At 68.5% G+C, this 47,598-nt stretch carries 55 protein-coding genes, 3 pseudogenes and 1 riboswitch; of the genes and pseudogenes, 45 read left to right on the forward strand and 13 right to left on the reverse strand.

Annotated elements, in window-relative coordinates; all coding sequences use genetic code 11:
• The 32 genes from tuf to rplQ all read left to right on the forward strand — a co-directional run.
• Positions 1-1,190: elongation factor Tu (tuf, locus tag ASF41_RS12150; RefSeq protein ID WP_055949261.1), on the forward strand; the 1,190-nt coding region annotated here is incomplete at both ends.
• 29 nt (positions 1,191-1,219) lie between these two features.
• Positions 1,220-1,300 (forward strand): hypothetical protein, encoded by an 81-nt coding sequence (locus ASF41_RS26615; RefSeq protein WP_082476396.1) that lies wholly within the window; start codon positions 1,220-1,222, stop codon positions 1,298-1,300.
• An 89-nt stretch (positions 1,301-1,389) separates the two neighbouring features.
• A complete protein-coding gene (rpsJ, locus tag ASF41_RS12155) occupies positions 1,390-1,698 on the forward strand; it encodes a 30S ribosomal protein S10 (RefSeq protein WP_018044230.1) in 309 nt (102 codons plus the stop codon).
• A gap of 50 nt (positions 1,699-1,748) precedes the next feature.
• Positions 1,749-2,489: a 50S ribosomal protein L3 gene (rplC, locus tag ASF41_RS12160; RefSeq protein ID WP_055949264.1), complete on the forward strand. Its 741-nt coding sequence runs from the start codon at positions 1,749-1,751 to the stop codon at positions 2,487-2,489.
• Positions 2,489-3,109, forward strand: a complete 621-nt coding sequence (gene rplD, locus ASF41_RS12165) for a 50S ribosomal protein L4 (protein WP_056270306.1) — start codon at positions 2,489-2,491, stop codon at positions 3,107-3,109. The genes rplC and rplD overlap by 1 nt, the downstream gene beginning before the upstream one ends.
• Positions 3,106-3,402, forward strand: a complete 297-nt coding sequence (locus ASF41_RS12170) for a 50S ribosomal protein L23 (RefSeq protein ID WP_018044227.1) — start codon at positions 3,106-3,108, stop codon at positions 3,400-3,402. The genes rplD and ASF41_RS12170 overlap by 4 nt, the downstream gene beginning before the upstream one ends.
• 27 nt (positions 3,403-3,429) lie before the next feature.
• On the forward strand, positions 3,430-4,266 hold the full coding sequence (gene rplB, locus ASF41_RS12175; protein WP_056219866.1) for a 50S ribosomal protein L2: 837 nt from the start codon (positions 3,430-3,432) through the stop codon (positions 4,264-4,266).
• A gap of 5 nt (positions 4,267-4,271) precedes the next feature.
• Positions 4,272-4,550, forward strand: a complete 279-nt coding sequence (gene rpsS / locus ASF41_RS12180; RefSeq protein WP_055949278.1) for a 30S ribosomal protein S19 — start codon at positions 4,272-4,274, stop codon at positions 4,548-4,550.
• 2 nt (positions 4,551-4,552) lie between these two features.
• Entirely contained in the window at positions 4,553-4,939 is a 387-nt protein-coding gene (rplV, locus tag ASF41_RS12185; protein ID WP_055949281.1) for a 50S ribosomal protein L22, read from the forward strand.
• A gap of 10 nt (positions 4,940-4,949) precedes the next feature.
• Positions 4,950-5,690, forward strand: a complete 741-nt coding sequence (rpsC, locus tag ASF41_RS12190) for a 30S ribosomal protein S3 (protein WP_055949284.1) — start codon at positions 4,950-4,952, stop codon at positions 5,688-5,690.
• A 47-nt stretch (positions 5,691-5,737) separates the two neighbouring features.
• Positions 5,738-6,151 carry a 50S ribosomal protein L16 gene (gene rplP / locus ASF41_RS12195; protein ID WP_055949287.1) on the forward strand — a complete coding sequence of 138 codons (414 nt, stop codon included), beginning with the start codon at positions 5,738-5,740 and terminating at the stop codon, positions 6,149-6,151.
• A gap of 11 nt (positions 6,152-6,162) precedes the next feature.
• Positions 6,163-6,378, forward strand: coding sequence for a 50S ribosomal protein L29 (gene rpmC / locus ASF41_RS12200; RefSeq protein WP_056219869.1), 216 nt, complete (start codon positions 6,163-6,165; stop codon positions 6,376-6,378).
• Between the two features lie 10 nt (positions 6,379-6,388).
• Complete coding sequence (gene rpsQ / locus ASF41_RS12205; RefSeq protein ID WP_056270312.1) at positions 6,389-6,649, forward strand: 30S ribosomal protein S17; 261 nt, start codon at positions 6,389-6,391, stop codon at positions 6,647-6,649.
• Between the two features lie 344 nt (positions 6,650-6,993).
• Positions 6,994-7,209 (forward strand): hypothetical protein, encoded by a 216-nt coding sequence (locus ASF41_RS26090; RefSeq protein WP_056493533.1) that lies wholly within the window; start codon positions 6,994-6,996, stop codon positions 7,207-7,209.
• 45 nt (positions 7,210-7,254) lie between these two features.
• Positions 7,255-7,623 (forward strand): hypothetical protein, encoded by a 369-nt coding sequence (locus ASF41_RS26095; protein ID WP_056493535.1) that lies wholly within the window; start codon positions 7,255-7,257, stop codon positions 7,621-7,623.
• A 254-nt stretch (positions 7,624-7,877) separates the two neighbouring features.
• Positions 7,878-8,246: a 50S ribosomal protein L14 gene (gene rplN / locus ASF41_RS12220; RefSeq protein WP_018044219.1), complete on the forward strand. Its 369-nt coding sequence runs from the start codon at positions 7,878-7,880 to the stop codon at positions 8,244-8,246.
• Positions 8,246-8,560 carry a 50S ribosomal protein L24 gene (rplX, locus tag ASF41_RS12225; RefSeq protein WP_056219883.1) on the forward strand — a complete coding sequence of 105 codons (315 nt, stop codon included), beginning with the start codon at positions 8,246-8,248 and terminating at the stop codon, positions 8,558-8,560. Before rplN ends, rplX begins: the two co-directional genes overlap by 1 nt.
• Positions 8,553-9,119 carry a 50S ribosomal protein L5 gene (gene rplE, locus ASF41_RS12230; RefSeq protein ID WP_056219886.1) on the forward strand — a complete coding sequence of 189 codons (567 nt, stop codon included), beginning with the start codon at positions 8,553-8,555 and terminating at the stop codon, positions 9,117-9,119. The genes rplX and rplE overlap by 8 nt, the downstream gene beginning before the upstream one ends.
• A gap of 40 nt (positions 9,120-9,159) precedes the next feature.
• A complete protein-coding gene (gene rpsN, locus ASF41_RS12235; protein ID WP_056183527.1) occupies positions 9,160-9,465 on the forward strand; it encodes a 30S ribosomal protein S14 in 306 nt (101 codons plus the stop codon).
• A gap of 12 nt (positions 9,466-9,477) precedes the next feature.
• Positions 9,478-9,873, forward strand: a complete 396-nt coding sequence (gene rpsH / locus ASF41_RS12240; protein WP_055881679.1) for a 30S ribosomal protein S8 — start codon at positions 9,478-9,480, stop codon at positions 9,871-9,873.
• 24 nt (positions 9,874-9,897) lie between these two features.
• The gene (gene rplF, locus ASF41_RS12245; RefSeq protein WP_055949306.1) at positions 9,898-10,431 is read left to right on the forward strand and encodes a 50S ribosomal protein L6; all 534 of its coding nucleotides are present in this window, start codon (positions 9,898-9,900) and stop codon (positions 10,429-10,431) included.
• Positions 10,432-10,443: 12 nt separating this feature from the next.
• Entirely contained in the window at positions 10,444-10,806 is a 363-nt protein-coding gene (rplR, locus tag ASF41_RS12250; RefSeq protein WP_056219889.1) for a 50S ribosomal protein L18, read from the forward strand.
• A 93-nt stretch (positions 10,807-10,899) separates the two neighbouring features.
• The gene (gene rpsE / locus ASF41_RS12255) at positions 10,900-11,487 is read left to right on the forward strand and encodes a 30S ribosomal protein S5 (RefSeq protein ID WP_055949312.1); all 588 of its coding nucleotides are present in this window, start codon (positions 10,900-10,902) and stop codon (positions 11,485-11,487) included.
• 12 nt (positions 11,488-11,499) lie between these two features.
• Positions 11,500-11,691, forward strand: coding sequence for a 50S ribosomal protein L30 (gene rpmD, locus ASF41_RS12260; RefSeq protein ID WP_055949314.1), 192 nt, complete (start codon positions 11,500-11,502; stop codon positions 11,689-11,691).
• An 11-nt stretch (positions 11,692-11,702) separates the two neighbouring features.
• Positions 11,703-12,206, forward strand: coding sequence for a 50S ribosomal protein L15 (gene rplO / locus ASF41_RS12265; protein ID WP_056493540.1), 504 nt, complete (start codon positions 11,703-11,705; stop codon positions 12,204-12,206).
• Between the two features lie 147 nt (positions 12,207-12,353).
• Positions 12,354-13,691 carry a preprotein translocase subunit SecY gene (secY, locus tag ASF41_RS12270; RefSeq protein WP_056219895.1) on the forward strand — a complete coding sequence of 446 codons (1,338 nt, stop codon included), beginning with the start codon at positions 12,354-12,356 and terminating at the stop codon, positions 13,689-13,691.
• 113 nt (positions 13,692-13,804) lie between these two features.
• On the forward strand, positions 13,805-14,407 hold the full coding sequence (locus ASF41_RS12275; RefSeq protein WP_056493543.1) for an adenylate kinase: 603 nt from the start codon (positions 13,805-13,807) through the stop codon (positions 14,405-14,407).
• Between the two features lie 246 nt (positions 14,408-14,653).
• Entirely contained in the window at positions 14,654-15,022 is a 369-nt protein-coding gene (gene rpsM / locus ASF41_RS12280) for a 30S ribosomal protein S13 (protein ID WP_019904471.1), read from the forward strand.
• Positions 15,023-15,192: 170 nt separating this feature from the next.
• The gene (gene rpsK, locus ASF41_RS12285) at positions 15,193-15,582 is read left to right on the forward strand and encodes a 30S ribosomal protein S11 (protein WP_055949325.1); all 390 of its coding nucleotides are present in this window, start codon (positions 15,193-15,195) and stop codon (positions 15,580-15,582) included.
• Positions 15,583-15,627: 45 nt separating this feature from the next.
• Entirely contained in the window at positions 15,628-16,503 is an 876-nt protein-coding gene (locus ASF41_RS12290; RefSeq protein WP_056493546.1) for an MBL fold metallo-hydrolase, read from the forward strand.
• Positions 16,504-16,623: 120 nt separating this feature from the next.
• Positions 16,624-17,643 carry a DNA-directed RNA polymerase subunit alpha gene (locus ASF41_RS12295; protein ID WP_055949333.1) on the forward strand — a complete coding sequence of 340 codons (1,020 nt, stop codon included), beginning with the start codon at positions 16,624-16,626 and terminating at the stop codon, positions 17,641-17,643.
• Between the two features lie 196 nt (positions 17,644-17,839).
• Positions 17,840-18,250 carry a 50S ribosomal protein L17 gene (rplQ, locus tag ASF41_RS12300; protein WP_055949338.1) on the forward strand — a complete coding sequence of 137 codons (411 nt, stop codon included), beginning with the start codon at positions 17,840-17,842 and terminating at the stop codon, positions 18,248-18,250.
• Between the two features lie 73 nt (positions 18,251-18,323).
• On the opposite strand, the gene ASF41_RS12305 is transcribed toward rplQ, so the two are convergent.
• The 8 genes from ASF41_RS12305 to ASF41_RS12340 all read right to left on the reverse strand — a co-directional run bounded on the left by ASF41_RS12305 (position 18,324) and on the right by ASF41_RS12340 (position 29,770).
• Complete coding sequence (locus ASF41_RS12305) at positions 18,324-20,180, reverse strand: response regulator (RefSeq protein WP_056493549.1); 1,857 nt, start codon at positions 20,178-20,180, stop codon at positions 18,324-18,326.
• A gap of 2 nt (positions 20,181-20,182) precedes the next feature.
• Complete coding sequence (locus ASF41_RS12310; RefSeq protein ID WP_056493552.1) at positions 20,183-21,889, reverse strand: response regulator; 1,707 nt, start codon at positions 21,887-21,889, stop codon at positions 20,183-20,185.
• Positions 21,886-22,929, reverse strand: coding sequence for a chemotaxis-specific protein-glutamate methyltransferase CheB (cheB, locus tag ASF41_RS12315; protein ID WP_056348349.1), 1,044 nt, complete (start codon positions 22,927-22,929; stop codon positions 21,886-21,888). Before cheB ends, ASF41_RS12310 begins: the two co-directional genes overlap by 4 nt.
• 53 nt (positions 22,930-22,982) lie before the next feature.
• Positions 22,983-25,214 carry a response regulator gene (locus ASF41_RS12320; protein ID WP_056493555.1) on the reverse strand — a complete coding sequence of 744 codons (2,232 nt, stop codon included), beginning with the start codon at positions 25,212-25,214 and terminating at the stop codon, positions 22,983-22,985.
• Positions 25,215-25,334: 120 nt separating this feature from the next.
• Complete coding sequence (locus ASF41_RS12325) at positions 25,335-27,005, reverse strand: methyl-accepting chemotaxis protein (RefSeq protein WP_056219916.1); 1,671 nt, start codon at positions 27,003-27,005, stop codon at positions 25,335-25,337.
• Between the two features lie 107 nt (positions 27,006-27,112).
• Complete coding sequence (locus ASF41_RS12330) at positions 27,113-27,661, reverse strand: chemotaxis protein CheW (RefSeq protein WP_056493558.1); 549 nt, start codon at positions 27,659-27,661, stop codon at positions 27,113-27,115.
• Positions 27,658-29,151, reverse strand: a complete 1,494-nt coding sequence (locus ASF41_RS12335) for a protein-glutamate O-methyltransferase CheR (protein ID WP_056493561.1) — start codon at positions 29,149-29,151, stop codon at positions 27,658-27,660. Before ASF41_RS12335 ends, ASF41_RS12330 begins: the two co-directional genes overlap by 4 nt.
• Before the next feature lie 28 nt (positions 29,152-29,179).
• Complete coding sequence (locus ASF41_RS12340) at positions 29,180-29,770, reverse strand: chemotaxis protein CheW (protein ID WP_407067278.1); 591 nt, start codon at positions 29,768-29,770, stop codon at positions 29,180-29,182.
• Positions 29,771-29,883: 113 nt separating this feature from the next.
• On the opposite strand from ASF41_RS12340, the gene ASF41_RS12345 reads away from it, so the two are divergent.
• The 6 genes from ASF41_RS12345 to ASF41_RS12370 all read left to right on the forward strand — a co-directional run bounded on the left by ASF41_RS12345 (position 29,884) and on the right by ASF41_RS12370 (position 35,795).
• Positions 29,884-30,156: a PepSY domain-containing protein gene (locus tag ASF41_RS12345; RefSeq protein WP_056493564.1), complete on the forward strand. Its 273-nt coding sequence runs from the start codon at positions 29,884-29,886 to the stop codon at positions 30,154-30,156.
• Positions 30,157-30,483: 327 nt separating this feature from the next.
• The gene (locus ASF41_RS12350; RefSeq protein WP_056493567.1) at positions 30,484-32,259 is read left to right on the forward strand and encodes an acetolactate synthase 3 large subunit; all 1,776 of its coding nucleotides are present in this window, start codon (positions 30,484-30,486) and stop codon (positions 32,257-32,259) included.
• A 116-nt stretch (positions 32,260-32,375) separates the two neighbouring features.
• Complete coding sequence (gene ilvN, locus ASF41_RS12355) at positions 32,376-32,918, forward strand: acetolactate synthase small subunit (protein WP_056183565.1); 543 nt, start codon at positions 32,376-32,378, stop codon at positions 32,916-32,918.
• Positions 32,919-33,088: 170 nt separating this feature from the next.
• Entirely contained in the window at positions 33,089-33,727 is a 639-nt protein-coding gene (locus ASF41_RS12360; protein WP_056219933.1) for a glutathione S-transferase family protein, read from the forward strand.
• 176 nt (positions 33,728-33,903) lie between these two features.
• Positions 33,904-34,923 carry a ketol-acid reductoisomerase gene (gene ilvC / locus ASF41_RS12365; protein ID WP_056219936.1) on the forward strand — a complete coding sequence of 340 codons (1,020 nt, stop codon included), beginning with the start codon at positions 33,904-33,906 and terminating at the stop codon, positions 34,921-34,923.
• A gap of 218 nt (positions 34,924-35,141) precedes the next feature.
• The gene (locus ASF41_RS12370; protein ID WP_056219939.1) at positions 35,142-35,795 is read left to right on the forward strand and encodes a pyridoxamine 5'-phosphate oxidase family protein; all 654 of its coding nucleotides are present in this window, start codon (positions 35,142-35,144) and stop codon (positions 35,793-35,795) included.
• Positions 35,796-35,910: 115 nt separating this feature from the next.
• On the opposite strand, the gene tam is transcribed toward ASF41_RS12370, so the two are convergent.
• From tam to nth, 3 genes are all read right to left on the reverse strand, one after another.
• On the reverse strand, positions 35,911-36,693 hold the full coding sequence (tam, locus tag ASF41_RS12375) for a trans-aconitate 2-methyltransferase (RefSeq protein WP_056493569.1): 783 nt from the start codon (positions 36,691-36,693) through the stop codon (positions 35,911-35,913).
• Positions 36,694-36,742: 49 nt separating this feature from the next.
• Entirely contained in the window at positions 36,743-37,813 is a 1,071-nt protein-coding gene (gene trpS / locus ASF41_RS12380) for a tryptophan--tRNA ligase (RefSeq protein WP_056493572.1), read from the reverse strand.
• Between the two features lie 158 nt (positions 37,814-37,971).
• Entirely contained in the window at positions 37,972-38,763 is a 792-nt protein-coding gene (gene nth, locus ASF41_RS12385) for an endonuclease III (RefSeq protein WP_056493576.1), read from the reverse strand.
• 257 nt (positions 38,764-39,020) lie between these two features.
• Positions 39,021-39,129: riboswitch (glycine riboswitch) on the forward strand.
• Between the two features lie 51 nt (positions 39,130-39,180).
• Here nth and gcvT point away from each other — a divergent pair.
• From gcvT to ASF41_RS25615, 5 genes are all read left to right on the forward strand, one after another.
• On the forward strand, positions 39,181-40,311 hold the full coding sequence (gcvT, locus tag ASF41_RS12390; protein ID WP_056493579.1) for a glycine cleavage system aminomethyltransferase GcvT: 1,131 nt from the start codon (positions 39,181-39,183) through the stop codon (positions 40,309-40,311).
• Positions 40,312-40,357: 46 nt separating this feature from the next.
• Complete coding sequence (gene gcvH / locus ASF41_RS12395) at positions 40,358-40,720, forward strand: glycine cleavage system protein GcvH (RefSeq protein ID WP_056348376.1); 363 nt, start codon at positions 40,358-40,360, stop codon at positions 40,718-40,720.
• Positions 40,721-40,901: 181 nt separating this feature from the next.
• Complete coding sequence (gcvP, locus tag ASF41_RS12400; protein ID WP_056493582.1) at positions 40,902-43,748, forward strand: aminomethyl-transferring glycine dehydrogenase; 2,847 nt, start codon at positions 40,902-40,904, stop codon at positions 43,746-43,748.
• 544 nt (positions 43,749-44,292) lie between these two features.
• On the forward strand, positions 44,293-44,451 hold the full coding sequence (locus ASF41_RS24810; protein ID WP_156375565.1) for a hypothetical protein: 159 nt from the start codon (positions 44,293-44,295) through the stop codon (positions 44,449-44,451).
• Positions 44,452-44,559: 108 nt separating this feature from the next.
• Positions 44,560-45,825, forward strand: coding sequence for an endo alpha-1,4 polygalactosaminidase (locus ASF41_RS25615; protein WP_056493584.1), 1,266 nt, complete (start codon positions 44,560-44,562; stop codon positions 45,823-45,825).
• 15 nt (positions 45,826-45,840) lie between these two features.
• Here the strand turns inward: ASF41_RS25615 and ASF41_RS12410 are convergent, their stop codons facing one another.
• Together ASF41_RS12410 and ASF41_RS23750 are read right to left on the reverse strand one after the other, a co-directional pair.
• Positions 45,841-46,338 (reverse strand): helix-turn-helix transcriptional regulator, encoded by a 498-nt coding sequence (locus ASF41_RS12410; RefSeq protein ID WP_056493586.1) that lies wholly within the window; start codon positions 46,336-46,338, stop codon positions 45,841-45,843.
• Positions 46,339-46,717: 379 nt separating this feature from the next.
• Positions 46,718-46,906 (reverse strand): annotated as a pseudogene (locus ASF41_RS23750) (helix-turn-helix domain-containing protein); the annotation flags it as partial.
• A 128-nt stretch (positions 46,907-47,034) separates the two neighbouring features.
• Here ASF41_RS23750 and ASF41_RS24820 point away from each other — a divergent pair.
• Both ASF41_RS24820 and ASF41_RS23755 read left to right on the forward strand, forming a co-directional pair.
• Positions 47,035-47,217: pseudogene (locus ASF41_RS24820) on the forward strand (IS66 family transposase); the annotation flags it as partial.
• A gap of 1 nt (position 47,218) precedes the next feature.
• Positions 47,219-47,598, forward strand: a pseudogene (locus tag ASF41_RS23755) (IS66 family transposase zinc-finger binding domain-containing protein); the annotation flags it as partial.

Here is a 47,598-nt window from a genome sequence, read left to right on the forward strand (position 1 = left end):
ATGGCCAAAGAGAAATTCGCGCGTACGAAGCCGCACTGCAACATTGGCACGATCGGTCACGTGGATCACGGCAAGACGTCGTTGACGGCGGCGATCACGAAGGTTCTGGCCGAGACGGGCGGAGCGACGTTCACGGCCTACGACCAGATCGACAAGGCGCCGGAGGAGAAGGCGCGCGGGATCACGATCTCGACGGCGCACGTGGAGTACGAGACCACGAACCGACACTACGCGCACGTGGATTGCCCCGGTCACGCCGACTACGTGAAGAACATGATCACGGGCGCGGCGCAGATGGACGGCGCGATCCTGGTGGTGTCGGCGGCCGACGGCCCGATGCCGCAGACGCGCGAGCACATCCTTCTGGCCCGCCAGGTCGGCGTTCCGGCGCTGGTGGTGTTCCTGAACAAGGTCGACCTCGTCGACGACGCCGAGCTCCTCGAGCTCGTCGAGATGGAGGTGCGCGAGCTCCTCTCCAAGTACGACTTCCCCGGCGACGACATCCCGATCACCAAGGGTTCGGCCAAGGTGGCGCTGGACAACGGCGACAAGGCGATCGGCCACGACGCCGTGCTGGCGCTGATGGCGAGCGTGGACGCCTACATCCCGCAGCCGGAGCGTCCGATCGACAAGCCGTTCCTGATGCCCATCGAGGACGTGTTCTCGATCTCGGGCCGCGGCACGGTGGTGACGGGTCGCGTGGAGCGCGGCATCGTCAAGGTCGGCGAGACGGTGGAGATCGTGGGCATCCGCGACACCCAGACCACGACGGTCACGGGCGTCGAGATGTTCCGCAAGCTGCTCGACCAGGGCCAGGCGGGCGACAACGTCGGCGTGCTGCTGCGCGGCACCAAGCGCGAGGACGTGGAGCGCGGCCAGGTCGTGTGCAAGCCCGGCTCGGTCAAGCCCCACACCAAGTTCAAGGCCGAGGCCTACATCCTCACCAAGGAGGAGGGCGGCCGCCACACGCCGTTCTTCACCAACTACCGCCCGCAGTTCTACTTCCGCACCACGGACGTGACCGGCGTGTGCGTSCTGCCCGAGGGCACCGAGATGGTGATGCCCGGCGACAGCGTGACCATGGACGTCACCCTGATCGTGCCGGTGGCCATGGAAGAGAAGCTGCGCTTCGCCATCCGTGAAGGCGGACGCACCGTCGGCGCAGGCGTCGTCGCCGCCATCAACGAGTANGGACGTCACCCTGATCGTGCCGGTGGCCATGGAAGAGAAGCTGCGCTTCGCCATCCGTGAAGGCGGACGCACCGTCGGCGCAGGCGTCGTCGCCGCCATCAACGAGTAATCGTCCGTCCTCACGGTCACGTCTGCAGGGAACGATTGAGGGGCGGGTCCTCGCGCCCGCCCCCCATCGCCCCGCCAAGGTTTCAGGTCATGAACGGTCAGAATATTCGTATCCGCCTCAAGGCGTTCGACCATCGCATCCTCGATGCGTCGACCCGCGAGATCGTCTCGACGGCCAAGCGCACCGGCGCCACCATCCGTGGCCCCATCCCGCTTCCGACGCATATCGAGAAGTTCACCGTCAACCGCTCGCCCCACATCGACAAGAAGTCGCGCGAGCAGTTCGAGATGCGCACCCACAAGCGTGTCCTCGATATCGTCGATCCGACGCCCCAGACCGTGGACGCGCTGATGAAGCTCGACCTCGCCGCCGGCGTGGACGTGGAGATCAAGCTCTAAGTCCCGCGGGGATTTAGAGCTTACCGTAGAATCGCGCGAGGGAGACACCTATGCGCTCAGGCGTCATCGCACAGAAGGTCGGCATGACCCGCATCTTTACGGATGCAGGCGAACATGTCCCCGTCACCGTGCTTAAAATCGATCAATGTCAGGTGGTTGCCCACCGTACCGTCGAGAAGAACGGCTACGTCGCCCTTCAGGTCGGCGTCGGCAAGGCCAAGGTGAAGAACGTGTCGGCTGCCGAGCGCGGCCGGTTCGCAGTCGCCAAGGTCGAGCCCAAGCAAAAGCTCGCCGAGTTCCGCGTGTCCGAGGACAAGCTGATCCCGGTCGGCGCGGAGATCACGGCCGATCACTTCATCCCGGGCCAGTTCGTCGACGTGACGGGCACCACCACGGGTAAGGGGTTCGCCGGCGGCATGAAGCGCTGGAACTTCGGCGGTCTGCGCGCCACCCACGGCGTGTCCATCTCGCACCGTTCGATCGGTTCGACCGGTGGCCGCCAGGACCCGGGCAAGACCTTCAAGAACAAGAAGATGCCCGGCCATATGGGCGTCGACCGGGTCACGACCCAGAACCTGCGCGTCGTGCGCACGGATCCTGAGCGCGGCCTCATCCTCGTCGAAGGCGCCGTTCCCGGCGTCGCCGGCGGCTGGATTCAGATCCGCGACGCGGTGAAGCGCAAGCTCCCCGCGGACGTTCCGCAGCCTGGCAAGTTCCGTGAGCAGGGCGCATCCGCTCCCGCCACCGAAGCGCCGGCTCCCGAGGCTCCCGCTTCCGAGGAGAACGCGTGATGAAGCTCGATATCACCACGCTCGATGGCGCCGGTGCCGGTTCCGTCGATCTGGATGAGACCATCTTCGGTCTCGAGCCCCGCGTCGACCTGCTCCAGCGCATGGTTCGCTGGCAGCTCGCCAAGCGCCAGGCCGGCACCCATGCGGTCAAGAACCGCTCGGATGTGAACCGGACGCGCAAGAAGCTGTACAAGCAGAAGGGCACGGGTAACGCTCGCCACGGCGCCGCTTCCGCTCCGCAGTTCCGCGGTGGTGGACGCGCCTTCGGTCCGGTCGTGCGCAGCCATGCCCACGACCTGCCCAAGAAGGTCCGCGCGCTCGCCCTGAAGCACGCGCTGTCCGCGAAGGTGAAGGATTCCACCCTCATCATCGTCGACGACGTGAAGCTCGCCGAGGGCAAGACGAAGTCGCTCGTCGAGCGCTTCGAGAAGATGGGCCTGTCCAGCGCCCTGATCATCGGCGGTGCGGAAGTGGACGTGAACTTCGCACGTGCCGCTCGCAACATCCCGCAGATCGACGTGCTGCCGATCCAGGGCATCAACGTGTACGATATCCTGCGTCGCGAGAAGCTCGTGCTGACCCGCGCAGCGATCGATGCGCTGGAGGCGCGTTTCCAATGAGTGCCGATCCGCGCCACTACGACATCATCGTCTCCCCGGTCATCACCGAGAAGGCGACGAACCTCACCGAGCAGAACAAGGTCGTGTTCCGGGTTTCCCCGAAGGCAACCAAGCCGCAGATCAAGGAAGCGGTTGAGAAGCTGTTCGACGTCAAGGTCACGGGCGTGAACACGCTTGTCACCAAGGGCAAGAAGAAGATCTTCCGCGGGCTTCGCGGACAGCGCTCGGACGTGAAGAAAGCGATCGTTACCCTCGCCGAGGGTGAGACGATCGACGTCACGACCGGCCTCTGAGACAAGTCGGGTTAAGGATTACCACCGATGGCCTTGAAGACATTCAAACCGGTCACGCCGAGCCTTCGCCAGCTCGTGCTCGTCGACCGCCGTGAGCTCTACAAGGGCAAGCCGGTCAAGAAGCTCACCGAGGGCAAGTCGTCGTCCGGCGGCCGCAACAACCTCGGCCGCATCACGGTCCGCTTCCGCGGCGGCGGTCACAAGCGCACGCTCCGCAACGTGGACTTCAAGCGTCGCGAGCAGATGGGCGTGTCCGCCACGGTCGAGCGGATCGAGTACGATCCCAACCGCACTGCGTTCATCGCCTTGATCGCCTTCCCCGACGGCACGCAGAGCTACATCCTGGCTCCGCAGCGCCTGTCGCCCGGCGACAAGGTCGTGGCTGCCGAGCAGGTCGACATCAAGCCCGGCAATGCCGGTCCGGTCGGCAACATGCCGGTGGGCACGATCGTTCACAACGTTGAGCTCAAGATCGGCAAGGGCGGCGCGATCGCCCGCTCCGCGGGCAACTACGCCCAGATCGTCGGCCGCGATCAGGGCTACGTGACGCTCCGCCTGAATTCCGGCGAGCAGCGTCTGGTCCACGGCCAGTGCTTCGCCAGCGTCGGCGCGGTGTCGAACCCGGACCACATGAACATCTCGCTCGGCAAGGCCGGCCGCAATCGCTGGCTCGGCAAGCGCCCGCACGTTCGCGGCGTTGCCATGAACCCGGTCGACCACCCGCACGGCGGCGGCGAGGGACGCACTTCGGGCGGCCGTAACCCGGTCACGCCCTGGGGCGTTCCCACGAAGGGGAAGAAGACCCGCTCGAACAAGCGGACCGACGTCTTCATCCTGTCCAGCCGTCACAACCGTAAGAAGTAACGCCCATGGCACGCTCGCTCTGGAAGGGGCCGTTCATCGACGGCTACCTCCTCAAGAAGGCTGAAGCCGCTCGCGGTTCCAGCCGTAACGAAGTCATCAAGATCTGGAGCCGCCGCTCCACGATCCTGCCGCAGTTCGTTGGCCTCACCTTCGGTGTGCACAACGGGCAGAAGCACATCCCGGTCTACGTCTCCGAGGAAATGGTCGGCCACAAGTTCGGCGAGTTCTCGCCGACCCGCACCTTCCACGGTCACGCAGCCGACAAGAAGTCGAAGAGGCGCTGATCATGGGCAAGCCCGCCACTCCCCGCGCGCTCCCCGAGAACGAGGCTCAGGCCGTCGCGCGCATGCTGCGCGTCAGCCCACAGAAGCTCAATCTCGTCGCGCAGCTCATTCGCGGCAAGAAGGTCGACTCGGCTCTGGCCGATCTCGAATTTTCCCGCAAGCGGATCGCCCGCGAGGTCAAGAAGTGCCTCGAGAGCGCCATCGCCAATGCCGAGAACAATCACAACCTGGACGTCGACGATCTCGTCGTCTCCCAGGCCTTCGTCGGCAAGGCTCTCGTGCTCAAGCGTTTCCACGCTCGTGCCCGTGGCCGCGGCGCCCGTATCCTGAAGCCCTTCGCGAACCTCACCATCGTGGTGCGCGAAGTCCCGACCGCCGAAGCGGCGTGAGGAGGACCTGATGGGCCAGAAAGTCAATCCGATCGGTCTGCGGCTCGGTATCAACCGGACCTGGGACTCCCGCTGGTTCGCCCAGAAGGGTGAATACGCCAAGCTCATGCACGAGGACGTCGCGATCCGCGCCGCCCTCATGAAGCAGCTCAAGCAGGCTGCCGTCTCGAAGATCGTCATCGAGCGTCCGCACCGGAAGTGCCGCGTCACCATCCACTCGGGCCGTCCGGGCGTGGTCATCGGCAAGAAGGGCGCCGACATCGAGAAGTTGCGCAAGCTGGTGGGCACGCTCACCAAGGCCGACGTGACGATCAACATCGTCGAGGTGCGCAAGCCCGAGATCGACGCCACCCTGGTGGCCGACTCGATCGCCCAGCAGCTCGAGCGCCGCGTCGCCTTCCGTCGCGCCATGAAGCGCGCCGTTCAGTCGGCGATGCGTCTCGGTGCCGAGGGCATCCGGATCAACTGCTCGGGCCGGCTCGGCGGCGCCGAGATCGCGCGCCAGGAGTGGTACCGTGAGGGCCGCGTGCCCCTGCATACCCTCCGCGCCGACGTCGATTACGGCGTCGCCACCGCCTTCACGACCTATGGGACGTGCGGCATCAAGGTGTGGGTGTTCAAGGGCGAGATCCTCGAGCACGACCCGATGGCACAGGATAAGAAGGCGCAGGAAGAGGGTGGCCGTTCGGGCGGCCGTCGCGAGCGCGATGGTGAGGGTGGCCGCGAGCGCGGCCGGCGCGAACACGCCTGACGGCGCGTTCGTGACCCCGTCACCCAGAAAGGTGTTGAGAGGCTGCCATGTTGCAACCCAAGAAGACCAGGTTTCGTAAGCAGTTCAAGGGTCGCATTCACGGTGCGGCCAAGGGCGGCTTCGACCTCAACTTCGGGACCTTCGGCCTGAAGGCCGTCGAGCCCGAGCGCATCACCGCGCGCCAGATCGAAGCGGCCCGCCGCGCGATCACCCGTGAGATGAAGCGCCAGGGCCGTGTCTGGATCCGGATCTTTCCGGATGTCCCTGTCACGGCCAAGCCCACCGAAGTCCGCATGGGCTCCGGTAAGGGTGCACCCGAGTTCTGGGCTGCCCGCGTGCATCCCGGACGTATCATGTTCGAAGTCGACGGCGTGGCCGAGGACGTTGCGAAGGAGGCCCTGCGCCTCGGCGCGGCGAAGCTCCCGATCCGCACGCGCGTCGTTCAGCGCATCGCTGATTGAGGGAGGGGATCATGAAGTCGTCGCAGAGACAGTCGGATCTGGCCGCCCTGTCACCCGATCAGCTGACCGATGAGCTGTTGAACCTGAAGAAGGAGCAGTTCAACCTGCGCTTCCAAGGCGCCACCGGTCAGCTTGAGAACGTCGCGCGCGTCCGCGAAGTCCGCCGCGATATCGCCCGCGTTCGTACACTCCAGCGTCAGAAGACGCTGAAGTCGGCGCAGGCCTGAGGAGTACACCATGCCGAAGCGCGTATTGCAGGGCGTCGTCGTCAGCGACAAGGGCGAGAAGACCATCGTCGTGAAGGTGGAGCGTCGCTTCACCCATCCGGTGATGAAGAAGACCGTCCGTCGCTCGAAGAATTACCACGCTCATGACGAAGCCAACGTCGCCAAGGTCGGCCAGACCGTGTCGATCGAGGAGTGCCGTCCGTTCTCGAAGACCAAGACCTGGCAGCTGGTGTCCGGCGCCACGTCGGAGGCTCCCGCCGCCGAGGCGTGAACCGACAGCACCGGAACTTCCAAATACGGGCGCAGGCTTCTGCGCCCGTTTTTTCGTGCCGTATTGCTCGGGGGAGCGCATGATTGCGGTCCCGTCCGGCATCACCCGCATCGCTTAAGGATAGCGGTGGAAGTCCTCGTGGCTCTTTTCGGAGCGGTGCAGCTCGACGGGATCGTCAGCGCGCGCCGGCAATTCGGCATCCCTCTCGGCCGGACCTGCAGACCGCGATCGTCGCCGAGGTCGCATTGCCAGCCCAGGACTGCTGGGGGTGCACCAGGTCTCCGATCAGCTGCCCCTGACGAATTCCGAGCCACCTTGTTTGGTAGCACGGCCAAGCCTTCTCCATGCTTCCGCTGCAGGGTCGCGACACGGATGTCGGTGAAGCCGAGCTGTTCGCGGCCCTCGACAATGGGCTCCGGCTCGTCAAGGTCGCGGATCGACCCGTGGTGGTGCTGTTTTCGAAATACAGCATCCTTCGAGAGATCGAGCTCTCGCAGGTCGAGATCGTGAACCTGCCTGACGTCGAATCGTTCGAATTTGCGCGGGCTTTCCCTGCGTGATTCGGGCCGTGGGGGCAACCGTCCCAGGAGATTAAGGACGCCCTCGTGTCGCGTCCGGGGCGCCCAGGCAAGGCCATCGAGATCGTAGATCCGGATACGGCTCGCAGGGGCCGGCTCGTCGCACTCTATGGGGTGTCCCTGGAGTGCGAGGAAGGCGCGATCGACGAGGCGCTCGCATTGTCGGGCGGCCGGAGCGCCGCCTTCGTGAAGGAGACGGCCCGGCTCCTGGCCCAGAGTTTCTCCTTTGCGGGGCGGGACGATATGGTGGACCGAGCGACTATCTCGGATGTCCTCGGCGAAGCCGCCGGCAGCGCAAACCGGATCGGCCGCCGGATCACTGGCCCGTCGAATACCTTCAAGCTCACCGAACGCGCCGGAGTGCCTGTCCCGGACGGGTGCGGGGAAGATCTCTGAGCCCCCGGCACGGTTTGGGTCCGCGCGTGTTCGGCCTTGCGTCCTGCAGTTCGCTGGTGTAGTGGGCATGCCTTCGCGACAGTTGAGAAGGGTGTTCGCGCCTTTCGAACGCGGTGACCGCGCCGGTGTCCAAAAACACCGATTGCGCGGTGCTTCATATGAGCCGGGGACATCAGATCCCCCTCAGGCGTCGTCCGCCGGGCAATACCGTCCGCGTGCGGAAACCCGCCTGAAACAAAGAAAGGTCACTGCCCGTGATCCAGATGCAGACGAATCTGGACGTCGCCGACAACTCGGGTGCACGCCGTGTGATGTGCATCAAGGTTCTGGGCGGGTCGAAGCGTAAGTATGCCGGCGTCGGCGACATCATCGTGGTCTCGGTCAAGGAAGCGATTCCACGGGGTCGCGTGAAGAAGGGCGACGTCATGAAGGCGGTCGTCGTGCGCACCGCCAAGGAAGTGAAGCGTGCCGACGGTTCGGTGATCCGCTTCGACAAGAACGCCGCCGTTCTGATCAACAATCAGAAGGAGCCGATCGGGACCCGTATCTTCGGACCGGTGCCCCGCGAGCTGCGCGCCCGCAATCACATGAAGATCATCTCGCTCGCGCCGGAGGTGCTGTGATGGCCGCTAAGGTCAAGAAAGGCGACAAGGTCGTCGTCCTCACCGGTCGCGACAAGGGTCGCTCCGGCGAGGTCATCCAGGTTCTCCCGAAGGAAGATCGCGCGTTCGTACGCGGCATCAACCTCGTGAAGAAGCACCAGAAGCAGACGCAGAACCAGGAAGGCGGCATCGTCTCCAAGGAAGCTGCGATCCAGCTCTCGAATCTCGCGTTGCAGGACGCGAACGGCAAGCCGACTCGCGTGGGTTTCCGCATCCTCGAAGACGGCCGCAAGGTCCGCTTCGCCAAGACCACGGGGGACCAGATCGATGGCTGAGAAGAATGCTGACGGGTACACCCCGCGCCTGCGCAAGCACTACGACGAAGTGGTGCGCCAGAAGCTGATCGAAGAGTTCGGCTATAAGAACCCCATGCAGGTTCCGGTCATCGAGAAGATCGTGATCAACATGGGCGTCGGCGAGTCGACGGCCGATTCGAAGAAGGCGTCCGTCGCCGCCGGCGACCTGGCCCTCATCGCCGGCCAGAAGCCGGTCATCACCAAGGCCCGCAAGGCCATCGCGACCTTCAAGGTGCGCGAGGGCATGCCAATCGGCTGCAAAGTCACGCTACGCAAGCAGCGCATGTACGAGTTCATGGATCGCCTGATCACGATCGCGCTCCCGCGCGTCCGCGATTTCCGCGGCCTGAACCCGCGCTCCTTCGACGGCAACGGCAACTACGCGCTGGGCCTCAAGGAGCACCTCGTGTTCCCGGAGATCTCGTACGACAAGGCCGAGGCCACCTGGGGCATGGACATCGTCATCCAGACGACGGCCCGCACCGATGCTGAGGCGCGCGCGCTCCTCACGCAGTTCCGATTCCCGTTCCGGCAGTGAGCCCCCGTTAGGGTCTCAGACGCGGACACCGGAGAGAGAAATGGCAAAGAAAAGCTCGATCGAGAAGAACAAGCACCGCGAAGCGCTGGTGAAGCTCTACGCCCCCAAGCGCAAGGCGCTGCTTGCCACGGCGAATGACGAGTCCCTCGAGATGGAGGAGCGCTTCGAGGCGCGCCTCAAGCTCGCGGAGCTGCCCCGCAATTCGTCCCCCACCCGCATCCGCAACCGCTGCGGCATGACCGGCCGTCCGCGCGCTTTCTATCGCAAGATGGGCATCTCGCGCATCGCGCTGCGCGAACTCGGCAACCAGGGTCTGATCCCCGGTCTCGTCAAGTCGAGCTGGTAAGGAGCAACCACCATGGTCAACGATCCCGTGGGTGATATGCTCACCCGCATCCGCAATGGTCAGCAGCGCCGCCGCAACGTCGTCCAGACGCCCGGCTCCCGCCTGCGTGCCAGCGTGCTCGACGTCCTCAAATCCGAGGGCTACATCCGCGACTACGCGACCACGGATTACGGCAACGGCCGCACCGAGTTCGCCATCGAGCTGAAGTACTACGACGGCCAGCCCGTCATCCGCTCGATCCAGCGCGTGTCGAAGCCCGGCCGCCGCGTCTACTCGTCGGTCGGCGAGTTGCCGCGCGTCGCCGATGGTCTCGGCGTCACCATCGTGTCCACCCCGCAGGGCGTCATGGCCGACCACGAGGCGCGCGAGCGCAACGTCGGCGGCGAAGTGCTCTGCAAGGTGTTCTGATCTCGGACTTGGAGGAATAAGGCGATGTCTCGCGTAGGCAAGAAGCCCGTTCCCGTCCCGTCCGGTGTGACGGCCACGGTGACCGGTCAAACGGTGAAGATGAAGGGCTCCAAGGGCGAGCTCCAGTACGTCGTTCCCAACGTGGTCGACGTGAAGTTCGAGGACGGCGCCGTCTCGGTGCAGCCTAAGAACCAGACCAAGGAGGCGCGCTCGCTTTGGGGCACCTCCCGCGCTCAGGTGGCGAACCTCGTCGAGGGCGTCTCCAAGGGCTTCGAGAAGAAGCTCGAGATCACCGGCGTGGGTTACCGCGCCGCGATGGCCGGCAAGGCTCTGAAGCTCTCGCTCGGCTACAGCCACGACATCGAGTACGAGATCCCCGCGGGGATCACGATCGCGGTGCCGAAGCCCACCGAGATCGTCATCTCCGGCATCGACCGACAGGTGGTCGGCCAAGTCGCCGCCGAGATCCGCGACTATCGCGGTCCCGAGCCCTACAAGGGCAAGGGCGTGAAGTACGCGGGCGAGTTCATCTTCCGCAAGGAAGGCAAGAAGAAGTAAGGGCCGCCGAACATGTCACGCAAAATCGATGCACTCGACCGCCGCAAGGCGCGTGTGCGCCGCGCGCTGCGGGCGGCGGCCAATGGACGGCCCCGGCTCTCGGTGTTCCGTTCCTCGAAGCAGATCTACGTCCAGGTGATCGACGACGCCGCGGGTAAGACCCTCGCGTCGGCCTCGAGCCTCGACAAGGATCTCCGCACCGGCCTCAAGACCGGTGCCGACGTCTCAGCCGCCCAGGCCGTTGGTAAGCTCGTCGCCGAGCGCGCCAAGGCTGCGGGCGTCACCCAGGTGATCTTCGATCGCTCGGGTTACCTCTACCACGGGCGCGTCAAGGCTCTCGCCGACGCCGCCCGCGAGGGTGGCCTCGAGTTCTGAGAATGGCGGAGGAGGGCGGCGCCCGCCGCTCTCCGTTCCGGACGATTCAAGCGAGCGGGTCCGCCACCCGCGTCAGTGAGATGGATATTCAATATGGCACGTGAACGTGAAGGCGGTGGCCGCGGCCGCCGCGATGAGCGCGAAGAGCGCGACAGCGAGTTCGTGGACAAGCTCGTCCACATCAACCGCGTCGCCAAGGTGGTGAAGGGCGGACGTCGCTTCGGCTTCGCCGCGCTCGTCGTCGTGGGCGACCAGAAGGGCCGCGTCGGCTTCGGCCACGGCAAGGCCCGTGAGGTTCCCGAGGCGATCCGCAAGGCGACCGAAGCCGCCAAGCGTGGCCTCGTCCGCGTCGCGCTCCGCGAAGGTCGTACCCTGCACCACGACGTCTACGGTCGTCACGGCGCCGGCAAGGTCATCCTCCGCGCCGCCCCCCAGGGAACCGGCATCATCGCCGGCGGCCCGATGCGCGCCGTCTTCGAGACGCTGGGCATGCAGGACGTGGTGGCCAAGAGCCTCGGCTCCTCGAACCCCTACAACCTCGTGCGCGCCACGTTCGAGGCGCTCAAGAACGAAGACAGCCCGCGCTCCGTCGCGGCCCGTCGCGGTCTCAAGGTGTCGGCCCTCCAGGCCCGTCGCCGTGATGCCGATCCGTCCGACATGTCCGAAGCCGCCGTCGCGTAAGGGGAGGGTCCAATGGCACAGAAGACTCTCCGCATCGAGCAGATCGGGTCTCCGATCCGCCGCGAAGGCGACCAGCGCGCGACGCTGATCGGCCTCAAGCTCAACAAGCTGCACCGGGTTTCCGAGCTGGAGGATACACCCTCCGTGCGCGGCATGATCCGCAAGGTGCAGCACCTCGTGCGCGTCCTTGGCGACGCGGCCTGAGGGAGGGCATCATGAAACTGAACGAACTCCGCGACAACGACGGCGCCACCAAGAACCGGATGCGCGTCGGACGGGGCATCGGCTCCGGCAAGGGCAAGACCGCAGGACGCGGCGTGAAGGGTCAGAAGGCCCGCACCGGCGTCTCCATCAAGGGCTTCGAGGGTGGCCAGATGCCGCTGCATCGTCGCCTTCCGAAGCGCGGCTTCAACAACCTGTACTCCACGGACCTGAACGAGGTGAATCTCGGTCGCATCCAGCAGGCTGTCGATGCCGGCCGGATCGAGGCGGGCGCCACCGTCACCGTCGAGACGCTGATCGCCGCCGGCATCTGCGCGCGTGCCCGTGACGGCGTGAAGCTCCTCGGCGTGGGCGAGCTCACCACCAAGCTGACCTTCGAGGTCACCCGCGCGTCGAAGTCGGCGATCGAGGGTATCGAGAAGGCTGGCGGGTCGGTCACCGTGACCTACGGCGACGGCGTCTCCACCCGTGGCAAGCCTTCCCGCGTGGTTGCGTAGTCACGCGACTGACTTTAAGTCGAAGCTCTGAGCGGCGGCCCGTGCGACCTCGCGCGCGGCCGCCGTTCCCGTTTTATCAGGGAGCGGCCTCTTCTCGCCGGAGAAGACGACCCGCCCTCATGTGATCCATCTCTAGGAACCGGTGCCATGGCCTCAGCCGCCGAGCAGCTTGCCGCGAACCTCAATTTCGGGGCCATCGCCAAGGCCGACGAGCTCAAGAAGCGCATCTGGTTCACGCTGGGTGCGCTCATCGTGTTCCGCCTCGGGACCTACATCCCGATCCCGGGCATCGACCCGGAACAGTTCGCGCGGAACTTCCAGCAGCAATCGGGCGGCGTGCTCGGGCTGTTCAACATGTTCTCCGGCGGTGCCGTCGAGCGCATGGCGATCTTCGCGCTCAACATCATGCCCTATATCTCGGCCTCCATCATCATCCAGCTTCTGACCTCGGTGATCCCGAGCCTCGAGACGCTGAAGAAGGAGGGTGAGTCGGGCCGCAAGGTCATCAACCAGTACACCCGCTACCTCACGGTGGTGCTGGCGCTGGTGCAGTCCTGGGGTATCGCCTTCGGCCTCCAGGGATCGAGCGCGGCCATCGAGCCCGGTCCGTTCTTCATCCTGTCCACCGTCATCACCCTGACGGGCGGCACGCTGTTCCTGATGTGGATCGGCGAGCAGATCACCTCGCGCGGCATCGGTAACGGCTCCTCGCTGATCATCTTCGCGGGCATCGTCGCCCATCTTCCGGTGGCGATCGTCGGCGCCCTGGAGCTGAGCCGCACCGGTGCGCTTTCCTCGGCCGTCATCCTCGGCATGGGCGTCGCCGCCGTCGCGCTCGTATACTTCATCGTGTTCATGGAGCGCGCGCAGCGCCGCCTGCTCATCAACTATCCGAAGCGCCAGGTCGGCAATCGGATGTACGAGGGCCAGACCTCGTTCCTGCCGCTGAAGCTTAACACCGCCGGCGTCATCCCGCCGATCTTCGCCTCGTCGCTGCTGCTCCTGCCCGCCACCGTGGCGAGCTTCTCGGCCAACAACGGCGGCACCGGAATCCTGGCCACGATCACGACCTATATCGGTCACGGCCGGCCGCTCTACATGGTGCTCTACGCCGCCCTGATCATCTTCTTCGCGTTCTTCTACACGGCCGTGGTCTTCAATCCCGAGGAAACGGCGGACAACCTGAAGAAGCATGGCGGCTTCATTCCCGGCATCCGCCCGGGTGAGCGGACCGCGGCCTTCATCGACAAGGTCCTGACCCGCATCACCCTGATCGGAGCGCTGTACCTGACCTTCGTCTGCCTGGTGCCCGAAATCCTGGCCTCGTATTCCTCGGCCGCCATCGGCTTCGGCGGCACCTCCCTGCTCATCGTGGTCTCCGTGACGATGGATACGGTGGCGCAAATTCACGGGCACTTGATGGCCCATCAGTACGAAGGCCTCGTCAAGAAGGCGAAGCTGCGCGGGGCGACCCGCCGGCGCTGACGGGAGCGCGCGGCGGGCTTCAGGGCCGCCGCAGCCCTTGCTAGAGTTCCGAAAGCCGGCGCCGAGCAGGATCGCCGGATATCCAAGCAGACCGGACCTGAGGAAACGACACCATGCGCATCATCCTGCTTGGGCCGCCCGGCGCGGGGAAGGGGACGCAGTCCGAGCGGATCGTGGCACGGTATGGCATTCCTCAGCTCTCCACCGGCGACATGCTGCGCGCGGCCGTCGCCGCCGGCACGCCGGTGGGCCTACAGGCCAAGACCGTGATGGAATCCGGTGGCCTCGTCTCCGATGCGATCGTGGTCGGGATCGTGGCCGATCGCATCGAAGAAGCGGATGCCAAGCCCGGCTTCATCCTTGACGGGTTCCCCCGCACGGTGGAGCAGGCCAAGGCCCTCGATGCGATGCTGTCCCAGAAGGGCATCGCCCTCGACACCGTCATCGAGTTCGCCGTGGACGAGGAGGCGCTGGTGGGCCGAATCGCCAAGCGCGCCGAGGAAACGGCGGCCCGCGGTCAGCCCGTGCGCAAGGACGACACGCCCGAGGTCTTCAAGACCCGCCTCGACGCGTATCGGAAGCAGACCGCGCCCCTGTCCGACTACTATGCCGGCACCGGCCTTCTGCAGACCATCGACGGCATGAAGCCGGTCGATGCCGTCACCCAGGATCTGGTGACGATCCTGGACCGTCACACCGCGTCGGCGGAGTCCTGACCGGACCTTCCCGGCGCGGCCACGGAGCCGGGATCGAGCCGGGCTCGCCGCTTTATCAGGGTTGACACACCCCCCGGCCCGCGCTAGTGGGCCGGTCTTCGTTCAGAGGAAGTGGGTCCGGATCGCCTCTCCAAGAGGCCGATGCGGGCCGATTTGTCGTTTTGGACGGCGCGCAGGGGCCGGTCTCCACCGGACGCGCGTGACACTCGGCCCGGCCTCAGGTCCGGCGCCTCATGGAGAGACACCTTGGCTCGTATCGCTGGCGTTAACATCCCGACCAACAAGCGCGTCGTCATCGCGCTGCAGTACATTCACGGCATCGGCCCCAAGAAGGCCGAGGAAATCACCGGCAAGGTCGGGATCCCTGCCGAGCGTCGCGTCAATCAGTTGACCGACGCCGAGGTGCTGTCGATCCGCGAGACCATCGATCGCGACTACATCGTCGAGGGCGACTTGCGCCGCGAAGTCTCGATGAACATCAAGCGCCTCATGGATCTCGGCTGCTATCGTGGCCTGCGCCACCGCCGCAACCTGCCCGTCCGCGGCCAGCGCACGCACACCAATGCGCGCACCCGCAAGGGCAAGTCCAAGCCGATCGCCGGCAAGAAGAAGTAAGCCTCTTGCTTTGGGAGGTCGTGCCGCGCGCGGCCTCCCGACCATCGCGCCCGGTGAACCGTGCGCGTCAGCCCGCGCCGCGGCCCGGCAATCGAACACCGCGCCCTCCGCATCGCAGAAGACTCCCGAGCGCCTGGAATGACGGGCGCGCCTGAAGGACGAAAGTACACATGGCCAAGGAAACCACCCGCGTCCGTCGCCGCGAACGCAAGAACATCGTCTCGGGCGTCGCGCATGTGAACGCGTCGTTCAACAACACGATGGTCACCATCACCGATGCCCAGGGCAACACCATCTCGTGGTCGTCCGCCGGCGCCATGGGCTTCAAGGGGTCGCGCAAGTCGACCCCGTACGCTGCCCAGGTCGCGGCCGAGGATGCCGCCCGCAAGGCCGCCGAGCACGGCATGCGCACCCTCGAGGTCGAGGTCTCCGGTCCGGGTTCGGGTCGTGAGTCCGCCCTGCGCGCGCTGCAGGCCGCCGGCTTCACCGTCACGTCGATCCGTGACGTGACGTCGATCCCGCACAACGGTTGCCGTCCGCGCAAGCGTCGTCGCGTCTGAGCCGACGTCGTCGCGAACTTTTTGGGGCCTGTTACGGAGACACGCGTGTCGAATGCTCAGAATCCGCTTCCGGGTGTGCTGCGGTGGAGCTTGGGTGATCTGACGATCACGGTGATGAATGACGGCTACCTCCAGGGGTCGCTGGATCTCGTCACCGGGATCGATCGTGCGGAGGCCGGCGCCCTACAGGCCGCCGGCTTTCGCGCGCAGGATCCCCGGATCACGCTCAACGCCTTCCTGATCACGGGTCCCGGGCGCAACCCGCTCCTTATCGACAGCGGGATGGGCCATTTCGGTGGCCCGTCCCTCGGTCGCGTTCCGGCGGCCCTCGCGGCGGCCGGCATCGCGCCGGACAGCATCGAGACCGTGCTGCTGACGCACCTGCATCCCGATCATGCCGGTGGCCTGATCCGGGAAGACGGTACGGCAGCCTATCCGAATGCCGAACTCGTGGTTCATGCCGACGAAGCCGCGCACTGGCTCGACGACGGCGCGCTTTCGCGGGCGCCGGACGAGGCGAAGCCGTACTTCGACATGGCGCGCCAGGCCACCGCCCCCTACGGGCAGCGTCTGCGCACGATCACGGGCGGCAACGTGGCACCGGGTATCGAGGCGATCCCGCTGCCGGGCCATACGCCCGGCCATACCGGCTACCGCATCACGTCGGGCGACGCGTCGCTTTTGATGTGGGCGGACATCGTTCACCTGCCGGCGATCCAGTTCAAGCAGCCGGAAGCCGGTATGGTCTTCGACGTCGACGGGGATCAGGCACGCGCCGTGCGTCGCCGGATGCTCGACGCCGTCTCAAGCGACCGGACCTTCGTGGCGGGCGCCCATCTGGAGTTTCCGGCTCTGGGCTACGTCGCCCGGGACGGGGCCGCCTACAGTTTCGTTCCGGAGCTCTGGGTCGCGGCCCAGTAACGGTCCGCGCCAGACGCGGACGCATCAGTTTCCAGCCCGCCGGGCGCCGATGGCGCGGTGTCGACGGGCAATGCGTGGACCACCCATGTGGCCCGCGCCGATCTTGCGAGAGGTAGCATCGTGGTCATTCAGAAGAACTGGCAAGAGCTCATCAAGCCGAACAAGCTCCAGGTCTCGACCGGGCACGACCCCAAGCGGGTCGCCACCGTCGTCGCCGAGCCCCTCGAGCGCGGCTTCGGAACCACGCTTGGCAACTCGCTGCGCCGCGTGCTGCTGTCCTCGCTCCAGGGCGCGGCCGTGACCTCCGTGCAGATCGACGGCGTGCTGCACGAATTCTCCTCGATCCCGGGCGTGCGCGAGGACGTCACCGACATCGTCCTCAACATCAAGACGATCGCCATCCGCTCGCAGACCGAGGCCCCCAAGCGCCTGACCCTGCGCAAGACCGGCCCCGGCGTCGTCACCGCCGGTGACATCGGCACGGTGGGCGACGTCCAGATCCTGAATCCCGACCTTGTGATCTGCACGCTGGACGACGGCGCGGAGATCCGGATGGAGTTCACGGTCGCAACCGGCAAGGGCTACGTCCCGGCCGAGCGCAACCGTCCCGAGGATGCGCCGATCGGCCTGATCCCGGTCGATGCGCTGTTCTCGCCCGTCACGAAGGTGTCTTACCGCATCGAGACCACCCGCGAGGGCCAGGATCTCGACAAGGACAAGCTGACGATGACGATCGAGACCAACGGCGCCGTGTCGCCCGAGGATGCCCTGGCCTATGCCGCGCGCATCATCCAGGACCAGCTCCAGGTGTTCGTGAACTTCGAGGAGCCCCGCAAGGAGGAGGCGCAGCCGCTCGCGCCGCAGCTTCCCTTCAACCCGGCCCTGCTCAAGAAGGTCGACGAGCTCGAGCTCTCGGTGCGTTCGGCGAACTGCCTGAAGAACGACAACATCGTCTACATCGGCGACCTCATCCAGAAGTCCGAGGGCGAGATGCTGCGCACCCCGAACTTCGGCCGCAAGTCGCTCAACGAGATCAAGGAGGTCCTCGCTGCGATGGGCCTCCACCTCGGCATGGACATCCCCGGCTGGCCGCCGGAGAACATCGAGGATCTCGCCAAGCGCTTCGAAGAGCATTACTGAGGCAAGCCGCCTCGGCCATGACGTGGCGGCGCATCTCGGCGCCGCCGGTTCGGCAGACACCATCGGGGTTCGCTCGACGCGAACTCCGACACGAATCCCGCCGCAGGGTTATGCGGAATGAACAGCCCCGAAGAGTGATTCGGAGGGGCGCTTGGCCGTACCGTGGCACGGCGGCCATCAACCAAGGACAGCCATCATGCGTCATGGATTTCGCGGTCGTCGTTTCAACCGCACCACCGAGCACCGCAAGGCGATGTTCGCCAACATGTCGGCCGCGCTGATCAAGCACGAGCAGATCGTCACCACCCTGCCGAAGGCCAAGGACCTGCGTCCGGTCATCGAGAAGCTGATCACCCTCGGCAAGACCGACAGCCTGCATGCGCGCCGCCTCGCCATGTCGCAGATCCGCGACGAGGCGATGGTCCGCAAGCTCTTCGCCGTGATCGGCCCGCGCTACAACACCCGCCCGGGCGGCTACTGCCGCATCATGAAGGCCGGCTTCCGCTACGGCGACAACGCCCCCCTGGCGGTCATCGAGTTCGTCGACCGTGACGTCGACGCGCGCGGCAAGGATTCCGGCCCGGTGCTGGTGGACGACGCGGCGTAAGCCACGCCTCCGTTCGATGACGACCAAGGCGGCCTCCGGGCCGCCTTTTTCGTTGCCCGGACGACGCCGCGTCTCAGGCGGCCCGGTCGAGGAGACGCGAGACCTCCGCCGCGAGATCGGCGGATTCGAAGGGCTTGCGCAGCACCGGCAGGTCTGCCGGGATCGGGATCGCCTCGGCATGGCCGGTGACGATCAGCACCGGCACGTCGGACCAGCGTGCGCGCACGATCTCGGCGAACTCCACCCCTGTCATGCCCGGCATCGCCAGGTCGGCGACCACGAGGTCGAAGGCTCCCTGTTCCATCAGCGAAAGGGCGGACGACCCGTCGCTGGCCTCACGCTCGGTGTAGCCGAAGCTCGACAGGAACGAGGCCGTGACGTGACGGACCTCCGGGTCGTCGTCGACGACGAGGATGCGCGCCGCCCGGGCGGCCGGCGTCGCGGTCCCCGGCACCGCCACCTCGTCGGGACCCGTCGATTCGACCCGGGGCAGGATGATCAGGACGCGGGTGCCTTCCCCCGGGGCACTCTCGATGCGCAGGCGCCCGTGGGATTGCTGGGCGAGGCCGAAAACCATGGCGAGGCCGAGGCCCGTACCCTGGCCCACTGCCTTCGTGGTGAAGAACGGCTCGCAGACCCGCGCGAGGATCTCCGGGGCGATGCCGCTGCCCGAATCTGCGATCTCGACGGACAGGTATGCGCCGGCCGGCAGGTCCGGATCGTCGTCCAGCACGAGGCTGCGGGTGGCGACGACGATCCGCCCCCCTTCGGGCATGGCGTCGCGGGCATTGATGCAGAGGTTCAGGATCGCGAGTTCGAGCTGGTCCGGATCGACGCAGGCGGCTGGCGCCTCCGGGGCGAGGATCGTCTCGACGGTGACGAGGCCCCCGAGACTGCCGGCAAGCAGATCGTGCATCCCGGTGATCAGCTCGTTCACGTCGACGGCGCGCGGGCGCAGGTCGCGGGAGCGGCTGAAGCTGAGGAGGCGCTTTGTCAGGGAGGCGCCCCGCTGAGCCGCCTGCATGGCGTTGCCGACGAGGCGCTGGACCCGCGGCTGGTCGGCGACCTTCGGCGCCACGAGTTCGAGGCTGCCGAGGATCGCCATCAGCAGGTTGTTGAAGTCGTGGGCGATGCCGCCGGCCAGGGTTCCCAGCGCCTGCATCTTGTCCGACTGCCGGAGGCGCGCCTCCAGGGATTTCTGGTCGGTGACGTCGCGTTCGATGGTGGCGAGATGGGTGATCTCTCCGCCCGCGTCGCGGATCGGCACGCGGGTGACGTGGCGCCAGCGCTCGGCCCCGGTCGCCCCCTCGGCGACTAGGCTGTCGCTCGGCTCGCCGGCCGCGAACGCGGCAGCATCCGCGCTGCGGATCGCTGCGCCGTCGCCCAGGATCGCCTCCTCGGTGCGTCCGAGGCAGCCGGCGACGTCGGCGCCGAGACCCGTGGCCTTGCGGGCGTTGAGGCGCACGAAGCGCCCCTCCGCATCCTTGAAGGAGATCGCATCCTCGGCATTGTCGAGGAGCCCGCGCAGGAGCGCCCGTTCCGTCGCGAGGTTCCGCCCGAGCTGATGCCGCTCGAAGGCCTGGCGCACGGTGTTGCGCAGGAGGTTCGCGTCCCAGGGCTTGGTGGCGTAGCCGGTGATGCCGCCCTGGTTCAGGGCCGCCACAACCGCGCTCATATCGGCGTAGCCCGTGAGCAGGATGGCCTGGGCGTCGTGGACTTTGCGCGCCTCGGCCAACATGGCGTCGCCTGTCATGCCCGGCATGCGCTGATCCGAGAGGATCACGGCGATGTCCGGGTTGATGGCCAGCATCCGCAGCGCCTCGGCCGGCTTCGTCGTGGTGAGGACGCGGTACTGGTCCTCGAAGAGGTCCTCGAGGGCGATGAGGATGTCCGGTTCGTCGTCGACGGCGAGGATCGTGCCCTGTGACATGCTCAATCCGTCTGTCGTGGGATGCCGATGACGAAACAGGCCCCACCTCCGGGAGCGGCCTCGACGCTGAGCGTGCCGCTATGCGCCTGCACGACACTGTAGGCAATCGCGAGGCCGAGACCTGTGCCGGACCCGACGGGTTTCGTGGTGAAGAACGGCTCGAAGATCTTCTCGCGCAGCGTCTCCGGGATGCCGGACCCGGTGTCGTTGATCCGGATGATGTCGGTGTCGGGGAGACTGCGCGTCTCGATGGTGATGGTGCCGGAATCGGGCATCGCGTCCGCGGCGTTGCCGAGGATGTTCATGACGACCTGGTTCAGGAGGGCCGGCGTGCAGTGGATCTCCGGCCGGCCCGCGAAATCCCGCACTACCGCGATCCGGTCGCCGAGCTTGTGCTGGATCAGGGCAAGGACGGTCTCGATCGCCTCGGGCACGTGCACCAGGGTGCGCTCGCCCTCGTCGAGACGGGAGAACTTGCGCAGGTTGAGGACGAGGTCCTGGATGCGGGTCAGGCCCATGCGCATGGCCCCGACCCGGTCGCTGCACTTCCTGAGCCGGCGCGGGCTGTCGGGCGAATCCGGTTCCGCGACGACCTCGCCGAGGATGCGCTCCACCGTTCCCTGGTGGGCGAGGATGAAGGCGAGGGGATTGTTGATCTCGTGGGCGATGCCCGCCACCAACTCACCGAGAGAGGCCATCTTGGCCGCCTGGACGAGCTTGGCCTGCGCGTCGGTGAGCTTGCGGTTGGCGGTGGCGAGATCCGCGTTGGCCTGCTCCAGGGCCCCGGCCAGGGCTGCGCGCGCCTCCGCCGCCTCGGCCTCGGCCCGGGCCCGCTCCAGGGCTCGCTCACGGGCGCCGAACTCGCCCGCGATGCGACGGTTATCCTCCTCCAGGAGCTTCCGGCGCACGAGGCTGCGCACCCGCATCACCAGGATCTCGCCGTCGGATTTCGAGACCACGTCGTCGGCGCCCGCGGCGAAGGCCTCCACGAGGAAGTCCTTGGCCGGGCTGGATCCGGCGATGCCGACCACCTGGAAGGTCGGGGCGCCGGCCTCCCGGCCCGCGAGGCCGGCATTGCGGTGGTCGCTGATCGCCCGGCAGAGGGCGAGGCCGTCATAGGTCGTGGCGAGGAGGTCGATCGTCACGCAGTCGAAGGCGGCGCCCGCCGCCTCCAGGGCTGCGATGGCGGCGGCGTGGCTGTCCGCGGTTGTAACCTCCTGCCCCTCATGGGCGAGGAGGCCGGCGAGGAAGGTCCGGTAAGTGGCGCTGGCATCGACCACGAGGACGCGCCCCCGGCGGAAGGCGGAGACGCCGGGCCCGTCGCTGCCGCCCATGCGCTCGCGTAGGAGGGCGCGGATACGGAGCACAAGGAGGTCGCGATCGGCGGATTTCGCCACGTAGGCATCGGCGCCGCTCTCCAGTCCCTGGCGCTCGCCGTCGCGGGCGCCGGTGAGCATCAGGAGGGGCAGGGCGCGGGTGCGGAGGGAGAGCCGGAGCTGGCGGGCGAATTCGTCGCCGTTCATGCCGGGGAGATGATGGTCCGCCACCACGAGGTCGGGCAGGCGGGTGTTGAGTTGGTCGAGGGCCGCCTCGGCCGTAGCGCAGCGCTCCACCGCGAAGCCCTTCGACTCCAGCAGCAGCCGCAGTTCCAGCGCCTGGGTCTCGGAATCCTCGACGAGGAGGAGACGGGGTGGGGTGGCCTCGGTCACGGCGCGGCCTCTGCCACGCGAGCGAGATGGGCGGCGATCCGGTCCAGGGGCAGCACAGTGCCGGCAGCCGAGAGGCGGATCGCGGCGGCCGGCATGCCGAACACCACCGCGGTGCTCTCGTCCTCGGCGACGGTGAGCCCCCCGGCCCGACGCATGTCGAGGAGGCCGAGAGCCCCGTCCTCGCCCATCCCGGTCAGCAGCACGCCGATGCCCCGCGCACCGGCATGCCGGGCGACGGAGCGGAACAGGGCCGTGGCGGCCGGGCGCTGGCCGCCTACCGGGGCGGCATCGCTGATCCGCAGGTGGCCGCCGCCGCCGAGCTCCAGGTGCCGGTCCCCCGGAGCCACGTAGACGCGGCCGGCCTCGGCCCGTTCGCCCTCACGGGCCAGGGCGACCGGCAGCCCGACGACCCCGTTCAGCCAGCTGGCGAAACCCTCCATGAAGGCGGGACCCATGTGCTGGACGACCAGGACAGGAAGGGAGAAACTTGCCGGCAACGCGCCGATGACCCGGGCAAGGGCGGGCGGCCCGCCGGTCGAAGCGGCGATGGCCAGGACGCTGGCGGCTTCCGGCACCTTGAGGGCGGCGGCCAACGGCGGCGGCGCGGCGACGCGACCGGCCCATTCCGAGCCGATCGGCCGGCGCCGGATCACCGGCACGGCGGCCATGATGCGCAGCTGCGTGCAGATCTCGCTCGCGGCGGCGTCGTAGCCGGCATTGGTGGTGGCCACCGGCTTCTCCACCACCGAGAGCGCCCCGGCCCGCAGGGCGTTCATCGAGATGCGCAGGGAGGAATCCTCGATCGCGTCGGCGATGACCACGATCGGGGTCGGGCGCTCGGCCATGATCCGCCGCGTCGTCTCCAGGCCATCGATGCCCGGCAGACGGATATCCATCGAGACGACGTCCGGGCGGACCTGGCCGATCGTCGCCAGGGCCTCCTCGCCGGAGGCCACGGCCGCCACGACCTCCAGGCGCGGATCCCGGCCGACGATGTGGATGAGGAGCTGCCGCACCACGAGGGAATCCTCGACCAGCATCACCCGCACCCGCACGGGCGCTCCCGGCGTCGATCCGTCCCGCGCGTGTCCGGTCACAGCAATTGCCCGATGGTGTCGAGGAGTTTGCGCTGGTCGAAGGTCTGCTTCGTCAGGTAGGCGTCCGCCCCGAGGTCGAGGCCGCGGGCCACGTCCTCCGCATCGCCGCGCGAGGTCATCAGGATGACCGGCAGCTGCGCGAAGGCCTCCTCAGCCCGCAGGGCCTTCAGGAGTCCGAAGCCGTCGAGACGCGGCATCTCCACGTCGGCGACGACGAGATCTACGGGTTCGATGCCCGCCCGCAAGCGGTCGAGCGCATCCTGGCCGTCGACGCAAACGACGACGCGGTATCCCGCCGCTTCCAAGATACCCTTCTCCAAGGTTCGCGTGGTGATCGAATCGTCCACCACGAGGATCGTCGAACGTGGCGCCTGCGCGATCGTTCCGCGACTGCCTGTGGGTTGCGGTGCCGCGGCCGAGCCGGCCTCGCCCGCCCATGCGACCAGCCCCTCGGCATCGAGGACGAGGGCGGGCCGATCCCCCGGCAGAATCACGGTTCCGGTGACCAGCCGCGGATCGGTCCCGATCGGCGGGGCCGGCAACACCCGCAGGGTGGTCACATCGGACAACGCATCGACGGCGAGGACGCAGCGGCGCCCGTTGCCACGGAGCAGGATCGCCGGGCAGGTGGCCCCGGCCTCCTCCGCGCGATCCGGCAGGCCGAGAAGGCTTGCCAGATCCAGCACCGGCACGCTGACGGGGCTGCCGCCGATCTCCACCTGCGCCACGGTGCGGCCCATCACCTGCGCAAGGTCGCTGCGATCCAGGCGCAGCAGGCGCTCGGCCGACGCGCTGGGGATCGCGTAGGTGATCCCGCCGCCCCGGACGAGAAGCATCGCCCGGCGGGCGGCCGAGAGCGGCAGCGCCATGACGAGTTCGGTGCCGAAAGGGCTGCGCGCCAGGAGGCGAACCGTGCCGCCGAGCCGGCGCGCCGCGTCCGCCACCACCGAGAGACCGATGCCGCGCCCCGAGAGGGTGTCGATGGCGGAGGCAGTTGAGAAGCCGGGCTCGAAGACCAGGGCGAGGAGCGCTTCCGGCCCGGGATCGGCGTCGGCCGAGAGCAGGCCCCGGCGCCGGGCGGTGGCGGCGATGGCCGCGAGGTCCGGCCCCCGGCCGTCATCGTGGACCCGGACGACCAGGCGCCCCCCCTGGACCTCGACGTCGAGGCCGATGGCCAGGGCGTCGGGCTTGCCGAGGTGCCGGCGCGTCTCGGGGGGTTCGGCCCCATGGCTCAAGGCGTTGCGCAGGGCGTGCAGGACGGGGTCTTTGAGGACCTGAAGCATCCCGCGATCGACCGGCAGGTCGAGACCGCGCGCTGTCACCGTGATGGCGCGGTCCGCCTCGCGCGCGTGGTCGCGCAGGGCTCGCGCGAATCCCCCGAAGGCGGTCTCGGCCGGGACCAGGGCCAGGCGCTCGGCCTCGCCGGCGACCCGGGCCATGGCGCCCTCGACCGAGGATGCGAGGGCGCTGCGAACCCGTGCCAGGTCGGCGGCATCGCGCACCAGGGCGAGGAGTCCGGTCTCTAAGGCCCGCGCATCTCCCTCCGGCTCCGATCCGCGGGCGCCGCGCCGGCGCTCGGCGAGACGGGCGAGGTCGGCGGCCCGGCGCCCCAGGCGGGCGATGCCCTCGGCCAGCACGGCCTCGCCCCCGAGGGCACTGGCCAGTTCGTGTGTGGCCCGCGTCAGCGCTTCAACCGCGTCCGCAGGCACCCGCAGGAGGGTCTGGGCGACCTCGGTGGGGGCTTCGGACGGTGCAGATTTCGAAGCCGTGGCGACGGGCGGGGCAGGATCCGTGGCCGGCGCCGCGGTGGGGGCCGTGTCCGGCGCCCGGTCCGTCTCGGGCGATGCGGCGGCCTGCGGATCGAGGGCGCGGTCCAGGGCCGCGAGGGCATCGGCCGGCATGTCCGGGCCCGTCCCGTCGGTCAACCCAGCGACGTAGGCCTCGATCCGGTCGAGGGCGAGGTGCACGGCAGCGGTGTTGGTGCGCGAGAGACCGCCCTCTTGCGCCACCACGCGCTCGAACAGGGTCTCCAGGCGATGGGCCACCGCCTCCACCGCCGGCAGGTCGACGGCCCGGGAGGCGCCCTTCAGGCTGTGCGCCCGCCGGAAGACGTCGTTCCAATCGGGCGCGTGCTCGCCGTCCTCGCCTCCGAGGGCGGCACGGATCGCATCGATGTGCTCGCGGTGCTCGACCTCGAACGCCGCGAGTAGAAGCTGGCGAATGTCCATCGGTCGCCTAAAGTCGCCCCAGGGTTGCGGCGGATTCCGCACCTCCGGAATCCGCGCGAAGCCATTCGTTCATCATGCATGCCCCGCGAAACCGGGGGTCCCCCAACCGTGGAAGTCCGCTCAGTGCCGGTAGCGCTCGGCGAGCGTCATCAGGGCTTGGGCGAGTTCGGTGAGGTTGGCGGAGGCCGCCTCGACCTCGCGGGTGCCGGCCGCCGTCTGCTGGCTCGCCTGGCGGATGTTCTGCAGGGCGCCCATCACCTGCTCGATGCCGAGCTGCTGCTGGTTCGTCGAGGCGACGATCTGCTGGAAGGTCTGGACGCTCTCCTCGACCCGGGCGGTGATCTCCTCGATGGTCCGCTGGGTGGTGTCGGAGCGAGCCTTGCCCGCGGCGGCGCGCTTGACCGCCTCCTCGGTGAGCATGACCGAGGTGTTGATGCCGCGCTGGATCTCGCCGAGGATCGTCCGGACCTGCCCGGTGGCCGCCTTCGCCTGATCGGCCAGGAGCTTCATCTCCGAGGCGACCACCGCGAAGCTGCGCCCGCTCTCACCGGCCGCCGCCGCCTCGATGGCGGCGTTCAGCGCCAGGAGATGGGTGCGTTCCGAGATGTCGTTGACGGTGGTGATGATGTCGCCGATCGCCTGGGTCTTCTCGGAGAGGGCGACGATGTTGCCGGCCACCGCCTCGGCCTGCTCGCGGATCGAATCCATCGCCCGCGCGGTGTCGGCCACCGCGCGCAGGCCGGCGCGGGAGGTCTGGGCCGTCGACTGGGCCGTGGCGATGACCTCGCCGGCCCGCTTGCCGATCTGCGCGCCGGAATGGGTGATCTCGTCGACCGTGGCGGCGGTCTCCTGCACGGCGGCGAACTGCTCCTCGACGCTGGCCGCCTGCTCCTGGGCGGAGGCGCGGATCTCGGCCGCCGCCGCGTTGAGGTCCGAGGTCGCGGCCCGGTTGGTCCGGGCGAGGTCGGCCAGACCCGCCACCATGCGGTTCAGGGTGCGGCCGAGACGGCCGATCTCGTCCTTGCCCCGGGCCTCGAGGGTCCCCGAGAGGTCGCCCTCGCCGACGCGCTCGGCGAAGGCCATCACCGCCTCGAGAGGCCGCACCACGGCCCGGCTGATCAGCAGGGTGATGAGGATGCTGAGAACGATGCAGGCGCCCAGCGTGAGCAGGATGGAGAGGCGGCTGCGCTCGTAGAGATCGGCCACGCTGCGCTGGCCGGCGGCGATACCCTCGTCAAGGGCGCTGCGGGTGCGCTCGATGTCGCTGAGGAACAGCTCCTGGCTTCGGTTCAACGCCTCGTTGCGGGCCTCGACACCGTCCACGTCCTTGGCGGCGATCGCGGCGAATTGCGCCTCGCTCGCACTGCGCAGCTCGCGCAGTTCGGCCACTGCCTCGATGGCGATGCCGTTCACCTTGCGCCAGGCGAGACTGCGCTCTTCGGAAGCCGACCGGGCCCGGTAGCTGTCCGTCGCGCGCACGAGTTCGGCGAGGATCGCCTCGGCCTCGGCGGCGGACCGGCGCCAGGAGGCGGAGCCATCATCCCGCTCCGGGCCGCCCCGCGCCCGCATCAGCAGCGCGATGATGGCGTTGCGGCGCTGGAGGCCCATGTCGCGGGCCTTGTTGGCGAGATCGTCGAGCTGGCGCGCCACCGTCAGGTCGCGGGTGACGATGCCGTCGGTCGTGTCGCGCACCACGCCGATCTGCCCCAGGGCATAGAAGCCGAGCGCTACGATGACGATGGTGATGGCGACGAAGCCGAGGAGGATGCGTTTTCCGATCGAGATCGACACGAGGGGCTCCAGGCTCCGGGAATTCGAGCGGGACCGAGGCAGGACGGCCCCGGGTCTCGGCAGTACGAAGAAGGCTCACCGCTGGCGCGGCAGCGCGGCAGGGACGGTCACGGCAGGTACCGGCGCAGGAGACGCGGCAGATCGACGATGACGAACCCGGGTTCCCCGTCCGGTCCGGCGCCGGGCGGGGCATACCCCGAAACCGCCTCCGTGCTCAAACCGGCCTCGGCGAGGGCCGGAACGTCCGTCGCCTCGGCGATTTCGGCGACACCGAGGACGCGGTCGACGGCGAGCGCCACCGGAACCCCCGCGCCCCGCACGAGGACCACGTGGCCCTCGTCACCGGGCGCCGCGGCGCCGCGTCCGAGGGCGCGGGCGAGGGCGATCAGGCTGACGACCCGGCCGGAGATGGCGATGAGCCCGAGGACCGCCGCCGGGGCACCGGGGAGGGGGGTCACCGGCCGGGCCGGCAGCACCTGGGCCACCTGGGCGAGGGCGAGGGCGAAGCGGTCGTCGCCGCAGGCGCAGACGAGAACGGCCCGCGAAGGCCCGGCGGCCTCAGCCGTCCCCCGTCCACGCCCGGCGAGCAGGCGGGAGCGCTCGGCGCGCAGGGCCTTCAGGCGGGCGGCGGGGGCTTCGGCCCGGGTCTGCGTCACGGCCCTTCTCCTGTCACGCCGGCACGGGCAAGGGCGGCGCTGCGCGCGATCTCGTGCGGGCCGAGCCCGTCGCCCTCGGCCACCACCGCATCCGGCGCCAGGGATTGGGCCAGACGGATCGCGTTGTCGAGGGCCCGCACCGCGTCCGCCCGCCGGCCGAGGCCGATCATCAGCAAGCCGAGCTGGTAATGCGCCATGACGAAGGTGCGGTCGAGGTAGAGCGCACCGCGCCAGGCCCGCTCGGCCTCGGCCTCGCGCCCGAGGCTGTGGGCGAGGAGGCCGTCATAGTAGTGCAGGACGGGATCGGTCGGCGCAGCGCGGATCGCCGCCCGGACCGCCCGCCAGGCCTCCGCGGTCTCGCCGGCATCGGCCAGGGCCCGGATGCGGGCCGGTTCGTCCGGTCGCACCGAAGGGTCCGGGGGCTCCACCGCATCCGCGCCGGGGGGCTCGGGGAGGTCGAGCAGGGTCGGGTCGGGCAGGTCGGATTTGGACGAGCCGAACTCGGCCGCCTCCGGCTGCCCGATGGCCGGCATGGGCGGGGCGACCGGGGCGGGCTCGGGGACGAACTTCGGGACCCAGGGCGGCGGAGGGAGGACCGGGGCGCCGGCGCCCCGTGGCCGATAGGCGACGGTTCCGGGCAGGTTCACGGGTTCCAGCATCGCCGCGATGGCCGGGTTCGGCTCGGCATGCCCGATCAGGAGCCAGCCCTCGGGGGTCAGGCGCCGGCCGAGGGCGCGCACGATGCCGAGCACGACCTCGGCCTCAAAGTAGATGAGCACGTTGCGGCAGAGGACGAGGTCGAACTCCGCCAGGGGCTGTGCGGTGCGGACGTCGAGGAGGTCCATCAGGTTGCGCCGCTCGAAGCGCACCATCCGGCGGAATTCCGGCCGCAGGGCGTAGGTGCCGTCGCGGCCGGGTCCCGCGACGGCCGGGCCGGGCACGAAGTAGCGCAGGCGCTCGCCGAGGGGCAGGGTCCGCAGCGCCCAGCGGCCGTAGATCCCCGCCCGCGCGGTCTCGAGGGCGGCCGTGCTGATGTCGGTGCCCAGGATCGAGACCCGCCACTCCGGCAGGGCGGTTCCCAGAAGTTCGTGCAGCAGGATGGCGATCGAGTAGGGCTCGGCTCCGGTGGAGCAGCCGGCGCTCCAGACCCGGAGGGTACGCTCGGGTGCGCGGGCGGCGATCAGGGCGGGCAGGATGGTGGTGCGCAGGGCCGCGAACTGTTCGGCGTAGCGGAAGAAGAACGTCTCGCCGATGGTGATCTCGGCCTCCAGCGCGGCCCATTCCGGACCGCCGGTCAGGCGGTCGTCGAGGCAGGCGGCATAGGCCGTCGCATCCGCGAGCCCGAGCGCCCGGAAGCGTTTGCGCAGGCGGTCGAACAGGAGGTCGTCCTTGTCGGCATAGTAGTGATGGCCGGTGCGGGCGATGATCCGGGCCTTGAGGGCCGGAAAGCCCGGATCGACCTCCGGGCCTGAGCGCGGCGGACGCGTCATGGTTGCTGCATACCGGGTGGCGGCCGGGTCAGACGGCCGACAGGGCGGCGAGGCGCTCGGCCGCCGCATCGGTCAGGGCCGACAGGCGGGCCCGCTCCTCCGCCGTGAGGAGGTGGGCCAGGCCGAGCACGTGGACCAGGCCGTCATCCCGGGCGATCTCGGCGACGACGCAGCCGTTGAGGGTCCGCTCCGCCGCGACCGGGCGGAGCGCCGCCGCCTCCACCGTGATCAGGTCCTCGACGCGGTCGACCAGGAAACCGATGCCCCGCGGCGCATCGAGGAGGATGTGCCGGTAGGCCTCTTCGGCGTCGCGGCGCGCGGCGTCCGTGCGCAGGCCGAGGAGCCGGGCGAGGTCGACCACGGGCACCGGGCGGCCTCCGAGATTGAGGAAGCCCGCGAACGGTCCACCCCCGGCCGGCGGCGCGTGCAGGTCCGGCAGCGGCAGCACCTCGCTCACCGACGTGCGCGCGAGCGCGCAGGCGACGCCCGCCACGTCCAGGAGGAGGAAGGCGCTGGTCTCGGACAGGGGCAGGGATCCTTGTGGACGGGCGGGGACCGGACGCGATCCGACATCGGACCTGGGCCTTGATAGGACGGCGATGCGGCGGGGAGCAAACACGAATCCGTGGCCTCGGCCGAGGTCGCGCCCTCGCGGCGCCGGCCCTCCGCCCTAATATAGTGAGACCCCGCGCGCCTGCGCCCGCCGGGACCTCTCATCCCAGGAGTCCTCACATGTCCCGACCCGCCCAGACCGTCCGTACCGCCGCCCTGACCCTCGTTCTCCTCGCGATCGCCGGGATGGCCCGGGCCGAGGTTCCGAGCGCCAATTGGCTCACCCCGGCTCAGGCGAAGCAGGCCCTGAAGAATGCGGGTTACAGCGAGATCACCAAGCTTGAAGCCGATGACGGACACTGGGACGGCGAGGGGATCAAGGACGGACGACGGATGCGGTTCGATGCGGACCCGAAGACCGGCGCCATCCTCGGGGAAGTTCCGGTCGAGTGATCCGGCGTCCGTTGTCTGGGCCCGTTGCCCAGGAACGTGCGACGCCGGAACCGGCAAGATCGTGCGCCCCGGCGTTGACCGGTGTCGCCGCCTTCGGTAAGACACCCCACACGATTTTCGATTCGCCTTGTCGGGCGGACGAACGAGGCGGACAACGACGCGATGCGTGCCATCCTTATCGTAACGGAAGCGCCACCGACGGGGCGGACCTGACAACAGGGTCCGCGATCCGAATGGTGGCGCATGCAGGGTCCCTCGGGGCCCTTTTTTATTGCCGCGACGCGCCGGACGACACGAACAGCACAGACAGTTTCAAGGAGCAGGACGATGGGCGGCGAGGTCATGACCGGGGCCGAAATGGTCATCCGGGCGTTTCAGGATCAGGGTGTCGACACGCTGTTCGGGTATCCCGGCGGCGCGGTGCTGCCGATCTACGACGCGCTCTTCCACCAGGAGACCCTCAAGCACATCCTGGTGCGCCATGAGCAGGGCGCCGTCCATGCGGCCGAGGGCTATGCGCGCTCGTCCGGCAAGGTCGGCTGCGTTCTGGTCACATCGGGACCCGGCGCCACCAACATCATCACCGGCCTGACCGACGCGCTGCTCGATTCGATCCCGCTCGTCTGCATCACCGGCCAGGTTCCCACGCACCTGATCGGAACGGACGCCTTCCAGGAGTGCGACACGGTCGGCATCACGCGCCACTGCACGAAGCACAACTACCTGGTCAAATCGATCGACGATCTGCCCCGCATCCTGCACGAGGCTTTCTACGTCGCCGCCAACGGCCGGCCCGGCCCGGTCGTCATCGACCTGCCGAAGGACGTGCAGTTCGCGTCGGGCGTCTACGAGCGTCCGACCCAGAACGGCCACAAGACCTACAAGCCGGCCTTCAAGGGCGATGCGGCTCAGATCCGGGCGGCCGTCGAGCTGATGGCCTCCGCCCGCCGGCCGATCCTGTACACCGGCGGCGGCGTCATCAATGCCGGACCGCACGCCTCGGCCCTGCTGCGCAGGCTCGCCGCCGAGACCGGCTTTCCCGTCACCTCGACCCTGATGGGCCTGGGCGCCTTCCCGGCCTCGGACGACAAGTTCCTCGGCATGCTCGGCATGCACGGGACCTACGAGGCGAACCTGGCGATGCACGAATGCGACGTCATGGTCTGCATCGGCGCGCGCTTCGACGACCGCATCACCGGCCGCCTCGACGCCTTCGCGCCGTTCTCGAAGAAGATCCACGTCGATATCGATGCCTCCTCGATCAACAAGGTCGTCAAGGTCGATGTCGGGATCGTCGGCGATTGCGGCTCGGTGCTGGAAGACATGCTCGTCGCCTGGAAGGCGCTGCCGCGCCAGCCGGACACGGCCCGCCTGGAGGATTGGTGGACCAAGATCCGCACCTGGAAGGCGCGCGACTGCCTCGCCTACTGGCCGTCGGGCACGATCATCAAGCCGCAATACGCCGTCCAGCGCCTCTACGAGGCCTGCAAGGACCGGGAGACCTACGTCACCACCGAGGTCGGCCAGCACCAGATGTGGGCGGCGCAGTACTTCAAGTTCGACGAGCCGAATCGCTGGATGACCTCCGGCGGCCTCGGCACCATGGGCTACGGCCTGCCGGCGGCCATCGGCACGCAGCTCGCCCACCCGGACGGGCTCGTCATCGACATCGCCGGCGAGGCTTCGATCCTGATGAACATGCAGGAGCTGTCCACGGCGGTTCAGTACCGCCTGCCGGTCAAGATCTTCATCCTGAACAACGAGTACATGGGCATGGTGCGCCAGTGGCAGGAGCTGCTGCACGGCTCGCGCTACTCGCAGAGCTACTCCGAGAGCCTGCCGGACTTCGTGAAGCTGGCCGAGGCCTACGGCGCCAAGGGCATCCGCTGCGAGAAGCCGGGCGACCTCGACGCGGCGATCGCCGAGATGCTCGACTATGACGGCCCGGTCGTCTTCGACTGCGTCGTCGACAAGAAGGAGAACTGCTTCCCGATGATCCCGTCGGGCAAGGCGCACAACGAGATGCTGCTGTCCGACTACCTCGGCGAGACCGGGGTCGAGATCGGGGACGTCATCTCCGAAGAGGGCAAGATGCTGGTCTGAGCCTCCGGACCCATCCTGACGCATCCGGATCGGGCGCCGCGCGCCCGGTCCTTTTCCGATCGGCCCCGCCGGGCCACTCAAGACACGCCATCGCAGACGAAGGTCCGGGGCACGCCATGAACGCCATGAACACGCACTATCCCGATGCCGGCCGGGTCGAGCCGATCAACCGGCACACCCTGGCCGTCATCGTCGACAACGAGCCCGGCGTGCTCGCCCGGATCTCGGGGATGTTCTCGGGACGGGGCTACAACATCGAGAGCCTGACGGTGTCGGAGACCGAGGTCGCGCGCCACCTCTCCCGCATCACCATCGTCACCGCCGGCACCGATGCGGTGATCCAGCAGATCAAGGCGCAGCTCGACCGACTCGTGCCGGTGCACCGGGTCGTCGACCTCACGCTCCAGGGCAAGGCCCTCGAGCGCGAACTCTGCCTCGTCAAGGTGGCGGGCACCGGCGAGCACCGCACCGAATCGCTGACCCTCGCGGCGGCCTTCGGCGCCAAGACCCTGGACGCAACCCTGAACTCCTTCGTGTTCGAGGTCACCGGCACCACGGAGGAGATCGACCGCTTCATCGGCCTGATGACGGTGATCGGCCTCGTGGAGATCTCCCGCACCGGCATCGCCGCGATGGGACGCGGCGCCGAGCCGATGTAGGTCCCAAGGTCTGGCATCGCGGGAGCCGTTCTGGTCGATGGGGTCCGCTCGATCGACGGGAACGTACGCATCCGCCGGTCCATCGGCTCCGTGCCGAACTCTGTCCTTACCGAGGTTCGCGGGACGCTCGCGACGTTGATCGGCATCACCTGGAACGCTCCAGAGATCACATGACCACGCTCTACTACGCCCCCGGCGCCTGCTCGCTCGCCTCCCATATCGCCCTCGAGGAGACCGGCGCACCCTACGAGACGGTACGGCTCGACCTCGCCAAGGGCGACCAGCGGGCGCCCACCTACCTTGCCGTCAACGAGCGCGGCCGGGTCCCGGCGCTGGCAGAGGGCGACTGGGTGCTCACGGAGAACACCGCGATCCTGCGCCACATCGCGCGCGCGCATCCCGAAGCCGGCCTGTGGCCGCAGGATCCGCGCGACCAGGCCCGGGTCGACGAGTGGCTCGGCTGGCTCTCCACCGGCCACCACATTGCCTACGCGCATATCCGCCGGGCCGAGCGGTACTCGAACGACGAAACGGCCTTCCCGGGCATCCAGGCCAGGGGCGCCGAGACCTGCGGCGACCTGTTCACGATGACCGAGGTCAAGCTCTCCAACGGCGGCTGGGCCGTCGGCGAGGCCTACAGCATCGCCGATCCCTACCTGCTGCTGTTCTGGACCTGGGGCCGGGGTCCGGCGCTCGGCTTCGACATGGCCGAGCGCTTCCCGGCCTGGACGGCCCATGCCCGGGCCATGGCCGCGCGCCCCGCCGTGCAGGCGGTCTTCGCCCGCGAAGGCCTCAAACTGCCGGCCTGAACGCGGCACAGGGGCGGCAAAGGAAGGGGCATGCGACAATGCCCCTTCCGTCAAGGGGATCGCCTCGCTAAAAGCTCCGCGATCGCACGGCCGCGCGGATGTCGTTTCAGATGAGGGCGCCGGAGCGCACTCATGCCGATTTCATGCCCAATCGAGAGAAAAGAGAAGGTACCGCCATGCGGGTCTATTACGATCGTGACGCCGACCTCAACCTGATCAAGGGCAAGAAGGTCGTCATCGTCGGCTACGGCAGCCAGGGTCATGCCCACGCGCTCAACCTGCGCGATTCGGGCGTCAAGGACATCGTCATCGCCCTGCGCGAGGGCTCGGCCACCGCCAAGAAGGCGGAGCACGAGGGCTTCACGGTGATGTCGGTGGCCGAGGCCGCCAAGCAGGCCGACGTCGTCATGATGCTGACCCCGGACGAGCTCCAGGGCGACATCTACAAGGAGTCCCTGGAGCCGAACATGAAGCAGGGCGCCGCCCTCCTGTTCGCCCACGGCCTCAACGTGCACTTCAACCTGATCGAGCCCCGCAAGGACCTCGACGTGCTCATGGTCGCCCCGAAGGGCCCCGGCCACACCGTGCGCGGCGAGTACCTGAAGGGCGGCGGCGTGCCGACCCTGATCGCCATCGCGCAGGACGCTTCGGGCAACGCCCACGACCTCGGCCTGTCCTACGCCTCGGCCAACGGCGGCGGCCGGGCCGGCATCATCGAGACCACCTTCAAGGAAGAGTGTGAGACCGACCTGTTCGGCGAGCAGGCCGTGCTCTGCGGCGGCCTCGTCGAGCTGATCAAGGCCGGCTTCGAGACCCTGGTCGAGGGCGGCTACGCCCCCGAGATGGCCTATTTCGAGTGCCTGCACGAGGTGAAGCTCATCGTAGACCTCATCTACGAGGGCGGCATCGCCAACATGAACTACTCGATCTCGAACACCGCCGAGTACGGCGAGTACGTCACGGGCCCCCGCATCGTCACGCCCGAGACCAAGGCCGAGATGAAGCGCGTCCTCAACGACATCCAGTCGGGCAAGTTCACCCGCGACTGGATGCTGGAGAACAAGGTCGGCCAGACCTCGTTCAAGGCCACCCGCGCCAAGCTCGCCGCTCACCCGATCGAGGAGGTCGGCGCCAAGCTGCGCGGCATGATGCCGTGGATCTCCGAGAAGGCCCTGGTCGACAAGGCCAAGAACTGAGGTCGGGATCGGGGAGGCCGGCATCGTCCGGCCTCCCCTGACGGAGGGCGCCGGCGTCGCGAGAGCGGCGCCGGCTCTTTGATGCGCGGTCCCGGGGCCACACCGCGCGCGCTCGGACACGACGGAGCCGCGTCGCCTGTTGTGCTCAGACGGGTTTCCCGCGATCATCTCGGGCAACGGCGGCCCGGACGAGAGCAGCCGAAACGCGGAGGACCCCCATGGCATCGCTCTACTCTGACGCGCATCGCGCGCTGCAGGAAGAGTTCAAAACCGTCAAGCTCGCCGAGCGCCTGGACACGGGCTGGGTCCAGGACAGGATCGGCGAGACCGAAGCCGCCTTCATCGGCAGCCGGGACATGTTCTTTCTCTCCACTGTCGATCCCGACGGCATGCCGACCGTCTCCTACAAGGGCGGCAACCCCGGCTTCGTGAAGGTGCTCGACGGCAACACGCTGGTGTTCCCGGGCTTCGACGGCAACGGCATGTGGTACTCGATGGGCAACATCGAGGGGCAGTCGAAGGTCGGGCTGCTGTTCATCGACTTCGAGACCCCGCACCGGGTCCGCGTCCAGGGCCATGCCCGGATGCTGCGCGACGATCCCCTGATGGCCGAATACACGGAAGCCAAGTACCTCGTCCGCGTCGAGGTCACGAAGGCCTGGGTCAACTGCCCGCGCTACATCCACAAGTACCAGAAGGTGGCGCAGAACCGGTACGTGCCCACCCCCGACAAGGAGACGCCGCTCGCCCTCTGGAAGCGCCTCGACATGGTCGCCGACGTCATCCCCGAGGAGGACAAGGCCCGCGTCGCACGGGAAGGCCAGATCGAGTTGCCCGAGTACGAGGCCCGGGTCGCGCGCGGCGAGAGCTGAACCGGCGCGGCGTCAGGGCAATTTCGGTAATCTCAGGATCACCGAAATCGCCCAAATCTATTGTGTGGTCGCATTGTCTTCACGCGAGCCGGAATCCACCTCGCTTGAAAATGCTCTAGCCCGCGCGTCGCGCGACGATGAACACCCGAGGGAATGCGAGCAGTCGCCGTCCGTCACGGCGGGGTGGATACCCCTCCGCGATCGCCGCCGTGTAGGCTGTGAGGAACCCGGCCTCTTCGTCGGGCGTGAGCGGGTCGAGGAAGGGTCGCAAACCCGTGGCGCGGACCCATTCGACAATGGCGGACGCATCTGCCATCCGGTGGTGATAGGCAGTGCGCCAGACATTCACCTCGGCGGCGCGCGGCGCCAGCAGATCGTAATAGCCGGCCGGTTCCAGCATGCGCCCAAGCCGGCCGGCCACGGCCGGGTCGCCGATCGCCGCTGCCCAGGGGCCGGTTTCCGCCACCATGCGCATCAGGCGGTGCGACGGCTCAGCGAGGTTGTCGGGCATCTGTACGGCGAGAACGCCGCCGGGTGCCAGGAGGCCGAAGAGACGGGGTAGCAGCACCGGGTGGTCGGGTAGCCATTGCAGCACGGCATTGGCGTAGATCAGGTCCGGCGCCCGGTCCGGCTGCCAGGTCGCCGCGTCCGCCAGCGCGAAGGAGAGGCCGGGCAGGCGCTCGCGGGCCCGCTCCAGCATGGCCGGGGAGGTGTCGAGGCCGATCACCTCGGCCTCGGGGAAGCGGGCCGCGATCAGCGCTGTGGAATTTCCGGGGCCACAGCCGAGATCGTAGGCGAGGCGCGGCGCCGCGAGCGGAACCTGGGCGAGGAGTTCGGCCGCCGGACGCGTGCGCTCGTCCTCGAAGCGGGTGTAGAGGGCGGGGTTCCAGTCGGACATCGTGCGTCTCCCAAAGCCGGCCCTGTGGGAGGCCGGATCGCCTCACTCGTCAGGGGACCATCCGCAGACGCGGCCCGCGGCGGACGAATCCGACGATGTCCTTGACGGCGTCGAGGGTCGGCGCCGCGATGGCCTCGGCGCGCTCGGCGCCGTCGGCGAGCACCGCATCGATCTCGGCTGGGTCGGCCACGAGGCGCTTCATCTCGGTGCCGAGGGGCGCCAGGGTTTCGACCGCGAGCTCGACCAGGGCGCCCTTGAAAGCCGAGAACTGGGCGCCGCCGAAGTCGCGCAGGACCTCCTCGCGCGTGACGTCCTTCAGGGCGGCGAAGATACCCACCAGGTTGTCGGCCTCGGGCCGACCGGCCAGGCCCGCCACCTCGGAGGGGAGGGCGTCCGGGTCGGTCTTGGCCTTGCGCACCTTGGCAGCGATCGCGTCGGCATCGTCCGTCAGGTTGATCCGCGAATTGTCGGAGGCGTCCGACTTCGACATCTTCTTGGTGCCGTCGCGCAAGCTCATGACGCGCGCCGCCGGCCCGCCGATCAGGGGCTCGGTGACGGGGAAGAAGCCGGCCCCTTCGTCGTGCCCATGGGCGGCGATCGACTGCGAAAAATCGTTGTTGAACTTCTGGGCGATGTCGCGGGTCAGTTCGAGGTGCTGCTTCTGGTCCTCGCCCACGGGCACGTGGGTGGCGCGATAGGCCAGGATGTCGGCCGCCATCAGTACGGGATAGTCGTAGAGGCCGATCGAGGCGTTCTCCCGGTCCTTGCCGGCCTTGTCCTTGAACTGGGTCATGCGGTTGAGCCAACCGAGCCGCGCGACGCAGTTGAAGATCCAGGCGAGTTCGGCGTGCTGGGGCACCTGGCTCTGGTTGAAGACGATCGAGCGCGTCGGGTCGATACCGGCGGCGAGGAACGCGGCGGTGACCTCGCGGATCTGGCCCTTCAGCGCGGCCGGGTCCTGCCACAGGGTGATCGCGTGCAGGTCGACGACGCAGTAGAGGCACTGCGCATCGCGCGCCTGCATCTCGACGAAGCGCTTGATGGCGCCGAGATAGTTGCCGAGATGCAGGTTCCCGGTCGGCTGTACGCCCGAGAACACCAGTTCCTTGAACGCGGTCATCGCGGCGGGGTCCTCGTGCGGATTGCGGGAGAGCGGCCGCGGACGTCGATCCCGTGCAGCCGAGCGCCAGTTTCTGGACGCCGAGCCGGAACCGGTCAAGGCTTCGCGAAAACCCCCGACGATCGCACGGGGGCGTCGGCGCGGGACGACCGGGGTCGTTAGGGCTCGCGGATCGCGCCCCCGGTCCCCGTCCGACCCTGACCTTCGGGACAGAGGTCGAGGAGCACGCAGCGGGTGCAGGCGGGATTGCGGTGGTGACAGACCTTCTGCCCGTGCAGCATCAGCACCTCGTGGTTGTCGTAGAGGGCCTGCGCGCTCCAGTCGGCGGGCAGCTGTGCCCGCAGGATCGGGTGGGACGGCCCGACATCGACGCGGGGACCGATCAGCCCGGTGCGCTGGGCGACCCGGTGGTGGTGGCTGTCCACCGGCAGGGCGGGCATCCGCAGGATGCTGAAGGAGAGCACCGCCGCACTTGTCTTCGGCCCGACCCCGGGAATCGCCTCGAGCCAGGCCCGGGCCTCCTCCACCGCCATGTCCTTCAGGAAGTCGAGGGTGAGCGCGCCGTGGCGCGCCTGCACGGCGGAGAGGATCGCCTGCAGTCGCGGCGCCTTCAGCTCGGGCCAGGTCACCCCGGCGATGGTCGCCTCGATCTCGGAGACGGGGGCGGCCAGCATCCGGTCCCAGTCGGGGTAGCGCTCCCGCAGGGCCTTGAAGGCGCGGCCGGACTCCGCGTTGCGGGTTCGGTGGGAGAGGAGCGAGGAGACGAGTTCGCTCAATGGGTCAAGGCTGTGGAAGTAGGGGATCGGGCAGCCGTAGACCGGGCAGAGGCGAGCATGGATCGCCAACGCCTTGTCCGTCAGGGCAGGATCGATCGCGGCCGGTACGGACTTTGAAGAGCGGGTCCGGCGGGGGCGGGGGCCGGCGAGGTCGTGCCCTGATGCGATCGGCATGCTGGAGGAATCGAGCCCGAGTCGTCGCGGTTCCCGAAGTCGACGCCAGGCCATGCCCGGACTGACGGATCGGACAAAGCGTAACGCGCCGGCCGGGCAGGGCGCCTTGCCTGACGCAGTGCAATGTGAAACCCTGACCGAGTCATCAAGGACGATACGGGAGAGCCCAGGTCGAGCGTTTCACAGAGCGAAGCCTTCGAACCATGGCGCCGACGGAGCAACCACCCCCGGAAACTCTCAGGCACAATCACCGTACCGTCGGACAATCTGGAGAGAGGCGCCTGATGGCGCCCACCGAAGGAGAAATCCCGGACCGCAGCCGCGGTCGGGGAGAAGCTCTCAGGTAACCGCGACAGATGGGGGCAGCCGGACACGCTCAGTCGAGCTTCCGGAGGCTGTTCGTCGTGGAGTGATCCGATGTCCCCTGATGTTGCCCGCACACCCCTGCATGCCCTGCACCTGCGTCATGGCGGCCGCATGGTCCCCTTCGCAGGCTACGCCATGCCGGTGCAGTACCCGGCCGGCCTGCTCAAGGAGCACCTGCACACGCGGGCCCAGGCCGGCCTGTTCGACGTGTCGCATATGGGCCAGATCCGGCTCACCCCGCACTCGGGCGATGTGGGCGACGCGGCGCGCGCCCTGGAAACCCTCCTGCCCATCGATGTCCTGGGCCTGAAGCCGGGCCGCCAGCGCTACGGGCTCCTCCTCGATGCGTCGGGCGGCATCCGCGACGACCTCATGGTCGCCCATTGCGGCGACAGCCTCTTCGTCGTGGTCAACGCCGCCAACAAGGTCGACGACGCGGCCTATCTCCGCGCGAATCTCTCCGACACCTGCACGGTGACCGTGCTGGCCCGCGCCCTCGTCGCCCTGCAGGGGCCGGGCGCGGAGGCGGCCCTGGCGCGCCTCGCACCGGAGGTGGCCGGGATGCGCTTCATGGACGTGCGGATGCTCGGGCTGCTGGGCGCCTCCGCCATCGTCACACGCTCCGGCTATACCGGCGAGGACGGCTTCGAGATCTCGGTACCGGAGGACAGGGCGGAGGCCCTGGCCGAGGCGCTGCTCGCCGATCCGGACGTGCTGCCGGTCGGGCTCGGCGCCCGCGATTCCCTGCGCCTCGAGGCCGGGCTGTGCCTGCACGGCAACGATATCCACCCCGGCATCGACCCGGTGGAGGCCGGCCTGTCCTGGGCCATTCCGAACGTGCGCCGCCGTGGCGGGATCCGGGCCGGCGGCTTTCCCGGCGCGGGGCGCATCCTCGACGCTCTGGAGGCCGGCCCGGCGCGCAAGCGCGTCGGCCTGCGCCCCGAGGGGCCCACCCCCGTGCGGGCCGACGCGCCGCTCTTCGCAGACGAGACCGGCGCGGCGGTCGGCCAGGTGACGTCCGGCGGTTTCGGGCCGAGCCTGCAGGCCCCCATCGCCATGGGCTACCTGCCGGCCGCCCTCGCCGCCCCCGGCACCCGCGTCTTCGCCGAGGTGCGCGGCAAGCGCCTCGCCGTCGCGGTCTCGGCTCTTCCCTTCGTTCCGGCAGGCTTCAAGCGCGCCTGATCGGGCCCGTTCCGTCCCCCCCTTTGCCAACAACCAGGAGAAAGCGATGCGGAAGTTCACGGACGAGCACGAGTGGCTGGATTGCACCGGCGACGTCGCCACGGTGGGCATCACCGCCCACGCCGCCGAACAGCTCGGCGACCTCGTCTTCATCGAGTTGCCGAAGGTCGGCGCGAAGCTGGCCAAGGGCGAGGCCGCGGCGGTGGTCGAGTCCGTCAAGGCGGCCTCGGACGTCTATGCGCCGGTCTCCGGCGAGGTCACCGAGGTCAACGAGGCGGCCGTGGCCGACCCGTCCAGCGTGGGCACCGACCCGCAGGGCGCCGGGTGGCTCTACCGCATACGCCTCGACGATCCGGCCAGCCTCGAGGGGCTGATGGACGCGGCCGCCTACGCCGAGTTCGCGAAGTAGCGCCGCCGCTTACCCTCCCCCCCCAGCGGGGGAGGGTGCCCACGGAGTGGGCGGGAGAGGGAGCAACCTCTCCGGATACGGCGCTTCCCTCATCCGACCCGCTGCGCGGGCCACCTTCTCCCGCTGAGGGGAGAAGGGATGCGACGGCACAGTCCAGATCATTTACAATCCGAGGTCCCCCATGACCACCGACCGCTACGACCCCTACGACTTCGCCAACCGCCGCCACATCGGCCCGACGACACAGGAAATCGAGGCGATGCTCGGCGTCGTCGGCGCCGAGAGCCTGCATGCCCTGATGGACGAGACCCTGCCGGCCGACATCCGGCAGGAGGAGCGCCTCAATTTCGGGGTCGCCATGACCGAGCGCCGGGTGATCGAGCACATGCGGGGCATCGCCGACAAGAACCGGCTCCTCGTCTCGCTGATCGGGCAAGGCTACCACGGCACCACCATGCCGCCGGTGATCCAGCGCAACATCTTCGAGAACCCGGCCTGGTACACCGCCTACTCGCCCTACCAGCCTGAGATCAGCCAGGGCCGGCTCGAGGCGCTCCTGAACTTCCAGACCCTGGTCTGCGACCTGACCGGCCTCGACATCGCCAACGCCTCGCTGCTCGACGAGGCCACCGCCGCGGCGGAAGCCATGGGCATGGCGCAGCGCATTGCCGGCACGGGCCGGACCGCGTTCTTCGTCGATGCCGAGTGCCTGCCCCAGACCATCGCGGTGCTGCGCACCCGCGCCGCGCCGCTGGGCTGGACCGTCGTGGTCGGCGATCCGGCCAAGGACCTCGACCCCGCCCAGGTCTTCGGGGCGATCTTCCAGTATCCCGGCGTCTGCGGCGGCATCCACGACCTGACCCGGCCCATCGCCGACCTGCACGCGGCCGGCGCGGTCGCGGTGGTGGCGGCCGACCCCCTGGCACTGACGCTGCTCACATCGCCGGGCGAGATGGGCGCGGACATCGCCGTCGGCTCAATGCAGCGCTACGGCGTGCCGATGGGCTATGGCGGGCCGCACGCCGCCTACATGGCGACCCGGGACGCGCACAAGCGCACCCTGCCGGGCCGCCTCGTCGGGGTCTCGGTGGATGCCCGCGGCAACCGCGCCTACCGCCTCGCGCTCCAGACGCGCGAGCAGCACATCCGCCGCGAGAAGGCGACCTCGAACATCTGCACCGCGCAGGTGCTGCTCGCGGTCATCGCCGGCATGTACACGGTCTTCCACGGCCCGCGCGGGCTGAAGGCCATCGCGGCCCGGGTCCATCGCGACGCCGTGCGCCTCGCCGCCGGGCTGGAGGCCCTCGGCTTCACGGTGGAGCCGGAGCACTTCTTCGACACGATCACCGTGCGGGTCGGCGCCTTCCAGGGCCTCATCCTCGGACAGGCGGTGGCCAACGGCGTCAACCTGCGGACAGTGGGCGACGACCGCATCGGCATCACGGTGGACGAGCGCACCCGGCCCGACATCCTCCAGGCCGTCTGGCGCGCCTTCGGGGCGAAGGACCCGGCCTATGACGAGGCCTGGCCGGAGCACCGCCTGCCCGCCGCGCTGGTGCGGACCTCCCCCTACCTGACGCACCCGATCTTCCACATGAACCGGGCCGAGAGCGAGATGACGCGCTACATGCGCCGCCTCGCCGACCGGGACCTGGCGCTGGACCGGGCGATGATCCCACTCGGCTCCTGCACGATGAAGCTCAACGCCACCGCCGAGATGCTCCCCGTCTCCTGGCCGGAATTCGCCGAGATCCACCCCTTCGTCCCGGCGGACCAGGCGCTGGGCTACCGGGCGCTCATCGACGACCTGTCCGAGAAGCTCTGCGCCATCACCGGCTACGACGCGATCTCGATGCAGCCGAATTCCGGGGCTCAGGGCGAGTATGCCGGGCTCCTGGCCATCCGGGCCTATCACCGCGCGCGGGGCGACGCGCACCGGACCGTCTGCCTGATCCCGTCCTCGGCCCACGGCACCAACCCGGCCTCGGCGCAGATGTGCGGTATGAGCGTCGTGGTGGTGGGCGCCGACGCGCAGGGCAACGTCGACCTCGACGATTTCCGCCGGAAGGCCGAGTTGCATTCCGAGACGCTCGCCGCCTGCATGATCACCTATCCGTCGACCCACGGGGTGTTCGAGGTGCAGGTGCGCGCGATCTGCGACATCGTCCACGGCCACGGCGGACAGGTCTACCTCGACGGGGCCAACCTGAACGCCCTGGTGGGCCTCGCCCGCCCCGGCGATATCGGGGCCGACGTCAGCCATCTCAACCTGCACAAGACCTTCTGCATCCCCCATGGCGGGGGCGGCCCCGGCATGGGACCGATCGGCGTCAAGGCGCACCTGATCCCGTTCCTGCCCTCCGACCCGCGCACCGGAGAGGCGGGTGCGGTCTCGGCGGCGCCCTACGGCTCGGCCTCGATCCTGCCGATCTCCTGGAGCTACTGCCTCCTCATGGGCGGGCGCGGCCTGACCCAGGCGACCCGCATCGCCATCCTGAACGCCAACTACATCGCGGCCCGGCTGAAGGGCGCCTACCCGGTGCTGTATTCAGGCGCCCAGGGCCGGGTGGCGCACGAGTGCATCATCGACGTGCGGCCGTTCCAGAAGAGCGCGGGTGTCAGCGTCGAGGACATCGCCAAGCGCCTGATCGATTGCGGCTTCCACCCGCCGACCATGTCCTGGCCGGTGGCCGGCACCCTGATGATCGAGCCCACCGAATCCGAGACCAAGGGCGAGATCGACCGCTTCTGCGAGGCCATGCTGGCGATCCGCGAGGAAATCCGCGCCATCGAGGACGGGCGGATGGACAGGGCCAACAATCCCCTGAAGCACGCGCCCCACACGGTGCGGGACCTCGTGGGAGCCTGGGAACGCCCCTATTCCCGCGAGGCGGCCTGTTTCCCGAGCGGAAGCCTGGGGATGGACAAATACTGGCCCCCGATCAACCGGGTCGACAACGCCTACGGCGACCGCAACCTCGTCTGCGCCTGCCCGCCGGTGGACTCCTACAGCGAGGCGGCAGAGTAGGGACCGCCCATCGCGCTCCCGGCCCACCCGGGACGGGCGCGCCCCTTCCGGGTGACGTCCGCTCGACAGAGCCCTCGGCCTATCGCCAGTCGGGCAGCGTGATCGTCACCATCTTCCCAGTCAGAGGGTCAAAGATCGTCACTGTCATGCCAGCCTCCACTGAAACAGCCGGAGACCTAGCCTTCTCCATGATTGTGGCTGGAACTTGACTTTACAAAGATCAACAGACAACGATGCTGTTGATTGCCGTGGAATACATCCCAGTGCCCCATCGCGGCCCGCTTCCGCCACACGCCGCCGGTCTGAACCGGCCGGGCGGGACGCCGGAGGCCGAACGCATTCAGGCGCAGCGGTCGCCCCCCCGGAACAGCATGTTTTGACGCCAATCCCATAAACGTCTAAGATCAACGCTATACCAATACGGCAGGAAGAAATATCTATATCAATTGTCATCCGTATTGATCGCCCCGGCGTCGCCGCACGAACTGATATTCGGGTTCGAAGAGGGCGTAATCCGTGGGCGAAGACGCTGGAGGACGCGCCCGTGACCCCTTCCCCCTTCATCCATCTCGACCTGGTACGCCTGCCCGATGGCCGCGTGGGAGCCGTCGTGGGCGTCTGGAACCTGGGCGAAGCCTACGAGATCGACGTGGGCAACATCCGTGAGACCTGGTCCGCGGACGATCTGGCCCCCACCGACTAGGACGCCGGCCACGGGGCGCCCGATCCCGAGACCCGAAGGGGCCCGGCGCGCGCACGCCCTGACGCATCACCATCCGAGATCTCGGAAAAACCCCAGGGAGGCACGGCGATGCCCAAGACGGCCATGTATGTCCTGCAAGGCGTCGATCCGGCGGTGATCGCGGCTGCTCCGTTCGACGTGAAGGTGGTCGAGGCCTACACCGATGACGGGCGGATGTTCACGCCGGCCGAGGTGCAGCAGATGGGCGGCGGCCCGGGCCAGGCCCTGCTCCTCGGCTATTTCAGCCTCGGGGAGGCCGAGGCCTACCGGGACTACTTCGCCACGATCCCGAGCGGAGCCCTCGGACCCGAGGACCCGAACTGGGCGGGCGATTTCGAAGTCGCCTACTGGACGCCGGAGTGGAAGGCCGTCGCCGAAGCCGCCATCGATCGGATGGTCCAGGCGGGCTATGACGGCATCTACTTCGACGTGGTCGATGCGTTCGAATTGCCCTGGAGCCAGGCGCATGCGCCCGGGGGCGACGCCGCCGGCGCGATGCGGACGCTGGTCCAGGCGTTGAGCGCCTATGCCAAGGCCCAGGCCCCGACCTTCAAGGTCTGGGTCAACGGAGCGGAGGACCTGCTGACGGACAAAGCCTACGTCGACAGCATCGACGGGTTGTTCAAGGAGAACCTGTTCTACAACGATGACGGCTCCGCGAAGCGGCCCGCCGCCGAGACGCAGGCGAGCCTCGACCAGTTGAAGATCGCCCAGGATGCCGGCAAGGACGTCGTCGCGATCGAGTACGTGACCGGGGCGCAGAAGGTCGCCGATGTCCACGCCAAGGCCGAGGCGGCCGGGATGGGAAGCTACGTCGCCAAGTTCGATCTCATCGGCGTCGACACCGAGGGCGTTCTGCCCGGCCAGGTCATGCACGATGACGGCATCCTGCGCGATGACGGCCCCGGCGACGCGGCGGTCTTGCCCGAGCCGACACCGCCCATGCCACCCTCCGCCACGCCTCCCTCCGCCACGCCGCCGCCCCTCACGACGACGCCCCCCGGTGAGGACGGCACCGCCACGCCGGTCGGACCCAACCACCACGCCGGTGGGCAGCAGGGGCACGGGGACCCCGCGGGCAGTGATGCCCACCGCTCGCTCGCGAGCGAAGCCGGCACCGACAGCTTCGTGTTCGTAGAGGGGGGCCAGGGACCGCGGGATCCGGCCGCCGACCTGCGCGTCGAGGCCACGGCCATGATGGCCGGCGCCCCGGCGCCTCGACTGCACGAGACCGGCGATCCCGCGGACGGGACCGATGCCGGCGCGGGCATCGACGTCGCCCCGCATCAGGCCCCGCATGCGGGGCTGGCGCATCACGACATCCCGCTGTTCTGAGCGGGACGCCGCGCCTCAGCCCGCGTGGCCGGGAATCCGTGCCGGAAGCGCGGATACCGGCGGGGTGGTGCGCTTGGCCTTGGCCACCGCGATCGTGCCGCCGTCGAGGGTGACGAAGCGGATGCCTCCGCCCCGCAGGGTGTCGACCACGAGGCGGTAGCTGCGCCGGGCGACGTCCTGCGGTTCCAGTTCGATGCGCTTGATCGTCGAGATCGAGAGGCCGCTCTCCAGGGCGAGATCGGACATCGACCAGTTGAGCAGGGCTCGCGCGGCCCGGAGATGATCGGGCGTCAGGCTCCCGGTCGCGGCGATGTCACGCTCCACCGACAGCAGGGCCGACCTGCCGAGCTCCTCGCAGAGGGTCGAGAACACGATCTGGCCGAGACGCCTCTGCAATTCGTCCTCGAGGCCCGTCGGATCGGCGATGGCGATCGACGCGGGCGGCGCGTCCCCTGTGCCCGGACCGGCTCCCTCGGGGAAGGCTCGCGGCGCGACGGTCCGGTCCCGATTCAAGTTTTCCAGCCAGGCAAGCGTGGGTTCAGTACATGGCATGTGGCGACACGTGTGATGACAACATCAGGAGAGGCTTGCAAAAGAGGAGTGGAACTATCAGCACTGTGCTGCGGCAGCAGATACGACCGCGATCGCAGATCCATATCGATCAATTTCGCGCAAGACATTCGAAGTCTACCCCGCAACTCCATCGCGTTTTCGGCGTTCTCTTGCAGGCGAAATGACGCTGACTGAAATTCTATCAAATGACTGAAACTGTCAAACTTTCGCAAACATGATACGGTCGCGCGCGATCCTGATAGAGACGCCTGATCGCCGCTCCGATGGATGGCGAAGGCCGATTCGCAGCCGGCACCGGCGCCAAGCCGTTCCGGACGCCTCAGAGGGCGCGGCCGGTGCGGCGGGTTTCCGTCGGCGTGCGGCCGTACTGGCAGCGATAGCGCTGGCCGAAGTCGCCCATATGCACGAAGCCCCAGGAGCGGGCGATGTCGGCGACGGACAGGGACGCCTTGGCGGGCGACATCAGGTCCTGATGGACCTGCGCCGCAATTACCCAGGCCCTTGCGCGGGTCGGATTTCGCTGATTCCTTCATGGGATGGGGCGCAGCGATCTTGAGCGGTTGAGCCGCGAGGAGCTGATCGAGNGCAATTACCCAGGCCCTTGCGCGGGTCGGATTTCGCTGATTCCTTCATGGGATGGGGCGCAGCGATCTTGAGCGGTTGAGCCGCGAGGAGCTGATCGAGCTGGTGCTGCGGCTGCAGCGTCCGGACAAGACCTCGCGCACCTCCTCGAAGCCGCCAGCGACCGACCGCAAAGAGCGGCGCGAGCAATCCAAACCCGGCGGAGCGAAGCCGGGACACGAGGGGCATAGCCGGGCGNCGCACCTCCTCGAAGCCGCCAGCGACCGACCGCAAAGAGCGGCGCGAGCAATCCAAACCCGGCGGAGCGAAGCCGGGACACGAGGGGCATAGCCGGGCGATCAGCGAGGATCCCGACGCGGTTGTCGAGAATCGTCCCGACCGCTGTTCATGCTGCGGCGGCGCCCTGCACGGCGATCTTCCCTCCGAGATCGTGAGCGTGTCCGAGCGGATCGAGTTGCCGGAGGTGGCGCCGGTCGTGACGCAGCATCGACGGTTGGCCGTGYACTGCCCGACCTGCGAGGCGCGGGTGGTCGCGCCGGTGCCGGAGGCGGCGCGCGGCACGCCGTTCGGCCCGCGGCTGCATGCGGTGGCGACGTATCTGAAGACCTTCCAGGCGCT

Source organism: Methylobacterium sp. Leaf111, from assembly GCF_001423285.1.
Taxonomy (GTDB): Bacteria; Pseudomonadota; Alphaproteobacteria; order Rhizobiales; family Beijerinckiaceae; genus Methylobacterium.

What these genes read in the sequence shown, in the direction of transcription:
- ASF41_RS26615 (WP_082476396.1), top strand. Translation starts at nt 1,220, where the DNA reads ATGGAAGAGAAGCTGCGCTTCGCCATCCGTGAAGGCGGACGCACCGTC.
- rpsJ (WP_018044230.1), top strand. Translation starts at nt 1,390, where the DNA reads ATGAACGGTCAGAATATTCGTATCCGCCTCAAGGCGTTCGACCATCGC.
- rplC (WP_055949264.1), top strand. Translation starts at nt 1,749, where the DNA reads ATGCGCTCAGGCGTCATCGCACAGAAGGTCGGCATGACCCGCATCTTT.
- rplD (WP_056270306.1), top strand. Translation starts at nt 2,489, where the DNA reads ATGAAGCTCGATATCACCACGCTCGATGGCGCCGGTGCCGGTTCCGTC.
- ASF41_RS12170 (WP_018044227.1), top strand. Translation starts at nt 3,106, where the DNA reads ATGAGTGCCGATCCGCGCCACTACGACATCATCGTCTCCCCGGTCATC.
- rplB (WP_056219866.1), top strand. Translation starts at nt 3,430, where the DNA reads ATGGCCTTGAAGACATTCAAACCGGTCACGCCGAGCCTTCGCCAGCTC.
- rpsS (WP_055949278.1), top strand. Translation starts at nt 4,272, where the DNA reads ATGGCACGCTCGCTCTGGAAGGGGCCGTTCATCGACGGCTACCTCCTC.
- rplV (WP_055949281.1), top strand. Translation starts at nt 4,553, where the DNA reads ATGGGCAAGCCCGCCACTCCCCGCGCGCTCCCCGAGAACGAGGCTCAG.
- rpsC (WP_055949284.1), top strand. Translation starts at nt 4,950, where the DNA reads ATGGGCCAGAAAGTCAATCCGATCGGTCTGCGGCTCGGTATCAACCGG.
- rplP (WP_055949287.1), top strand. Translation starts at nt 5,738, where the DNA reads ATGTTGCAACCCAAGAAGACCAGGTTTCGTAAGCAGTTCAAGGGTCGC.
- rpmC (WP_056219869.1), top strand. Translation starts at nt 6,163, where the DNA reads ATGAAGTCGTCGCAGAGACAGTCGGATCTGGCCGCCCTGTCACCCGAT.
- rpsQ (WP_056270312.1), top strand. Translation starts at nt 6,389, where the DNA reads ATGCCGAAGCGCGTATTGCAGGGCGTCGTCGTCAGCGACAAGGGCGAG.
- ASF41_RS26090 (WP_056493533.1), top strand. Translation starts at nt 6,994, where the DNA reads ATGCTTCCGCTGCAGGGTCGCGACACGGATGTCGGTGAAGCCGAGCTG.
- rplX (WP_056219883.1), top strand. Translation starts at nt 8,246, where the DNA reads ATGGCCGCTAAGGTCAAGAAAGGCGACAAGGTCGTCGTCCTCACCGGT.
- rplE (WP_056219886.1), top strand. Translation starts at nt 8,553, where the DNA reads ATGGCTGAGAAGAATGCTGACGGGTACACCCCGCGCCTGCGCAAGCAC.
- rpsN (WP_056183527.1), top strand. Translation starts at nt 9,160, where the DNA reads ATGGCAAAGAAAAGCTCGATCGAGAAGAACAAGCACCGCGAAGCGCTG.
- rpsH (WP_055881679.1), top strand. Translation starts at nt 9,478, where the DNA reads ATGGTCAACGATCCCGTGGGTGATATGCTCACCCGCATCCGCAATGGT.
- rplF (WP_055949306.1), top strand. Translation starts at nt 9,898, where the DNA reads ATGTCTCGCGTAGGCAAGAAGCCCGTTCCCGTCCCGTCCGGTGTGACG.
- rplR (WP_056219889.1), top strand. Translation starts at nt 10,444, where the DNA reads ATGTCACGCAAAATCGATGCACTCGACCGCCGCAAGGCGCGTGTGCGC.
- rpsE (WP_055949312.1), top strand. Translation starts at nt 10,900, where the DNA reads ATGGCACGTGAACGTGAAGGCGGTGGCCGCGGCCGCCGCGATGAGCGC.
- rpmD (WP_055949314.1), top strand. Translation starts at nt 11,500, where the DNA reads ATGGCACAGAAGACTCTCCGCATCGAGCAGATCGGGTCTCCGATCCGC.
- rplO (WP_056493540.1), top strand. Translation starts at nt 11,703, where the DNA reads ATGAAACTGAACGAACTCCGCGACAACGACGGCGCCACCAAGAACCGG.
- secY (WP_056219895.1), top strand. Translation starts at nt 12,354, where the DNA reads ATGGCCTCAGCCGCCGAGCAGCTTGCCGCGAACCTCAATTTCGGGGCC.
- ASF41_RS12275 (WP_056493543.1), top strand. Translation starts at nt 13,805, where the DNA reads ATGCGCATCATCCTGCTTGGGCCGCCCGGCGCGGGGAAGGGGACGCAG.
- rpsK (WP_055949325.1), top strand. Translation starts at nt 15,193, where the DNA reads ATGGCCAAGGAAACCACCCGCGTCCGTCGCCGCGAACGCAAGAACATC.
- rplQ (WP_055949338.1), top strand. Translation starts at nt 17,840, where the DNA reads ATGCGTCATGGATTTCGCGGTCGTCGTTTCAACCGCACCACCGAGCAC.
- ASF41_RS12305 (WP_056493549.1), bottom strand. Translation starts at nt 20,180, where the DNA reads ATGTCACAGGGCACGATCCTCGCCGTCGACGACGAACCGGACATCCTC.
- cheB (WP_056348349.1), bottom strand. Translation starts at nt 22,929, where the DNA reads ATGCTGGTCGAGGATTCCCTCGTGGTGCGGCAGCTCCTCATCCACATC.
- ASF41_RS12320 (WP_056493555.1), bottom strand. Translation starts at nt 25,214, where the DNA reads ATGGACATTCGCCAGCTTCTACTCGCGGCGTTCGAGGTCGAGCACCGC.
- ASF41_RS12335 (WP_056493561.1), bottom strand. Translation starts at nt 29,151, where the DNA reads ATGACGCGTCCGCCGCGCTCAGGCCCGGAGGTCGATCCGGGCTTTCCG.
- ASF41_RS12345 (WP_056493564.1), top strand. Translation starts at nt 29,884, where the DNA reads ATGTCCCGACCCGCCCAGACCGTCCGTACCGCCGCCCTGACCCTCGTT.
- ASF41_RS12350 (WP_056493567.1), top strand. Translation starts at nt 30,484, where the DNA reads ATGGGCGGCGAGGTCATGACCGGGGCCGAAATGGTCATCCGGGCGTTT.
- ilvN (WP_056183565.1), top strand. Translation starts at nt 32,376, where the DNA reads ATGAACGCCATGAACACGCACTATCCCGATGCCGGCCGGGTCGAGCCG.
- ASF41_RS12360 (WP_056219933.1), top strand. Translation starts at nt 33,089, where the DNA reads ATGACCACGCTCTACTACGCCCCCGGCGCCTGCTCGCTCGCCTCCCAT.
- ilvC (WP_056219936.1), top strand. Translation starts at nt 33,904, where the DNA reads ATGCGGGTCTATTACGATCGTGACGCCGACCTCAACCTGATCAAGGGC.
- ASF41_RS12370 (WP_056219939.1), top strand. Translation starts at nt 35,142, where the DNA reads ATGGCATCGCTCTACTCTGACGCGCATCGCGCGCTGCAGGAAGAGTTC.
- tam (WP_056493569.1), bottom strand. Translation starts at nt 36,693, where the DNA reads ATGTCCGACTGGAACCCCGCCCTCTACACCCGCTTCGAGGACGAGCGC.
- trpS (WP_056493572.1), bottom strand. Translation starts at nt 37,813, where the DNA reads ATGACCGCGTTCAAGGAACTGGTGTTCTCGGGCGTACAGCCGACCGGG.
- nth (WP_056493576.1), bottom strand. Translation starts at nt 38,763, where the DNA reads ATGCCGATCGCATCAGGGCACGACCTCGCCGGCCCCCGCCCCCGCCGG.
- gcvT (WP_056493579.1), top strand. Translation starts at nt 39,181, where the DNA reads ATGTCCCCTGATGTTGCCCGCACACCCCTGCATGCCCTGCACCTGCGT.
- gcvH (WP_056348376.1), top strand. Translation starts at nt 40,358, where the DNA reads ATGCGGAAGTTCACGGACGAGCACGAGTGGCTGGATTGCACCGGCGAC.
- gcvP (WP_056493582.1), top strand. Translation starts at nt 40,902, where the DNA reads ATGACCACCGACCGCTACGACCCCTACGACTTCGCCAACCGCCGCCAC.
- ASF41_RS25615 (WP_056493584.1), top strand. Translation starts at nt 44,560, where the DNA reads ATGCCCAAGACGGCCATGTATGTCCTGCAAGGCGTCGATCCGGCGGTG.